The 57,671-nt window shown below is 71.5% G+C and carries 42 protein-coding genes (1 of these 42 cut by a window edge); 14 read left to right on the forward strand and 28 right to left on the reverse strand.

The features are described from left to right. Positions 1-21 precede the first annotated feature (21 nt). From ACQ143_RS13500 to ACQ143_RS13520, 5 genes are all read left to right on the forward strand, one after another. Positions 22-501 carry a CinA family protein gene (locus ACQ143_RS13500; RefSeq protein WP_449571222.1) on the forward strand — a complete coding sequence of 160 codons (480 nt, stop codon included), beginning with the start codon at positions 22-24 and terminating at the stop codon, positions 499-501. A 102-nt stretch (positions 502-603) separates the two neighbouring features. Next, complete coding sequence (locus tag ACQ143_RS13505; protein ID WP_449571223.1) at positions 604-1,749, forward strand: glycosyltransferase; 1,146 nt, start codon at positions 604-606, stop codon at positions 1,747-1,749. A gap of 4 nt (positions 1,750-1,753) precedes the next feature. Further along, positions 1,754-2,017 carry a glutaredoxin family protein gene (locus ACQ143_RS13510; protein WP_449571224.1) on the forward strand — a complete coding sequence of 88 codons (264 nt, stop codon included), beginning with the start codon at positions 1,754-1,756 and terminating at the stop codon, positions 2,015-2,017. A gap of 52 nt (positions 2,018-2,069) precedes the next feature. Continuing rightward, the gene (locus tag ACQ143_RS13515) at positions 2,070-3,521 is read left to right on the forward strand and encodes an MFS transporter (RefSeq protein ID WP_449571225.1); all 1,452 of its coding nucleotides are present in this window, start codon (positions 2,070-2,072) and stop codon (positions 3,519-3,521) included. A 40-nt stretch (positions 3,522-3,561) separates the two neighbouring features. Then, complete coding sequence (locus ACQ143_RS13520; protein ID WP_449571226.1) at positions 3,562-5,250, forward strand: aldehyde dehydrogenase family protein; 1,689 nt, start codon at positions 3,562-3,564, stop codon at positions 5,248-5,250. 30 nt (positions 5,251-5,280) lie between these two features. Here ACQ143_RS13520 and ACQ143_RS13525 read toward each other — a convergent pair whose 3' ends face one another. The 3 genes from ACQ143_RS13525 to ypfJ form a co-directional block, all read right to left on the reverse strand. Next, entirely contained in the window at positions 5,281-6,831 is a 1,551-nt protein-coding gene (locus ACQ143_RS13525; RefSeq protein WP_449571227.1) for a DEAD/DEAH box helicase, read from the reverse strand. A gap of 245 nt (positions 6,832-7,076) precedes the next feature. Beyond that, positions 7,077-8,051, reverse strand: coding sequence for a prolyl aminopeptidase (pip, locus tag ACQ143_RS13530; protein WP_449571228.1), 975 nt, complete (start codon positions 8,049-8,051; stop codon positions 7,077-7,079). Beyond that, a complete protein-coding gene (gene ypfJ / locus ACQ143_RS13535; protein ID WP_449571229.1) occupies positions 8,048-8,917 on the reverse strand; it encodes a KPN_02809 family neutral zinc metallopeptidase in 870 nt (289 codons plus the stop codon). The genes pip and ypfJ overlap by 4 nt, the downstream gene beginning before the upstream one ends. 140 nt (positions 8,918-9,057) lie before the next feature. Here ypfJ and ACQ143_RS13540 point away from each other — a divergent pair, with 140 nt between their 5' ends. Next, on the forward strand, positions 9,058-9,507 hold the full coding sequence (locus ACQ143_RS13540; RefSeq protein ID WP_449571230.1) for a recombinase family protein: 450 nt from the start codon (positions 9,058-9,060) through the stop codon (positions 9,505-9,507). Positions 9,508-9,519: 12 nt separating this feature from the next. On the opposite strand, the gene ACQ143_RS13545 is transcribed toward ACQ143_RS13540, so the two are convergent. The 18 genes from ACQ143_RS13545 to ACQ143_RS13630 form a co-directional block, all read right to left on the reverse strand. Continuing rightward, positions 9,520-10,269: a hypothetical protein gene (locus ACQ143_RS13545; RefSeq protein ID WP_449571231.1), complete on the reverse strand. Its 750-nt coding sequence runs from the start codon at positions 10,267-10,269 to the stop codon at positions 9,520-9,522. Next, on the reverse strand, positions 10,266-11,909 hold the full coding sequence (locus tag ACQ143_RS13550; protein WP_449571232.1) for a serine/threonine-protein kinase: 1,644 nt from the start codon (positions 11,907-11,909) through the stop codon (positions 10,266-10,268). Before ACQ143_RS13550 ends, ACQ143_RS13545 begins: the two co-directional genes overlap by 4 nt. Next, a complete protein-coding gene (locus ACQ143_RS13555; RefSeq protein ID WP_449571233.1) occupies positions 11,906-13,507 on the reverse strand; it encodes an FHA domain-containing protein in 1,602 nt (533 codons plus the stop codon). The genes ACQ143_RS13550 and ACQ143_RS13555 overlap by 4 nt, the downstream gene beginning before the upstream one ends. Beyond that, on the reverse strand, positions 13,507-14,334 hold the full coding sequence (locus ACQ143_RS13560; RefSeq protein WP_449571234.1) for a PP2C family protein-serine/threonine phosphatase: 828 nt from the start codon (positions 14,332-14,334) through the stop codon (positions 13,507-13,509). Before ACQ143_RS13560 ends, ACQ143_RS13555 begins: the two co-directional genes overlap by 1 nt. Continuing rightward, entirely contained in the window at positions 14,331-15,479 is a 1,149-nt protein-coding gene (locus ACQ143_RS13565; RefSeq protein ID WP_449571235.1) for an RDD family protein, read from the reverse strand. The genes ACQ143_RS13560 and ACQ143_RS13565 overlap by 4 nt, the downstream gene beginning before the upstream one ends. Then, on the reverse strand, positions 15,476-17,773 hold the full coding sequence (locus ACQ143_RS13570) for a transglutaminase family protein (protein WP_449571236.1): 2,298 nt from the start codon (positions 17,771-17,773) through the stop codon (positions 15,476-15,478). The genes ACQ143_RS13565 and ACQ143_RS13570 overlap by 4 nt, the downstream gene beginning before the upstream one ends. Beyond that, on the reverse strand, positions 17,770-19,140 hold the full coding sequence (locus ACQ143_RS13575) for a DUF58 domain-containing protein (RefSeq protein ID WP_449571237.1): 1,371 nt from the start codon (positions 19,138-19,140) through the stop codon (positions 17,770-17,772). Before ACQ143_RS13575 ends, ACQ143_RS13570 begins: the two co-directional genes overlap by 4 nt. Next, positions 19,140-20,111, reverse strand: coding sequence for an AAA family ATPase (locus ACQ143_RS13580; RefSeq protein WP_449571238.1), 972 nt, complete (start codon positions 20,109-20,111; stop codon positions 19,140-19,142). The genes ACQ143_RS13575 and ACQ143_RS13580 overlap by 1 nt, the downstream gene beginning before the upstream one ends. Before the next feature lie 40 nt (positions 20,112-20,151). Next, a complete protein-coding gene (locus ACQ143_RS13585; protein ID WP_449571239.1) occupies positions 20,152-26,226 on the reverse strand; it encodes an Ig-like domain-containing protein in 6,075 nt (2,024 codons plus the stop codon). Between the two features lie 180 nt (positions 26,227-26,406). Then, positions 26,407-28,773, reverse strand: coding sequence for an ATP-binding cassette domain-containing protein (locus ACQ143_RS13590; protein WP_449571240.1), 2,367 nt, complete (start codon positions 28,771-28,773; stop codon positions 26,407-26,409). Between the two features lie 60 nt (positions 28,774-28,833). Next, positions 28,834-29,409: a DNA-3-methyladenine glycosylase I gene (locus ACQ143_RS13595; protein WP_449571241.1), complete on the reverse strand. Its 576-nt coding sequence runs from the start codon at positions 29,407-29,409 to the stop codon at positions 28,834-28,836. 54 nt (positions 29,410-29,463) lie between these two features. Next, positions 29,464-31,572, reverse strand: a complete 2,109-nt coding sequence (locus ACQ143_RS13600) for an acyl-CoA dehydrogenase family protein (protein WP_449571242.1) — start codon at positions 31,570-31,572, stop codon at positions 29,464-29,466. A 169-nt stretch (positions 31,573-31,741) separates the two neighbouring features. Next, on the reverse strand, positions 31,742-33,415 hold the full coding sequence (locus tag ACQ143_RS13605; protein WP_449571243.1) for a formate--tetrahydrofolate ligase: 1,674 nt from the start codon (positions 33,413-33,415) through the stop codon (positions 31,742-31,744). Positions 33,416-33,561: 146 nt separating this feature from the next. Then, complete coding sequence (recQ, locus tag ACQ143_RS13610; RefSeq protein WP_449571244.1) at positions 33,562-35,649, reverse strand: DNA helicase RecQ; 2,088 nt, start codon at positions 35,647-35,649, stop codon at positions 33,562-33,564. Between the two features lie 86 nt (positions 35,650-35,735). Then, positions 35,736-36,131, reverse strand: a complete 396-nt coding sequence (locus ACQ143_RS13615; protein ID WP_449571245.1) for a type II toxin-antitoxin system VapC family toxin — start codon at positions 36,129-36,131, stop codon at positions 35,736-35,738. After that, positions 36,128-36,385 (reverse strand): type II toxin-antitoxin system VapB family antitoxin, encoded by a 258-nt coding sequence (locus tag ACQ143_RS13620; protein ID WP_449571246.1) that lies wholly within the window; start codon positions 36,383-36,385, stop codon positions 36,128-36,130. Before ACQ143_RS13620 ends, ACQ143_RS13615 begins: the two co-directional genes overlap by 4 nt. Positions 36,386-36,445: 60 nt before the next feature. Further along, positions 36,446-36,982 (reverse strand): DUF1697 domain-containing protein, encoded by a 537-nt coding sequence (locus ACQ143_RS13625; RefSeq protein WP_449571247.1) that lies wholly within the window; start codon positions 36,980-36,982, stop codon positions 36,446-36,448. A 55-nt stretch (positions 36,983-37,037) separates the two neighbouring features. After that, positions 37,038-39,530, reverse strand: a complete 2,493-nt coding sequence (locus ACQ143_RS13630) for a DEAD/DEAH box helicase (protein ID WP_449571248.1) — start codon at positions 39,528-39,530, stop codon at positions 37,038-37,040. A gap of 135 nt (positions 39,531-39,665) precedes the next feature. On the opposite strand from ACQ143_RS13630, the gene ACQ143_RS13635 reads away from it, so the two are divergent. The 6 genes from ACQ143_RS13635 (at position 39,666) to ACQ143_RS13660 (ending at position 44,997) form a co-directional block, all read left to right on the forward strand. Continuing rightward, a complete protein-coding gene (locus tag ACQ143_RS13635) occupies positions 39,666-40,013 on the forward strand; it encodes a GNAT family N-acetyltransferase (RefSeq protein ID WP_449571249.1) in 348 nt (115 codons plus the stop codon). Continuing rightward, positions 40,010-41,023, forward strand: a complete 1,014-nt coding sequence (locus ACQ143_RS13640) for a pirin family protein (protein WP_449571250.1) — start codon at positions 40,010-40,012, stop codon at positions 41,021-41,023. Before ACQ143_RS13635 ends, ACQ143_RS13640 begins: the two co-directional genes overlap by 4 nt. Positions 41,024-41,079: 56 nt before the next feature. Beyond that, complete coding sequence (locus ACQ143_RS13645) at positions 41,080-41,433, forward strand: hypothetical protein (protein ID WP_449571251.1); 354 nt, start codon at positions 41,080-41,082, stop codon at positions 41,431-41,433. Between the two features lie 68 nt (positions 41,434-41,501). After that, a complete protein-coding gene (locus ACQ143_RS13650) occupies positions 41,502-42,047 on the forward strand; it encodes an ECF transporter S component (protein WP_449571252.1) in 546 nt (181 codons plus the stop codon). Positions 42,048-42,109: 62 nt separating this feature from the next. Beyond that, entirely contained in the window at positions 42,110-44,191 is a 2,082-nt protein-coding gene (locus ACQ143_RS13655; RefSeq protein WP_449571253.1) for an energy-coupling factor transporter ATPase, read from the forward strand. Further along, entirely contained in the window at positions 44,188-44,997 is an 810-nt protein-coding gene (locus ACQ143_RS13660) for an energy-coupling factor transporter transmembrane component T (protein ID WP_449571254.1), read from the forward strand. Before ACQ143_RS13655 ends, ACQ143_RS13660 begins: the two co-directional genes overlap by 4 nt. Before the next feature lie 577 nt (positions 44,998-45,574). Here the strand turns inward: ACQ143_RS13660 and ACQ143_RS13665 are convergent. Then, positions 45,575-46,738, reverse strand: coding sequence for an acyl-CoA dehydrogenase family protein (locus ACQ143_RS13665; RefSeq protein WP_449571255.1), 1,164 nt, complete (start codon positions 46,736-46,738; stop codon positions 45,575-45,577). A gap of 136 nt (positions 46,739-46,874) precedes the next feature. Next, entirely contained in the window at positions 46,875-47,894 is a 1,020-nt protein-coding gene (locus ACQ143_RS13670; protein ID WP_449571256.1) for a M15 family metallopeptidase, read from the reverse strand. Between the two features lie 97 nt (positions 47,895-47,991). Here ACQ143_RS13670 and ACQ143_RS13675 point away from each other — a divergent pair, with 97 nt between their 5' ends. Beyond that, complete coding sequence (locus ACQ143_RS13675) at positions 47,992-49,038, forward strand: Rv2578c family radical SAM protein (protein ID WP_449571257.1); 1,047 nt, start codon at positions 47,992-47,994, stop codon at positions 49,036-49,038. Positions 49,039-49,092: 54 nt separating this feature from the next. Here the strand turns inward: ACQ143_RS13675 and ACQ143_RS13680 are convergent, their stop codons facing one another. From ACQ143_RS13680 to ACQ143_RS13690, 3 genes are all read right to left on the reverse strand, one after another. Then, positions 49,093-49,911: a serine hydrolase gene (locus ACQ143_RS13680; protein ID WP_449571258.1), complete on the reverse strand. Its 819-nt coding sequence runs from the start codon at positions 49,909-49,911 to the stop codon at positions 49,093-49,095. Positions 49,912-50,023: 112 nt separating this feature from the next. Continuing rightward, complete coding sequence (locus tag ACQ143_RS13685) at positions 50,024-52,114, reverse strand: DEAD/DEAH box helicase (protein WP_449571259.1); 2,091 nt, start codon at positions 52,112-52,114, stop codon at positions 50,024-50,026. A 247-nt stretch (positions 52,115-52,361) separates the two neighbouring features. Continuing rightward, positions 52,362-52,817 (reverse strand): alpha/beta hydrolase, encoded by a 456-nt coding sequence (locus tag ACQ143_RS13690; protein WP_449571260.1) that lies wholly within the window; start codon positions 52,815-52,817, stop codon positions 52,362-52,364. Between the two features lie 144 nt (positions 52,818-52,961). Between ACQ143_RS13690 and ACQ143_RS13695 the strand changes: the two genes are divergently transcribed. Continuing rightward, positions 52,962-53,615: a TetR/AcrR family transcriptional regulator gene (locus ACQ143_RS13695; RefSeq protein ID WP_449571261.1), complete on the forward strand. Its 654-nt coding sequence runs from the start codon at positions 52,962-52,964 to the stop codon at positions 53,613-53,615. A 173-nt stretch (positions 53,616-53,788) separates the two neighbouring features. Here the strand turns inward: ACQ143_RS13695 and ACQ143_RS13700 are convergent, their stop codons facing one another. Then, entirely contained in the window at positions 53,789-57,451 is a 3,663-nt protein-coding gene (locus tag ACQ143_RS13700; protein WP_449571262.1) for an efflux RND transporter permease subunit, read from the reverse strand. A gap of 136 nt (positions 57,452-57,587) precedes the next feature. Then, positions 57,588-57,671, reverse strand: the final stretch of a protein-coding gene (locus tag ACQ143_RS13705) for a fluoride efflux transporter FluC (RefSeq protein WP_449571263.1). It continues 294 nt past the right edge of the window; the window shows 84 of its 378 coding nt (coding positions 295-378); the start codon falls outside the window, past its right edge; the stop codon is at positions 57,588-57,590.

Raw genomic sequence — 57,671 nt, forward strand, 5'->3', positions numbered from 1 at the left:
ACCACCGCTAATGTCGGTGCGATGAGCACCGTGGACGCCGTCGTCGAAGAGATCGCCCGGACGTGCCGGCAGCACCGCATCACGGTGGGCGTGATCGAGTCGCTGACCAGCGGCGCCGTCGCCAGCGCACTGGGCCGGGGCCCGTCCGCGTCGGAGTGGTTCCGTGGCGCCGTCGTGGCCTACGAGACCACGACCAAGCAGCTGGTGCTGGGCCTGGTGCCCGGCACCGACCCCTGCTCGGACTCGTGCGCCACCCAGCTGGCGGCGAACGGCCGCGCCCTGCTGCACACCGAGGTGTGCGCGTCGGTGACGGGGGTCGGCGGCCCCGACCCGTCGGACGGCCACCCGGCCGGAGAGGTCCATGTCGGCGTATCGACGGCGTACGGCACCACCAGCACGCAGCACCAGTTCGACGGTTCGCCCTCCGAGGTGGTGGATGCCAGTGTGCTGGCCACGGTGACGCGTCTGCGCGACGCACTCACCGACCTCGCGCAGCGCTGAGTCGCCGGCGTGCGGCGCTGGGCGCCGGCATCCACCAGCGGACGCACGGACGACGCGGGTAGTCTGAGCTGACCTCTGCCGCCCCCGATCCCCGAGCGCTCTATGGATTTGTCGATCATCGTTCCCACCTTCAACGAAGGCGAGAACGTCGACGAGCTGCTGCGCCGCATCGGAGAGGCGATGGCCGGCACCGGGCGCCGGTTCGAGGTGATCTTCGCCGACGACTCCACCGATGACACCCCGGCGATCATCACGGCCGCGGCGGCCCGGTCGTCCTTCCCGGTGCGGCTCCTGCACCGGGAACGCGCCACGGCGGGTCTGGGCGGTGCGGTCGTCGCGGGCGTGCACCTGGCCGCCGCACGGTGGTGCCTGGTCATGGACGGTGACCTGCAGCATCCACCCGAGGACATCCCGCGGCTGCTCGAGCGAGCGGATGCCGACGACGTCGACGTCGTCGTCGCCTCCCGCTACATCTCCGGAGGCGACTCGAAGGGCCTGGCCGACTCGACCCGTACCGCGATCTCCCGCGTGTCCACGCTGCTGACCAAGGCGATGTTCCCCCGCAAGCTGCACGGTTGCTCCGACCCGATGACAGGCTTCTTCCTCGTCGACCGGGAGGCCGTCGACGTCGATGCGCTGCGCCCGCGGGGGTTCAAGATCCTGCTGGAGATCCTCGCGCGCCGGCAGCTGCGCATCGGCGAGGTGCCGTTCCGGTTCGCCGATCGCCACGCCGGGCAGTCGAAGGCGTCGGTGCGACAGGGTGTGCGGTTCCTCACCCAGCTGACCATGCTGCGGTTCGGCCGGATGTCGGCGTTCGCCCTCGTCGGCGGTGCCGGCGCGATCGCCAACCTCGTGATCATGTGGGGGCTGATCCGCCTCGGCGTCGACTATGTCACCGCGGCGGTCATCGGCAGCGAGCTGACGATCATCGGCAACTTCCTGCTGCTGGAATACCTCGTGTTCGCCGACATGCGGTCCGAATCCGGGCGCATGTGGCAGCGGTTCCTGAAGTCCTTCACGTTCAACAACCTCGAGGCGATCATCCGCATCCCGGTCATGTGGGTGCTCGTCGAGTCGGCGCACATCCCGAGCGTGCTCGCCGCCGGCCTCACCCTCGTCGCCGCCTTCGTGGTGCGCTTCGTCTTCCACGCGCTGGTCGTCTACGCGCCCAGACGCGCCCCAGCCCCGGCATCCCCGACCCGAACCACCGGCTCCCGGCCTCCACTCGGCGTGGGTCAGGAAGAATAGGGGCATGACCTCCCCCGCATCTGACACGATCACCGTCTTCGGCGCCGACTGGTGCCGCGACTGCCGCCGCACCAAGGCCCAGCTCGAAGGGCTCGGCGTCGCGTTCACCTACGTCGACCTGGAGGCCGACCCGGCGGCAGCCGACGTGGCCCGCGAGATCTCCGGCCGCACGAACATTCCGGTCGTCGTATATCCCGATGCGACCCACCACGTCGAGCCCGCGAACATCGACGTCGAGGCGAAGCTCCGCGAGCTCGCCCTCATCTGAGCGGATGCCGGGGTTCACGCTCCGGCATCCTTCGCCTGGCTAGGGTGATGCCATGGCACCCGATGCAGCGTCGCCCGACCTCACCCGCGGCACGGTCGCCCGCTATGCCGCCGGCTCCGTCGGCACCGGCGGGTTCGCCACCCTGCCGGGCCTGGTGCTGACCTACTACCTGACCGACAACCTCGGTGTCGCCGCGCTCATGGCCGGCGTCGTGGTGGCCGCGGCCAAGATCTGGGACGTCGTGATCGACCCCGTCGTCGGCGCGCTGACCGACCTGGATCTCGCCCGCCACGGCAACCGGCGCCGGCTCATGCTGCTGGGGTCGGTGACGATCCCCGTGCTGTTCGCGCTCACCTTCGCGGTGCCGCCGGGGCTCGGACCGGTGTGGGGCGGACTGTGGGTGCTCATCGCGTTCCTGCTGACCGCGACGGCGTTCAGCCTGTTCCAGGTGCCCTACATCGCGCTGCCGGCCGAGCTCACCGCGCACTACGACACACGCACGACGCTGCTGAGCTGGCGGGTCGTCGTGCTCACCTTCGCGATCCTGCTGTTCGGCGCCGGAGGGCCGGTGCTGCGCGGTGTCACGGGAGACCCCACCACCGGGTACCTCGTGATGGGCATCGTCGCCGGCGTCGTCATCGGCCTGGGGATGCTGGTCGCCACCGGCGTCGCCGTGCGGGCGCGGCGGGTCAGTTCGGCGATGACGGCCGCCGGCACGAGCCAGGCCGAGCAGGCCGAACTCGTGCACGACACCGTGACCGGCCCGTACCGCATCCGGGTGGGAAAGGATGCCACGACGCCCGGCGGCGGCATCCGCGACAACTTCCGCTCGGCGTGGGAGACGCTGCGGCGCAGTCAGCCGTTCCGGGCGCTGCTGGCCACGTTCATGCTGCAGGCGCTCGCGACCGGACTCATGCTCGCCGGGGCGCAATACCTCGCGACCTGGGTGCTGCGGTCCGAAGACGCCGTGACCCTGCTGTTCGTGGCGCTCATCGCCCCGGCGCTGCTCGCGGCGCCCGGGTGGGGCGTGATCTCCCGCCGCGTGGGCAAGGAGCGCGCGTTCGCAATGGCCAGCGTGCTGTTCGCGGTCGCGGCGCTGTCGACGATGGCGGCGCTGTGGGCGCCCGGGGTGTGGCTCTACGTCCCGGTCGGCGTCGCGGGCATCGCCTACGCCGGCATGCAGTCGCTGCCGATGGCGATGCTGCCCGACGTCATCAGCCACGATGCCGCGCTGCACGGGCCCGGACGCGCGGGCGCGTTCGGCGGGGTGTGGACGGCGGGCGAGACGACCGGGTTCGCCCTCGGCGCCGCGGTGCTGTCAGTGGTGCTGGCCGCCACCGGCTACCTCGCGTCGACGGCCGGGCAGAGCGTGACCCAGCCCGACTCGGCCGTCGCCGGCATCGTGATCAGCTTCAGCGTCGTGCCGGCGGCGCTGATCGCACTCAGCCTCGTGTCGCTCGCCCGGTACCGGCTGCGCCGCAGCGACATCGAACCCCAGGTGTGAGCGGACGTCTTAGGCTCGAAGCACCCCCGAAGGAGTGCCCGTGACCGCCGACCTGCCCGAAGACGTCCGTTCACGAGTGGATGCCGCGGTCTCCGACCTGCGGTACGGGAGCCGCACCTGGAGTCTGCTGACCCTCGGACAGCGCCGCACGGTGCTGGAACGCATCCGCGCCGCCGTCGCCGCCACCGCGGCGGAGTGGGCGGACGTCGCCGCCACGTCGAAGGGACTCGCGCCGGGACACCCGCTGCGCGGCGAGGAGTGGCTGGCCGGCCCCTACGCGGCCCTGGTCGCCCTCGACGCGTATGCGCAGACGCTGACGGCCCTGTCCCGCGGCGCGAGTCCGCTCGACGGGGTCAAGGTCTCCACCGGTCCGGGCGGGCGCACCGTCGTGCACACCTCACCGCTGAGCGCGATCGACCGCCTGCTGCTGTCGGGGTTCACGACCGAGGTGTGGCTGCGCCCGGGGGTGGACGCGGACCGGGCGCGCCGGGCCGCCGGTCTCGCACAGCGGCATCCCGCCGAGGCCGGGGGCGTGGGCCTCGTGCTCGGCGCCGGCAACGTGACCTCCATCCCGTTCCTCGACGTCCTGTACGAGCTGCTCGCCCACAACCGGGTCGCACTGTTGAAGGTGAACCCGACGCAGGATGCGCTCGTCCCGGTGTTCGAACGCGTCCTGGCGCCGCTCGTCGAGCCCGGATTCCTGCGGATCGTCACCGGTGGGGGCGAGGTCGGCGCCTACCTCACCCGGCATCCCTCGATCGACCATGTGCACATCACCGGCTCCGAGGGCACGTTCCGCGCCATCGTGCCGGGCCTGACCGTGCCGATCACCGCCGAGCTGGGCGGGGTGTCGCCGATCATCGTCGTGCCGGGACGGTGGAGCGCGGCCGACCTGCGGTTCCAGGCCGAGCACATCGCGACGATGCGGCTGCAGAACAGCGGGCACAACTGCATCGCGGGCCAGGTGGTGCTGGTGAGCTCGGACTGGCCGCAGCGGGAGGCGTTCCTGCGCGAACTGCGAGCCGCCTACGAGCGGGTGCCGCAGCGGCCGATCTGGTACCCGAACAGCGATCGGTCGATGGACCGGGCACGCGAGGCGTATCCGGATGCGGAGACGTTCACCGGCGGTCGGCTGCTGGTCGAAGTCGACGCAGGGGCGGATGCCACAGCGATCGAGTCGACGGAGTACTTCGCGCCGGTGCTGGGCGTCGCGACGCTGCCGGGCCGCGGCCGCGCGTTCCTGGACGCGGCGGTCGCCCACGCCAACGAGAAGCTGCACGGCACCCTCGGCGCGAACATTCTGATCGAGCCGCGGACGCACGCGGCTCTCGGCATGGGGTTCGAGGAAGCGCTGGCGGACCTGCGCTACGGCACGATCGCCGTGAACGCGTGGACGGCGTTCGGCTTCCTCACCCCGACCGCGACCTGGGGGGCCTTCCCCGGCGGCACACTCGAGGATGCGCCGAGCGGAATAGGCGTCGTGCACAATGCGCTGCTGCTCGACGACGTGGAACGGACGATCGTGCGCGGGCCGTTCCGGCCCTTCCCCCGGTCGCTGGCCTCGGTGGCCCAGACCCGGAACCTCGCGCACGGTTCGGTGCTGCCCACACCCCCGTGGTTCGCGACGGCACGCACCGGCGCGATCGTGTCGGAGGGGTTCACCCGCTTCCGCGCCGACGGCAATGTGCCGCGGCTGGCGGTGACGATGCTGCAGGCGTTCCGCGCGTGACCGCACCGGGCGGTCGGGGCCGGATGCCGGTCAGCGACCCCCGCGGCGGTTGCCGCCGTTCTGCCGCACGACCGAACCGACCGTGAGCTTTCCGCCGGTGTGCGAGGCCCGCCGGCCGGTGGTGCGCGCACCGCCCGACGCAGCCGGACGCTCCGCCCCGTGGGTGCGGGTGCCGTGGGTGCGCACCGGCCGGTCGGCGCGGGCGCCGTCGGCGCGGGCCGGACGCTCCGACGAAGCCTGCCCGGCCGCCGAACCGCCCCGCCCGGACGTGCCCCGGCGCGGGGCGCCCTGCCCGCCGCCCTGACGCTGTCCGCCGTCGCGCGCGGCGCGCTTGCGCTGCGCGTTCGCGCCCTGGCTCTTGCCGCCACCGCGCTGCGGCTCGGCCTTCGGGGCGGGCTTCACATACGGCGCGATCTCGCCGACCAGTTCGACGACTTCGGGTGAGGTGGCGGTCACCGCGACCGGTGTGACGCTGATGGCGGCCTTGCGCAGCAGATCCTTGACGTCCTTCTGCTGGTCGGGCAGCACGATCGTGACGACCGACCCTTCGGCGCCGGCCCGAGCGGTGCGGCCTGAGCGGTGCAGGTACGCCTTGTGCTCGGCGGGCGGGTCGACGTGGATGACGAGTTCGACCTCGTCGACGTGCACACCGCGCGCGGCGACGTCGGTCGCGACGAGCACCTTGGCGGCACCGGACGAGAAGGCCGCGAGGTTGCGGTCGCGCTGCGGCTGCGACAGGTTGCCGTGCAGGTCGACCGCGGGGATACCCTGCTCGGTCAGCTGCCGCGCGAGCTTCTTGGCCTGGTGCTTGGTGCGCATGAACAGGATGCGCCGGCCGGTGCCCGATGCGAGCGTCTTGACGAGGTCCTTCTTCGCGTCGGTGCCCCCGGCGAGGAAGACGTGGTGGGTCATCGCCGCGACCGGCGAGTGCGCCTCGTCGACCGAGTGCAGCACCGGGCTGGTCAGGAAGCGCTTGACGAGCTTGTCGACCCCGTTGTCGAGGGTCGCGCTGAACAGCAGGCGCTGGCCGCCGGTGGGCGTCTTGTCGAGGATGCGGGTGACCACGGGCAGGAAGCCGAGGTCGGCCATGTGGTCGGCCTCGTCGATGACGGTGATCTCCACGGCGTCGAGCTTGGCGTAGCCCTGCTTCATGAGGTCTTCGAGGCGGCCCGGGCAGGCCACGACGATGTCGACGCCGGCGTTGAGGGCCTGCACCTGACGGTTCTGATTCACACCGCCGAAGATCGTCGTGGTCTTGAGGCCGTACGCGGCGGCGAGCGGCTCGAGCGTCGCGTTGATCTGGGTCGCGAGCTCACGCGTCGGCGCGAGGACGAGGCCGAGGATGCGGCCGGAGCGGCGGGTGCCGCCGGCGAGGTCGCCGCCCAGGCGCGCGACCATCGGAATGGAGAAGGCCAGGGTCTTGCCCGAGCCGGTCTTGCCGCGGCCGAGCACGTCGCGGCCGGCGAGGGTGTCGGGCAGCGTGTCGACCTGGATCGGGAACGCGGTGGTCTTGCCGTCCGCGGCGAGCGCGTCGACGAGCGGGGCGGGCACGCCGAGCGTGCGGAAAGTCGTGTCAGTCATGAGGGGGATTTCTGAGCGCACGGCGGCGCCCTGTCGGTGGCCCGGGTGCGGGTGCGCACGCGGGGTCGCCGTACGAAGAATGTCAGCCGACTTCGCACGGATGTCACTCCGGGCGGCGGCGAGGGAAGCGTTCTACGACGCGAGAAGCGCTACGGGTAGCGCTGCAAGGACTTCAGCGTAGCAGTCCCGTGCTGCCCGGATGCCGCGGTGCCGGCGCCGGGGCGATGCCCCCGTGCGCGGTGCGATCAGCGGAAGCCGTCGGTCGCGGCGCGGAGCGCCCGGGCGATGCCCGGCTCGGAGGCCGAGTGCCCGGCATCCGGGACCACCACGAATTCCGCCTCCGGCCATGCGCGATGCAGGTCCCAGGCGGTCATCATCGGCGTGCACACATCGTGCCGTCCCTGCACGATGACGGCCGGGATGTCGCGGATCGCCCCGACGTCCTCGATGAGCTGCCCCTCGCGGAACCACCCGGCGTTCATGAAGTAGTGGTTCTCGATGCGGGCGAAGGCGAGCGCGGTTTCGGGCTGGGTCATCGAGGCGACCAGCGCCGGGTCGGGGTTCAGCGTGAGGGTCGACGCCTCCCAGGTGGTCCAGGCGATCGCGGCGGGCTGATGCACGGCCGGGTCGGGGTCGCACAGCCGGCGGTGGTATGCCTCGATCATGCGGGAGCGCTCGAGCACGGGGATCTGCTCGAGGTACTTCTCCCACACGTCGGGGTACAGGGCGGCGGCGCCACCCTCGTAGAACCACTCCAGCTCGTGACGGCGCAGCGTGAACACGCCCCGCAGCACCAGCTCGGTCACCGCGGAGGGATGACTCTGCGCGTACGCCAGCGCCAGCGCGCTGCCCCACGACCCGCCGAACACCTGCCAGCGCTCGATGCCGAGGTTGCGCCGCAGCAGTTCGAGGTCGGCGACCAGGTGCCAGGTCGTGTTGTACCGCAGGTCGGCGTCCGGCTCGCTGACATGCGGGGTGCTCTTGCCGCAGCCGCGCTGGTCGAGCAGCACGATGCGGTAGACCTCGGGGTCGAAGAACCGACGATGCCAGGGGCTCGTGCCGCCGCCGGGACCACCGTGCAGGAAGACGACGGGCTTACCGTCCGGGTTGCCGGACTGCTCCCAGTACACGCGCTGTCCGTCACCGGCCAGCAGGTGCCCGGTCTCGTACGGCTCGATAGGCGGGTACAGGATGTCGTCGAGATGGGCGGGCGCGTTCACAGGTCTCCTCCCGAGACGCCGAACGTGTCGCACGACTCGGGACCGTTCTGGTACCCGGTCAGGAACCAACGCTGGCGCTGCTCGCTGGATCCGTGCGTCCAGCTTTCGGGGTTGACGGCCCCCGCCTGCGCCTGGATGTTGTCGTCACCGACGGTGGCGGCCGCCTCCAGCGCGTCGCGCAGCTGTGCCTCGGTCGGCTCCTGCAGGTACGTCACCCCGTTGCGGTCCTCCACCGTCGCGGCGTCGGCCACCCACGCACCGGCGAAGCAGTCGGCCTGCAGTTCGATGCGCACGCCGTTACTCTCGGGTCCGGTGCCGTTGTTCGGGTACGCCTCCATGACGCCGGTGATCTGCTGGATGTGGTGGCCCCACTCGTGCGCCAGCACGTACATCTGCGCGAGGGGCCCGGCCTCCGTGTCGAACTGCGTGCGCAGGATGCCGAAGAAGGTCGGGTCCATGTAGATCGTCTCCTCCGGAGGGCAGTAGAAGGGTCCGGTCGCGTTGGAGGCGGTGCCGCACCGACTCGGGGTCTGACCGTCGACCACGATCAGCTGCGGCGGCCGGTACCCCTCCACGACCCCGTCCCAATAGCCGTCGAGCACGAGCTGGGTCGCCGCGATGCGGCATGCGTCGTCGGCGTTGGCGTCAGAGCCGGTGTCGCACTGCGCGACTTCGGTGCCGGTCTCTTCCGTCGTGCCGGGGCCGCCGCCGGTCAGCAGTGACCCGGCATCCCCTCCGAGCAGCTGGAACAGCAGCACCGCGATGATCCCGAGTCCGCCCACGCCGGCGCCACCGGCGATCATCGTGCGGCGGCCGCGCCGCTTGGCTGTGCTCCCGCTCACATCGGCGTTGCTGTTGAACGTCATGCGCTCACCGTACAACGGGTCGCGTTCACCTGCGAGAAAGCGGGATGCCGGTGTCCGGCCACCCGGGTGACGGTCCGAGAGCGCTGCGCCTGCACCGCGGGGCGGCGACCTGTGAGAATGGGGGCGAACGAGGAGTGAGCATGAGCAGCGACCAGGTGGATACCGCGCCCGATGCCGGCGGGGAGTATGCCGAGAGCCACACGATGCCGCTGCCGCACGACGCGGCCGCGCTTCCGGGGCGGCTGGCCGACCTCGACCAGACCCCGGAGTGGTGGGCGGCACGGCCGGAGGGCGCGCGCCTGGTGGGTCTCGTGGTCGCGCGCGACAACATGCCCTCCGTCGCGGTGCAGCGCGACGCCCTGGCCCGCTTCGGCGTGCCGATCGACGGGTTCCGGCATCCGGCCCCGGAGACCGGGGAGACCTGGATCGAGCGGCTGACCCGCCTGCTCGGCCGGCTCGGTCCCGGCGACGTGGTGGTGGTGGCCGACAAGCACGCGCTGGGCCGCACGATCGACGAAGAGGTGCGCACGATCGGCGAACTGCGCCGACGCGGTGTCATCGTGAAGGTGCTGGGCACCGACCGCGGCTGACCCGCGGTGCCGCTATGCGTCGGCGCCGGCTCGTTCGGGATCGTCCAACAGTTCGAGGTCCTCGCGCACGACGAGGCGCGACGCGATGGCGTGTTCGACCAGGCGCACCCGCCGGTTGGTGGCCGACGACGAGACGCCCCCGCGTAGTCCCGGCACCCCCTGCCGGTCGAGCTTGTCGCACACGTTGTCGAGCTTGCGGTTGAAGCGGGTCAGCGTCCAGCCCAGGCGCTCAGCGGCCTTGGCCGAGCTGGGCAGCTCGCTCATCCCGGTGCCCTCACGGCGCAGCAACGGCTCGGCGAGCGCGAGGATCAGCAGCTTCTGGCTGATCGTCAGCGGTACGGCGCCGATGGTCGACAGGCCGTCGTCGTCGACGTCGGTGACGTTCTCCCGGAACGCGGGCTGCTCGACATGCACCGACAGCTCGTAGGTCGTGGGGCCGGCGCTGAACACGACGGCCATCGCCGCGAACACGATGGGCAGGCGGGCTCCGGGCGCCAGCTGCGCCTGCACGCGGCCCTCGGTGTCGGTGACGGTCGCCGACAGTCGCGACCCGATGTTGATGAGCCACCACAGGCCCCCCGCCTCCTCGATGCAGAGGAAGTGGCGGTGCAGGAACCGGTTGTCGTCGAGGGCAAGGTCGCCCTCGCGGCCGATGGTGAAGCGCTGGCCGCGCGTGACGGTGAACAGTTCGCCGGCGAAGTCGACGGTGACCCCGTCGGGCTGGGCGGCGGTCGGCGGGACGGTGTCGTTCAGATCGGTCACGATGTCACACACTTCTGCGCCTCGGCGCTCTGGTTGCCCCCGTCGCGCACCAGCTGCACGCGGATGCACGTGGTGCCGGAGGGGTCGGCGGGCACCGTCACCTCGGTGTCCTCGGTGGGCTGCACGTCGGCCGCACCCTCGAGGGTGTAGGTGTGCCAGGCGAACCAGTCGCCGTCCTGCGGCTCGGGGTTGGTCCATGTGAAGCGCACCTGGTCGCCTTCGGCGACGCCGTCCAGGTCGGTCGGCACGGGGACGATCCCGGCGGCCGGGTCCTGCGGGCGGACGTCGACGGTTTCCGACGGTGCGGGCTCGGGGGTGCCGCCCAGCATGCTGGCCACGGCGACACCGGCGACGACGACCGCGGCCGCCGCGCCGATTCCCAGCCCGATCCACAGCCCGCGCTTCGATCGCGGCGGTGCGGGGGATGCCGGTGCCTGCGGCGCCGCGGGGGATGCCGGCACGGCGTCGGTGTCCGCACCGGCAGGCGGTACCGCGACGGAGGGTCGGCGCACCGTCGTGGAGACGTCCTCGGCCGGGATCGCGGCGACGGGTGCGCGCAGCACGGTGGCCTCGGCGGCGGGCGTCGTCGCGTACCCGGTCGTGGCGGACGCGGTGGTGCCCGACGATGTGGTCGTCTGCGGTGCGAACGGGTCGACCTCGCCGCGGCGGGTCTGTCCGGCCGAGGGCGCGGTGGTCGGCTCGATGCTGACGATGCCGCGCACGCGGGTGAGTTCGCCGTCCTCGTCGTCGTCGGCGTCGTCGATGGGCGAGTCATCGAGGATGTCGATCGGGGTGACCGAGTGCGCCAGTTCGATCTGCACCCGCTGCAGCGCCCGCGCGAAGGCGACGGCGCTGTCAAAGCGATCGCCGGGACGCTTGGCCATCGCCCGCTCGAGGACGATCTGCAGCGATTCGGGCGCGTCGGCCCGTTCGAGGCGCGGCACCGGCTGGGTCTCGATGCGCTGGATGAGGTCGGCGCCGCCGTTGCGGCCGCCGGGCACCTCGAACGGCGAGCGCCCGGCCAGCAGGGTGTAGACGGTCGCGCCCAGCGCGTAGACGTCCGAGCGCACCCCCGACTCGGGCACGTCGGCGAACGACTCCGGCGGCGACCACGGGATCGACATGCCCGCCGACGCATCGGCGCCTTCGGCCGTGGTGGCGATGCCGAAGTCGGTCAGGGCGGGCCGGTTGTATTCGGTGACCAGGATGTTGGCCGGCTTGATGTCGCGGTGCAGGATGCCGGCGCGGTGCGCGGTCTCCACGGCGGCGCCGACCTGGATGCCCACGCGCAGCGCCTCGGCGACCGAGAACGCCGCCGCCCGCGAGCGGATCTGCAGGTTCGGTCGCGGGCAGTACTCCATGACCAGGTACGGGCGCTGATCGTCGGAGACACCGGCCTGGTAGATGGTGACGATCGCCGGGTGGGTCGACAGCAGCGCCATGACGTTGGCCTCGGCGGTGAACTGCTCGGCCGAGCCGTCGGTCATGCGCTCGGCCAGCAGCACCTTCACGGCGACGCGGCGACGCGGCAGGTGCTGCTCGTACAGGTACACGTCGGCGAAGCCGCCCGAGCCTAGCACCTCGACATAGGTGAACCCGGGCAGCTGCGGCGGCGGCGCGGGTGCGCGCTTGGCACTCACGGCAGATCCTCGAAGGTGAGCGTCACACCGTCCCCCAGATCGAGCACGTCGGCGTCGACCACGAGCGTGGGCTCGCCGGGGTGCAGCCGCACCGGGTCATTGCCGGCACGCAGCAGCACGGTGCCGTTCGTCGTGTTCAGGTCGGTGACGAGCACGTGCTCGCCCTCGGCACGGATCTCGATGTGGCTGCGCGAGATGTCCTGGTTGGGGCTGTCGACCGCCACGAGGGTGGGCAGCTCGTCACCGCTGGCGCGCGCCGACTTGGGGCGGCGCCCGATGACGACGGGGCGCTCCAGCTCGACGGTGCGGCCGGTGGACAGCCGGATGCGTCCGCGGGACGGCTGTCGCGGCGGCACGTTCTCGGTGGACTCGTACTTCTCGCGCTCGGCTTCGCGCAGCTTGCGCAGCTCCGACACCGCGATGGTCGCCCCGTCGTGGTCGCCCAGCTCGGGCAGCGGCGGCACCGGGGGCACGGGCGGCATCGGCGGCACCGGGGTGGACGACGCGGCAGGGGTGGATGCCGGGGCGCCGGCGGCCGAGGGACGCGCCACGGTGGCCCCGAACACGATGTCCTCGTCGCTGGGGGGCACCGCGGTGGCGGCAGGCAGCCACGTCTCGGCAGCGGCATCCGGAACCGGGTGCCCGCCGGCATCCGCCTGATCCGACGCGGCGGCGGGCACGGATTCGGTCGGCGGGGAAGCGGGTTCCGCAGGACCGGCCGAGGCATCGTCGGACGCGGCGCCCGGCACGGACGCGATGACGTCGGCGCCGGTGCCCGGCGCGTCGGTCCCCGTGCTGTCCGCACCGTCCTCGTCCTCGTCGTCGGCCGACCAGCGGCTGCCCAGGAATGGCGACACCGGCGGTGCGGACGATGCGGCGGCGTCTGCTTCCGTGCCGGCGTCACCACCTTCGACGGTGGCCGCGATGGACGGCTCGGCCTCGGAATCGGGCGCGTCGGCGCGGGCCGGATCGGGGTCGTCGGCGTCGATGGCGCCCGAGGGCGCGGCGGCGGGGGCACCGGTGTCGGTGGCGACCCCGGGCTGGGCGCCGTCTCCGGCCGCGTCGCCACCGGCATCCACGGGCTCGGAGACGACGGCCGGGGCGGCCTCGACAGCAGCGGCGGGCGCGGACGACACGGGCGGGACCGGTCCGGTGACCAGCACGAGGCCGGCGACGGGCACGACGCCGTCGATCAGGGGCAGCGCCTCGGCGCCGTCTCCGGATCCGTCGACGGTGATCGTGACGCGGTAGGTGTCGGGGATCAGCCGTTCGACCCAGGTCGCCACACCGGCGCCCGACACGGCTTCGGTGCCGTCACCGCTCTCGACGATCAGTTCGAGTGATCCGCGCACGGCGACGCGCACGCCGCCCTCCTCGACGGTCGCGAACGCGAACGGCGGAATGGCGCTCAGCGACGTGCCGAACGCCCCGGTGAGGCCTTCGATGAGCGCGGCGATGCCGCCGTCGGCCAGCCGGCGCCACACGCTCTCGGCGGTGTGGGCGGTGGTGCTGGGCGGCAGCACCGCCACACTGTGACCGGAGACGACCGCTCGCCAGGCCTCCGCCTGCGCGGCGGGCTGGAATCGCACGTCCACCATCAGCCGTTCCCCCTCGCTTCGGCCCGCGGCCGGGTGTCTTCGTCGATGTCTCCGCCACGCCCGCCGGCCGGCGCCGTGTCGTAGATGTCGTCGTGCCCGGCCACCGACAGGGCATCGACGACGATCGCCGTCACGTTGTCGCGACCGCCGTGCACGAGCGCTTCGTGGATGAGGCGCGTCGCTGCGGCCTGCGGGTCGGTCTCCGCGGTGAGGATGTCGGCGATGCGGACGGCGTCCAGTTCGCCGGACAGTCCGTCCGAGCACACGAGGATGCGGTCGCCGGGCTCGGCCGGCACCATCCAGTAGTCCGCTTCGCCGTCGTTGCCGGCGCCGATGGCACGGGTGATCTCGTTGCGCCGCCGGTCGGTCGCCGCCGCCGCGCCGTCGATGGCGCCGGCGTCGATGAGCTCCTGCACCACCGAATGGTCGACGCTGATCTGCTCGAGCACGCCGTGCGCGAAGCGGTAGGTGCGAGAGTCGCCGACGTTGACGGTCAGCCAGTACCCGGCGCCGCCGACGGTGCTCACCGCCACGCCGCTGAGGGTGGTGCCGGCCGCACGCGTGCCGCTGGCGATCGCCTCGACCTGCGCCCGAGCGCGCGCCAGCGCGTCGCGCATGTCGTCGATGCCGACCGCTTCCCGCCCGGCGAGGGTCGCGAACTCGGCGACGACGGCGGCGCTGGCGCGGTCGCCGGCGTCGTGCCCGCCCATGCCGTCGGCGACGAGGAACATCGGAGCCTGCGCGAGCAGGGCGTCTTCGTTCACGCGGCGCCGCAGACCCGGATGGGTGGCGGTGCCGGTGGCGACCTGGATGGGGCTCTCGCTCATCGTCCCACCTCGACGGTGATCCGCCGGTCGCCGATCTCGAGCACGTCACCGGCGTAGATGGTGACCTGCCCACCCGGCGTCGCCGCCTGGCTCTGCGCGCCACGGCGCACGACGACACCGTTGGTGGAGTGGCGGTCGCTGATCCAGACCCGGCCGTCCTCGGCGCCGATCTCGAAGTGCGTCTTCGACAGCGAGAGCGTCTCGTCGCGGACGGGCACCACGTGCGCACCGGTCTCCGGGGTGGGGTTGCGTCCGAACAGCGTGCGACCGTAGAGCGCGTGGCGGGTGCCGTCGTCCCACACCAGGGTGGCGAACGAGCGCGCACCGGTGGCCATGCGCGTCTGGTCGACCGGCACCTCCTCGGGTCCGACCGGGGGCGCCGTCGGCGCCGCGGGCGGGCGTGATGCCGTCACGCCGGGAACGAACGCGATCGGCCCGTCGGGCTGCGGCTGCGGCTGGCGCGGCGGCACGACCACGGTCGCGGCCGGCATCTCCGGCGCGGCGGGGTCGAAGGGCGCCGCCGGCGGTGCGAGCGGGCCGGCGGGCGGGGTCACATCGGCGGGCGGGGCGACCGGGGGCACGGGGGCCGGCTGCGGCGGCCGCGGCGGCGCGGCGACGGGATGGGATGCCGCGGGCGTGTACGCGGCGGGCGGTTGCGGGGCACCGGCATCCATCGGCGGGGCGGGCGGAACCGCCGCCGGCGCGGGCGGGGCGGCGGGGACGCCTCGGACATCGGTCATGACGGCGCCGGAGACCTGGTCGTGCCAGCCGCGGTGCCACGGGGTCTGGTCGAAGAGGGGCGAGAACATGCCGACGATGATCGCCGACCCGCCGGCCCACACCAGGTTGCGGCCCAGCGCGCGGCCGAAGCCGAGCCGGTCGCCGTCGATGTGGGTGAGTTCGAGCCCGAGCACGCGCATGCCGATGGAGCCGGCACCGCCCTGCATCCCGGTGTAGACGAAGAACCAGGCGATCACGGCCAGGTACGCTCCGCCGATCGCCAGCAGCGGGGAGAACTGCCCGCCCGTGGCCAGCGCGAGCGCCATCAGCAGGCTGGCGACGACGCCGCCGATGATCCCGGCGACGACACCGTCGATGACGTACGCCAAGACACGGCGGCCGAGTTCTGCAGGACGACCGGTCATGACGCTCCTGGGTTCGACCGGCGCAGCGACCGCAGGCTCAGCCGGGCACGCAGACGCTGCCAGACCGAGGTGGACCCCTTCATCTCACCGACGATATCGTCCACCTCCCGCCAGAATGCGGCCACATCGTCCGGGGTCGGGTCGCCCGGGCCGTACACCCCGGCATCCGCCCGCTGCGCGAGCAGGGCCACCCGCGGCTGGGTGAACGCCTCCTGCACGACCTGTGCGCTCTCGGCGCGCGTCGCCCCGGCCACGACCGGCGCGCGCAGGTCGACCGCCGAGTCGACCAGCTCGTCCCACCCGCCGGAGATGCGGTCGGCCGTGCGGTCGGCGCGCAGTCGACGCAGACGCCGCGTGCCCTTGATCAGGCCCATCACGATGAACGGCGCCAGCAGCAGGATGATCACGCCCAGGCCCAGGGCGGTGTACATGAGGATGGGGCCCAGCCAGTCCACGCCGGCCTCGTCCTCTTCCTCCTGCTCGCGGTCGTTCGCGATGGCCGGCGGCAGCTCGGCCGGCTCCTGCGCGGGCGGCGGCGGCTGCAGCACCTGCGGCTTGGGGTTGGCGCGCGGCTTGGTCGACTGCTCGTTGGGGACGTTGTCCTCGTCGGGCGTGGGGTCGAACGGGATCCATCCGTAGCCGTCGAACGCGACCTCGACCCAGGCATGCACGTTGTCACCGGTCGCGGTGAAGACTTTCTCGGCCACGTCGTCGTCGTTCAGGTGCCACCCCATGACCACCCGCGCCGGGATGCCGAGCTGGTTCGCCATGAGCGCCATCGCGACGGCGTACTGCTCGTCGTCGCCGATCAGCTGGTCGGCGGCGAACATCGAGATGATCCGGCCGGCGCCGTGACCCGACGGCGACAGGGCCTCGCCCTCGAGGCCGTGGCTGAAGAACCCGTCCGTGCTCAGCCAGTCCTCCAGCGCCCGCACCCGCTCGATGGGCGTCTCGGCGTCGACGGTCGCCTCGGAGGCGAGCTCGGCGAGGTTCTCGGGGACGCCGGTCTGCCTCGGCATCTTCAGCGGCGCGAAGGGCACGTCGGCCAGGGCGGCGTCGCTCGGATGCTGGGGCAGCACCGTCTCGACCGTGTACCGGTCGCCGGCCTCCAGGCCCACCGTCGTGACCGCGGTGCCGGTCGCGTCGTTGTAGTGCGCGGCGCGGCGCAGCTGCTCGCCCCGCTCCCCCTCGAAGGTGAACGCGCGCACGGCGCCGGCGCCCGGCATCCACACCCCCTTCAAGGAGTCGATCGTGACCTGCAGCGTCGTCGGGGCGCCTTCGGCGTCCGGCGACATGTTCGATCGGACCGGGGTGAACGAACTGGACGAGCCCGCACCGTCGTCGGAGACGTTGTAGACGATGCCGTTGTACGTGTCCATGGTCGCCAGGCGGATGCGCCCGTCTTCGGGCAGGCCGGTCACCGTGAACAGCGTCGTGTCCTCGAAGTCGCGGACCAGGCCGCGGAAGGACTGCAGGGGGCTCGGGTACTGGCGGATGTCGAACGGCGGCACGACGAAGTCGCGCAGCACGTAGCGCGGTACCGGCGGGCTGGCCACGGCGGCGGTGGTCACGCCCACACCCGCAGCGACCGCGAGCACGACGGCGCCGGTGATCACCCGCCGCGACCGGGAGTGGCGCACGGCGGATGCGTCGGCGGCGCCCGACGCCTCGACCCGCACGGCGGCGCGGTCGTTGTCCCAGGCGTGGCGCACCGACAGCCAGAGCACCGCGACGAGGCCGAACAGCACGCCCTGCACGATGGGGGCCGCCGGCTCGGCGACACCCAGCAGGATCTGCGCGGCCAGCAGCAGGGCGGCCGGCAGCAGCGCCCAGGCGGCGGTGCGCACCCGGAGCGCGAGCGAACCGGCGATCACCGCGGCCACCAGGGTGAGCAGGAACGGCACGATGAGGTGGCCGTCGGAGACGGCGACGGGCGGCACGGTGGTCAGCAGCTGCTTCCACGAGGTGACCGATCCGACGCCGAGCTGCACCCACGTGTCCAGGGTCGGGATCACGCCGAGCAGCGAGGTGTGCGGCAGGGCGAATGCTCCGCCGCAGAGGAAGTACGCGGCGACGGTGATCCCGGCCACCGAGAGCACGCCCCACCGCAGGCGGCCGCCGAGCCAGGCGATGCCCAGTCCCAGCACGAGCGCGCCGAACCCGGCGACAAGGTACTGCGGGCCGTCGAAGGTGGGCCCGAAGCCGATCACGGCCACCGACAGCAGCAGCGCGACGGCGATGAGGTCGAGGAGGACGATGCGCGCAGGCCGCTGCGCGCCGGAGGGCGCGGTCACGACAGGACCTTCCGGACGGCGGCGGGCAGCTGGTCGAGCGCGCCCAGGGTGATCACGTCGGCCTCGCCGATGCGGCGCAGCGCCGGCGAGGTCACGCGGGAGTCGGCGACGACCGCGAGCACGCGCACGCCGTACGGCTGCCGCGAGCAGGCCAGGCGCAGGTCGGCGGCATCGGTCTTGGCGCCGGTCACCAGCACGACGACGGCCGCCTGCGGGGCGTGCACCGACACCGCGCCGGACAACGCGACGATGCCGCCCTCGCGGGGACGGGAGTGCTCCAGCGCGGACAGCTCGTCGAGGAAGCGGCGGCCGGACTGGGCACGCAGCGCGCCCTTCTGCACCCGGGCGTCGAGCGTGCGGGAGTCGCGGATGGCACGCAGGCCGATGGATCCGGCCACCGAGATGGCCAGCTCGAACTCGTCGTCGTCCCGGTATTCGTCGGGGTGGGTGGACAGCCCGACCACGAAGTGCGAGCGCCGCGTCTCCTCGTACTGTCGCACCATGACGTCGCCGACGCGTGCGGTGGACTTCCAGTGCACGTGGCGCAGGTCGTCGCCGGGCTGGTACTCGCGCAGCGCGTGGAAGGACACGTCGTCGCGGGCGAGGTGCTGGGCGGGCAGTCCCTCGAGGTCGCGCAGGTGACCGAGCGAGAGCCCCTCGAGGTTGGTGGTGCGCGGATGCACGTAGAGGTCGACGGCCTGGCGGCGGTCGTGCGTGCGCTCGAACAGGCCGAGCGGGTCGCCGCGCAGCACACTGACGGGTCCGACCTGGAGGACGCCGCGACGGCTGGTGGGGATAGCGAACAGCTCTTCGTGGGTCGCGCCCGGCGCCAGGCGCGGCACCTGGAACAGGCCGCGTCCGGAGCCCACCGGCAGCACGACCTGCGCGGGCAGGATGGCACGCGACGTGCCGTTGGTCAGCGTCAGCCCGCCGACCGCGCGCTCCCCGACGACCACGTGCGAGCGGGTGAGGTCGAGGCCGACGTCATACGTGGTGCGGCCGAAGAGGAACCCGATGCTCAGCACCACGACGGCGGTGACGACCGCTGCGGCGACCATCGCCTCCTCCCAGCCGAGGGTGAGGGCGGTGATCCAGAGGATGATCGCGGAGGCGATCACCACCCAGCCGAGCGGCCGGATGACGGCGGGGACGTCGCGCACGACGCGCCACACCACTCCGGCGATCTCGCCGGCCTGCTCCCGCAGTTTCTCGGCGCGCGAGGGCTCCGCGGGGCGCAGCAGGGACGCGGCCTCCGGTTCGGGTGCGACACCGACCGGCTCGAAGGCCGGCGAGTCCGCGGCCGAAGGCGCGTCGGCATCCCGGCGCGCCCTGCGCGTCGGTACCTGCGTCTCCGGAGCCGTGGTCATCAGGCCGTGGCCCGTGCCAGCGGGGCTTCGACGTCGGCGAGCGCGCGCTGGATGACGGTCTCGCCGGTGATGCCGGAGAACTCCGCCTCGGGGTCGAGCACGAGGCGGTGCGTCCACACCGGTGCGGCCAGGCTCTTCACGTCGTCGGGGATCACATAGTGCCGCCCCTGGGATGCGGCGAACACGCGGGCCATGCGCATCATCGAGATCGCACCACGCACCGACACACCGAGGCGGGTCGCGTCGGCGGTGCGGGTGGCCTCGACCAGCTGACCGGCGTACCGGGCGACGGCCGGGTCGACGTGCACGGTGGCGGCGAGGTCGGCCATGTCGGCGACCGCACCGGTGGTGATGACGGGCTTCAACTGCGCGGACGGGTTGCGGTCGACCGTGCCGGCGAGGATGCGCTCGGCGACCGCGAGCGACGGGTAGCCGATCGAGGTCTTGATCATGAAGCGGTCGAGCTGCGCCTCGGGCAGCTTGTACGTGCCGGCCTGTTCGATCGGGTTCTGCGTCGCGATCACCAGGAACGGCCGGCCCACGTCGTGTGCGACGCCGTCGACGGTCACGCGCGACTCCTCCATGACCTCCAGCAGCGCCGACTGCGTCTTCGGGGACGCGCGGTTGATCTCGTCGGCGAGCACGATCGAGGCGAACACAGGCCCGCGGTGGAACTCGAACTTGTGGTTCGCCTGGTCGTAGATGGTCACCCCGGTCACGTCGGACGGCAGCAGGTCGGGAGTGAACTGGATGCGGCTCGACGTGCCCTGCACGCTGGCCGCGAGGGCCTTCGCGAGGCTCGTCTTGCCGGTGCCGGGGGCGTCCTCGAGCAGCACGTGACCCTCGGCCAGCATCGCCGACAGCACCAGGCCCACGACCTCGCGCTTGCCCATCAGGGCGATGTCGACGTTGTCGACCAGGCGCGTGAAGGTGTCGCGGAACCAGGCCGCCTGTTCCGGAGTCATGCTCATGTGTCGTTTCCTTGCTGTCGTCGATGCGGTGGACCGGAGGTCACCACGTGGATTTCTCGTAGGCCTTGCCGTTCAGCACGACCCAGACCTGGGCACCGGGGTGCCCGAAGAAGCACTGCAGCTGCGTGCGGCCGCCCGAGGGGATGTGGACCGGGCCCTCCCAGGTGTTGAACTGGCCGCCCACAGAGGACATGCACTTGTAGGAGTAGCTGCCGGCGGAGAAGGCGTCGTTGGTGTTCACGACGAAGTAGTAGCAGCCTCCGCTGGTGCAGCCGGGCCGGCCGGCCGCGGACGAGCCCTTCGTCACCCACGCGCGCGGCTCCGGGGGCGGCGGCTTGGCCGCCGTGGTGGCCGACGCGGAGTCGGTGGTCGTGGTGCTGCCCGCCGCGCTGGTGCGCACCCGGACGGTGAGCGTCGTGCTGTAGCCGACGTTGCGTGAACCGCTGCCCGACGCGGCGACCTTCTTCCACGCGTCGCCGCCGATCTTGATCTCGGTGGTGACGGCACGCCCGTTCGGTGCCGGCGACGACCACGACCACGACACGGTCGTGCCGCTGGCCGACGCAGTGATCCTCGGATTGCCGATCTGGCCGTACGGCCTGACCTCGTTGGAGGGTGCCGAGGCCGGGCTGGTGTAGGTGGCGCCGTCGACGGTGGCGACCGCACGGATGCGGATCGTGTACGCGCCGTTGTTGTTCACCTGACCGTTGCCGATGGTCCCGCTGCCGTTGCCGCCGGACACCCAGTCGCCGCGCCAGCCGCCGTTGTTGACCGAGTACTGGTACGAGACCTCGCTCGCGCTGGCGCCACCGCGATCGCCCGCGGTCCACGACACCGAGACGCGGTTGTCGCCTTCGGTCGCACGGACCGACGTGGGGGCGGCCAGCTGCGTGAACCCGCGCCGCGGGGCCGATGCCGCGCTCCACTGGCCCCAGCCGGCCTTGTTCTGGGCGCGGACGCTGAAGGTGTAGTTCGTCTCGGATGCCGGGACGACCACGGCCTGGGTCGTCTGGCCGGCGGGAACCGCCACCGTGTTGACGACCGTGGAGCCCTGCATGACCCGAAGCTCATATCCCGAGATCGCATCGCCGTTGGCCGCCGGGGCGTTCCACGCCGCCTGCAGCTGGGCCTGGCTGCCCACCGGCTCCAGACGTGAGGTCGTCGGCGCGCCCGGAGCCGCCGGCGGTGCGGCCGGGATCTCGGCCGCCGACCAGGCGCTCCATCCCGAGGGCTCAGGCGCCCGGTTGTGGGCGCGCACGCGCACCTTGTAGGCCGCGCCGTTCTCGAGACCTTCCCAGACGACGCTGTTGCCGGTCAGCCCGGTCTTCTGCACGACGCCCGACGGCGGTGCCGGCGAGATCTCCAGCGTGAAGCTCTCGACCGGGGAACCCTCGGTCGCGGGGGTCGTCCAGTTGACCGTGAGGCTACGGTCGCCGAAGGTCAGCGTCGGCGGCACGGGCGTCTCGGGACGCACGTCCGGACGCGCGGTCTCGGACGGCACCGACGGGTCAGAGGTGCCGACCCGGTTGGTCGCCGTCACGACGAAGTTGTACTCGACGTTGTTGGTCAGTCCGTCGAGCGTGCACGTCGTCGACTCGCACTGCTTGGTGTAGTTCCCGGCGGTCGAGGTGACCGTGTAGCCGGTGATGGGAGTGCCGTTGTCGATCGGCGGCGTCCAGGAGAGCACCACCTGGCGGCTCTGCACGCTCGACACCGTCGGCTTGCCGGGTGCATCCGGACGACCCTGAACCGTGATGCGCACGCGGCCCTCGACCGCACGGTCGGCGTCTTCCGTGGCATCCAGCACGCGGTAGCGCACGACGACGGTGCCCACGAAGGTCGACGCGCTGGTCACCTCGACGTTGTCCCCGGCGATCCGGGCGTCGGCGTCACCGGTCTCGACGATCGCGTTGACCACCTGCAGCGGCGTGTCGGGGAACGGGTTCACGTCGTTCTCGAGCACCGGGACGCTGAGGGTGGCGCCCTGGTCGGCTTCGTCGATCACGTCGTCGTTGGCGCTCGCGAGTTCGCGCGTGGATGCCGTGACCGTCACGTCGATGTCGGCGAAGGCCGGCTCGGCCTCACCGTCACTGACGCTGACCCGCAGCGCGACACGCGTGCCCTTGGGGGTGTTGGTCGCCGCGGCGACGCTGAGCACGGTGCCGTCGACGTCGGCCGTCAGGCCGTCGGGCACGTCGCCGGCCAGGTCGAACGTGAGCGTGTCCTCCGGGTCGGGGTCAGTGGCCAGGGCCGCCAGGTCGAGCGTGGACGCGTCCTCACCCGGGGCGACGTTCATCTGCGCACCCACGATCGTGGGGGGAACGTTGTCGGGCGGGGTGACGGTGATGGGGATCGTCAGGGTCGCCTTGCGCCCCTGGGGGTCGTCGGGCCCGTTGCCGTCAGTCACCTCGAAGGTGATCGCATCCTGACCGTGGTAGCGGTCGGCGGACGTGTACACGAGGGTGTGCTGATCGCGCACGAGGCTGTCCCCGTTGGCGTGGGATGCCTTGACCTTGGCCGCTTCGGTGATCACCACGTCGCGGTCGCCGGCCGCCTGCACGTACTCGGAGAGCGGCAGCTCGATCGTCTCGCCGCTCTTGACCTCGACGGCGACGCCGGCCATCAGGCTCGGCGGCAGCGACGACAGCGAGGGCACATGGATGAAGGCGGTCGCCTGCTGCCCGTCCACGTCGGTGACGGTGTAGCTGATGAGCTGGCGCTCGTCGGTCAGCGTCACCCGCACGATGCCGTCCCGGCGCGTCGACGCGTTCTCGCCACCGGTGCCCAGGGAGACCTGCAACGCGCTCTTGGTGCCGTCGGGGTCGTCGTCGTTGTCGAGCACGTCGATGTCGGCCGTGCCCTCGTCGGTGACATCCTCCGCGCGCACGCGGTCGTCCCGGGCGATGGGCCGCAGCAGCGGCACGTCCTCGTCGACGGTGATCTGCACCGAGGTCGTGGCGCTCAGGCCCCGCTCGTCCTCGATCGTGTACTGCACGCTCGTGTTCATCTCGGTCTCCGGCGAGGTGATCACGAGATACTCGCCCGAGACAGTGGCATCCAGACCTTCGACGTCCGGCACGCTGACCGCGTCAGCGGCGAAGCCGAACAGGTCGCCGTCCGGGTCGGAGTCGTTGATCATCACCGGCAGCGCGACTTCGCGCCCAGGACGCATGACCACCGAGTCGCGCACCGCGTACGGCGCCTGGTTGGCGGACGCGGCCGGGGCGATGCCCACCTGGATCCGGGCGGTGCCCTCCTTGCCGAGGCGGTCACGCACCCGGTAGGTGAAGGTGTCCACCCCGACCGAGTCGCCGAAGGCCTCGTAGGTGAAGCTCGCCGCGCCGGTCTCGGTGATGCGGCCCTTCTCGGGGGCCGAGGCGAGACCGATGAGCTCGACCGAGTCGCCGTCCTCGTCGATGCCGTTGAGCTCGATGGGCACGGTGACCCGGGAACCGGCAAGGGTGCGCGCGGTCACATCCCGCGGCCGCGGTGCGGCATTGGCCTCGTCGTTGCGCGGCAGCACCTGGATCGTCACGTAGCCGGCGTCGCGCTGCCCGGTCGAGTCCTCGACCTCGTAGGTGGCGTAGACGGTGCCGGGCTCGTCGCTCGCGCGGAACCGGAGCGTGTCCTCGGAGACGTGGATCTCGCCGTCCTCGTCGTCGATGAGCGGCGGAACCAGGTCGGGGGCGACGGTGATGGCGTCGCCATTGGGGTGGTAGTCGTTGTCGAGCACCGGGATGGTGACCACGTCGCCGACGCGCACGACGGCTTCGTCGTCGTTGGCGACCGGGGGACGCAGCCGGTCGGGCGCGGCGACGGGGATGACGATGATCTCCCCCTGCGCCTGCGCGGTGCCGTTGGAGATGGTGTAGGTGACCCGGATCTGCTGATCCAGCGTTCCCTGGTCGCTGATGCGCACGGTCTCGTGCCCGAGGACCGCCGCGGCCACGCCGCTGCCGTCTTCGACGGTGACCGACTGCACGACCAGTAGGCCACCCGCCGGATCGGTGTCGTTGGACAGGACGTTGACGAGCACCTCGTCGCCGGCCGGCAGCAGCGCGACGTCACGGACCGCGATGGGCGGCAGGTCGCTCTCCCCCTCGGGCAGCACGTCGATGCGGACGAGGCCCGGCACCGAGTTGGCACCCGCCGACACCAGGTACTGCGCGTAGTACGTGCCCTCGACGTCGGAGCGGAAGGTGAACGTGCCGTCGGAGAAGTCGGGGGTGATGGTCGCGCCCTCGACCTCGTCGACGCGGGTGAGGCGCAGTGGCTCGCGGCCGGAGCTGGTGTCGTTCGACAGCGGCGACACCGTCGCGGTCTGGCCCACGCGGGTGACGACGTGGTCGGAGTTGGTGATCGGCACGGTGCTGCCCAGGGGGCGGATGTCGTAGCGCGCGATGCCCGCGCCGTCGTCGGTGCCGTCGGACACCACGATCGGCACGTCCTTGCGGCCCTGCATGCCGCCGATCGCCCGGTAGGTGATCTGGCCGTCCGAGGTGAAGTCGGCTTCGTCGCCGCCGTCGGGGACGACCGACTGCAGGAAGATGTCGTCGCCGTCGGGGTCGATCCAGTCGGGCAGCACGTTGTACGACGCGGTGCCGCCGGTCTCGACGGTGATCGGCGTGCGGCGCTGCTGCACCGGTGCCGAGTTGGTCTCCCAGCCGTGCACGGTGACGGTCACGCGGGCTGAGGCCTCGCCGCCGCGGCCGTCCTCGACGGTGTAGGTGAACGAGGTGGTCCCGGTGTCGTCCTCGTCCACGGCGATCTGCAGGGCCGCGCCGTTGTGGATCGGCTGCACGGTGCCGAAGCCGGGCTCGCTCTTGACGGTCGCGACCAGCACGTCGCCGTCGGCGTCGGTGTCGTTGGCCAGGATCGGCAGGACGGTGGTGCGGCCCGGGCGCACGCCGAACCGGTCGTCCTCCGCCAGGGGCGGCGTGTTCTGCTCGGTGCGCTCGGGGAGGGTGGTCTGCACCGTCTCCTCGGTGGTCTCCTCCTCCTCGTCGCCCTCCCCCTCGGGCGGCGTGAGGTCGAGCCAGTTGTCGACCCGCTGCATGCTGTCGCTGGCCATCCACGCGGCACCGCCGAGGACGTCGTTGAGCACGACGACGTCGCGGTTGACCCGGAACCGGAGCACGCTGGTGGACTCGACACCCTCGACGGTCTCCACGCGGTCGGAGGCGGCGCCGGGGCAGTCGCGGACGAACTGACCCGAGCCCGACCAGGCGCCGTACGCGCAGCCGGCGACGTACACGGGCTGTGCGGGGGTGCCCTCGCCGTCGGCGGGGAGGGTCTGGAGCTCGCCGTCACCGGTCACGCGCACGAGCGCGTCGTCCGTGCTGAGCGTGACGGCGTCGGCGGCTACGGAGGGCTGCTGGAGGACGGCGCCGGCGGGCACTTCGACCCGCGACCCGTCGCTGCCCTGCAGGGTGCGCTTCGCGGCATCCAGCACGTACGCCGTCTTCCCGACGGCGGTGATCGTGACCTCATCGCCCTTGGCCACGTCGTCGAGGTCGTGCTCGGCGCGCTGCTGGATCGTGTCGTCGTCGGCACGACCGTAGGTGAAGAGCTTTGCCTGCTCGGGTGAGACCGCGTAGACGGTTCCGTCGACGCCGACGGTCGCCTGCGCCCCCTTCCCCAGTTCACCGATCGGGTCGACGACGTCGGGCGAGAACGCGCCCACCGACGAGAACGGCACCGCCCACAGCTGCCCCGAGCCGTCGAGGATCGCGACGTTGCCGCCCCCCATCGCGACCTGTGCTCCCGGGGGCAGGTCCGCACTCTCCGAGAGGATGACGCGGGCGGGGTCGACGGAGGTGGCGGTCGCGTCCTGCCCATCGACGACGAGCACCTGCGACCCGTCCTGGAGGATGTCGTACTCGCTCGAGGTGGCCCGCAGCCCGCCGTCGAGGACGCCGGACTGGTGGTTGAGGTGTCCCACGAGCAGGCTCGACTGCTTCGTGACCCAGACGCCGCCGTCATGGAGATCCAGCTCGGTGGTCGGCTTGCCGTCGTAGACGAGCGCGAGGGTACCGAGGGTGACTGCGGCTGCGGCCACCGCACCGACCGATGCCATGGTGCGCGGGCGCGCGCGAAGCCACGCGAAGGACGTCATGGGGGGTCAGCTCGCTTCCTGGTCACTCTGGCGTCTTGCGTGTGCTCGGGAACTGATCGCTGAATCAGTCGCTCACAAAGGGGACGTTAGGACACAATACGTGGCCTCGGTGAAAATCTCCGCTCGCGCAGGTGGGGAGAACTGCCCATGACCGGGCATTCAAGGCCCAGCACCGGGTGTTCAGCCGCCGACGTACGCGCGCAGGTGCCTCCCGGTGAGGGTCTCGCCGTGAGACACGAGGTCGGCCGGCGTGCCTTCGAACACGATCCGCCCGCCGTCGTGTCCGGCCCCGGGGCCGAGGTCGATGATCCAGTCGGCGTGGGCCATCACCGCCTGGTGATGTTCGATCACGATGACGGAGTTCCCGGCATCCACCAACCGGTCCAGCAGCGCCAGCATGTTGTCGACATCGGCGAGGTGGAGCCCCGTCGTCGGTTCGTCGAGCACGTAGACGGCACCCTTCTTGGCCATCGAGATCGCCAGTTTCAGCCGCTGCCGCTCCCCGCCCGAGAGCGTGTTGAGAGATTGACCGAGCGTGAGATACCCCAGCCCCACGTCGACCATGCGGCTCAGCGTGGTGTGGGCGGGCCCCTTCGTGAAGAACTCGGCGGCCTCGGCGGCGGGCATCGCAAGCACCTCGGCGATGTTCTTGCCGTCGAGGCGGAACTCGAGCACCTCGTCGCTGAAGCCGGTGCCCTCGCACAGGTCGCACAGCGTCTCGACCGTCTGGGTGAAGCCGAGGTTGGTGATGATGACCCCCAGGCCGCGGCAGGCCGGGCAGGCGCCGTCGGAGTTGGCGCTGAACAGGCCGGGCTTGACGCCGTTCGCCTTGGCGAACGCGGTGCGGATGGCGTCGAGGATGCCGGTGTAGGTGGCCGGGCTCGACCGGCGATTGCCCTTGATGGGCGCCTGGTCGACGACGATGACCTCGTCGGATGCCGGAAGGTGGCCGTGGATGAGCGAGGACTTGCCCGATCCGGCGACACCGGTGACGACGGTGAGCACCCCCAACGGGATGTCGACGTCCACGTCCTGGAGGTTGTGCCGGCTCGCGCCGCGGATGGCGAGGACCCCGGTGCGCTCCCGCACGGCGGGCTTCAGCTGCGCGCGGTGATCGAGGTGCCGCCCGGTGATCGTGTCCGAGGCCCGCAGCCCGGCGACGTCGCCGACGAAGGTGATCTCGCCGCCGGCACGACCGGCACCCGGTCCCAGGTCGATGATGTGGTCGGCGATCTCGATGACCTCGGGTTTGTGCTCCACGACCAGCACCGTGTTGCCCTTGTCGCGCAGCCGGACCAGCAGGTCGTTCATGCGGCCGATGTCGTGCGGGTGCAGGCCGGCCGTGGGTTCGTCGAACACGTAGGTGATGTCGGTGAGGGACGACCCGAGGTGCCGGATCATCTTGATGCGCTGCGCCTCGCCACCCGACAGCGTGCCACTGGACCGTTCGAGCGACAGGTAACCGAGACCGATCTCGAGGAACGAGGCGACCGTCTGACGCAGCCCGGTCATCAGCGGTGCGACCTCGGGGTCGTCGATGCTGTCGAGCCAGGCCGCGAGGTCGCTGATCTGCATCGCCGCGGCATCCGCGATCGAGATGCCCTTGATCTTCGCCGAGCGCGCGCCGTCATTCAGCCTGGTGCCGCCGCAGTCAGGGCAGGGCAGGAACTTCACGGCCCGGTCGACGAACGCGCGGATGCCGGGCTGCATGGAATCCCGGTCCTTCTGCAGCATCGACTTCGTGATCTTGGGCACGAGGCCCTCGTAGGTCACGTTGATGCCGCCCATCTTGATCTTGGTGGGCTCCTTGTAGAGGAAGTCCTGCAGCTCCTGCTCGGTGTAGTCGGCGATCGGCTTGTCGGGGTCCACCAGTCCCGATTCGCTGAAGCCCTTCACCATCCAGCCGCCGACGTTGTAGCCCGGGATGGTGATCGCGCCCTCGTTGAGCGACTTGGTGCGGTCGAACAGTTCGTCGAGGTCGACGTCGCTCACCTCGCCCAGGCCCTCGCAGCGTGGGCACATGCCGCCGGTGACCTCGAACGAGCGGCGCTCCTTGACCTTCTTGCCGCCCTTCTCGAACGTGACCGCGCCGGCGCCGGAGACCGACGGCACATTGAACGAGAAGGCCTGCGGCGATCCGACGTGCGGCTGCCCGATGCGGCTGAACAGCAGCCGGAGCATGGCGTGCCCGTCGGTGGCGGTGCCGACGGTCGACCGGGGGTTGGCCCCCATGCGCTCCTGGTCGACGAGGATGGCGGGGCTGATGTTGTGCAGGGCGTCCACGTCCGGGCGGGTGAGCTGCCCCATGAACTGCTGCACGAAGGTCGGATAGGTCTCGTTGATGAGGCGCTGCGACTCGTTGGCGATGGTGGCGAACACGAGCGAGGACTTGCCCGAGCCGCTCACCCCGGTGAACACCGTCAGGCGGCGCTTGGGGACTTCGACATCGATGTTCTTGAGGTTGTTCTCGCGCGCGCCGGTGACGATGATCCGGTCGTGCGTGTCGGCGATGTGGGCGGCGTGCGTGTCGGAGTGCGGAGCGGCCATACGGCACAGTCTGCCGTCATCGGCGACACGGGGGAATGCGCAATCGTCGCGGACCGGGCCTCACCCGGCGGCGCGGTGGCAGCCGACGACGTGGTCGTCGACCATGCCCGCGGACTGCATGAGCGCGTACATCGTGGTGGCGCCGACGAAGCGGAACCCGGCAGCGCGCAGCGCGGTGCTCATTGCGGTGGATGCTGCTGTCACGGCCGGCACGTCGGCGACGGATGCCGGGCGTGCGCGCGGCCCGGCGGGTGCGAACGACCACATGAGGGCGTCGAGCTCCCCCGGCGCCATGGCCGCGACCAGCCGGGCGTTGGAGATCGTGGCGAGGATCTTGGCGCGGTTGCGGATGATGCCGGCATCCCCCATCAGCCGGTCGACGTCGGCGTCGGTGAAGGCGGCGACGGCGGCCGGGTCGAACCCGGCGAACACCTCGCGGAAGCGCGGGCGCTTGCGCAGGATCGTCATCCAGCTGAGCCCGGCCTGGAACCCCTCGAGGCTCATCTTCTCGAACAGGGCGCGGTCGCCGTGCAGCGGACGCCCCCACTCCTCGTCGTGATAGCGCGCGTACTCGGGGTCGTCGCCCACCCATGCGCACCGGGCGAGCCCGTCGGGTGCGATGCGCAGGTCGGTCACCCCCTCAGCCTACGGAAGCCTACGGGCCGGGGGTGCGCCGCTCGGGATGCGGCGCTACTTCTTCTTCTTGAGCGACTTCTCCGACACCGGCGCCCGGCCGGACGCGGCCAGCTCGGCGTAGTACGCCCGGGCCTCGTCCTGACGCTCGCGCTCACCACCCAGGGCGATGGGGGCGCGCACGTGCTCGGGGTCGAATCCGAAGGCGTCGACGAGGTCCTGCGCGTGCGGACGCAGGCGGGCGGCGAGCCGGTCGATGTAGCGCGAGACCGAGGCGGCGCGCTGCGTCGACAGCCGGCCGTTGATCAGGTACCAGGCGAGGTGCTTCTCGATCAGGTGCATGCCGAACAGGTCACGCAGCCAGGTCAGCACCTGACGCGTGCCGTCATCGGTGATCGCCCGGACGCCGTCGCTGAACGCCTCCCACTGCAGCAGCTCGCCGTGCGCGCGGGCGGCCTCGATGAGCTCGGACTGGTGCTCGTTGAACACGGCAGCCGCTTCGAGGGCCGGCAGCTTGGCCGCCGGCCGAAGCGCCCCGGCGACGTCGGCGATCATCTGCTCCACCCGGCCGGCGAGCAGTTCGTGCTGCTGTTCGGCACGCAGCCCCAGCTCGACCGAGCGCGCGGTGGAGCCGAAGTCGGCGACGGTCTGCCCGAGCTGGCGCAGGCCCGCGCCGTGGAAGATCTTGCCCGCGGTGCTCTTGGCGGCGTAGGAGGCCAGCTTCGCGGCATCCGCCCCCCGGAACTGCTTCGCGAAGTCGGCGAGCAGGCGCTTGCCCACCAGCTGCAGCAGCACGTTGTTGTCGCCTTCGAAGGTCACGTAGACGTCGAGGTCGCTGCGCAGGCCGGTGAGTCGGTTCTCGGCCATGAAGCCGGCGCCTCCACACGCCTCGCGCGCCTCCTGCAGCGTGTCGAGCGCATGCCAGGTCGACAGGGGCTTGAGCGCGGCGGCGAGCGTCTCGAGGTCCTCGCGCTCGTCGGGGGTGTCGTGCGTGCCGCCGAAGACGCCGTCGAACTTGCGCAGCAGCTCGTCGTGCGAGAAGAACTGCGCGTAGGTCTGGGCCAGGCGCGGCAGCAGTCGGCGCTGGTGCTTGCCGTAGTCGAGCAGGACGACCTCGTCGGTGCCGGCGCCCGAGTCGAACTGACGGCGCTGGTTGCCGTAGGTGATGGCGATGTAGGCGGCCAGGGCGGATGCCGTGGTCGCGGCCCCGTCGAGCGAGACCCGGCCCTGCACGAGCGCGCCGAGCATGGTGAAGAACCGGCGGCCGGGGCTGGCGATGTCGCTGGAGTAGGTGCCGTCGGCGGCGACGTCGCCGTAGCGGTTGAGCAGGTTGAACCGCGGGATGCGCACCTGGTCGAACGCGAGGCGGCCGTTGTCGATGCCGTTCAGCCCGCCCTTGGGGCCGTCGTCCTCGCTGGTGATGCCGGGGAGGTTCTGGCCGTTCTCGTCGCGGATCGGGACGAAGAAGCAGTGCACGCCGTAGTTGACCCCGCCGGTGATGAGCTGCGCGAACACGGTGGCCGCACGCCCGTGCAGGGCGGCGTTGCCCAGGTAGTCCTTCGTCGCCGCGCGGAACGGCGTGTGGATGACGAACTCCTCGGTCTCGGGGTCGTAGGTGGCCGTGGTGCCCAGTGCCGCCACGTCGGAGCCGTGGCCCCGCTCGGTCATGGCGAACGCACCGGGCAGGTCGAGGGTCATGACGTCGCGCAGCCACGCGTCGTGGTGCTTCTTCGTGCCCAGCTGCTGGATGGCCGAACCGAACAGCCCCCACTGCACGCCGCCTTTGATCTGCATGCTGGGGTCGGCGAGCACGAGCTCCTCGAAGCCGGCGAGGTTGGCGCCGTCGTTGGCCTGGCCGCCGTACTCCTTCGGGTAGGCGCGGCCCGAGGCCCCGCGCTCGGCGAGCAGTCGCAGCTGGCCCAGGGTGCGCTCCCGGTGCGCATCCATGGGCTCGCCCTCGACGCGCCAGAACGCCGGGTCCTTGATCATCTCGCGTGCTTCGCGGCGGGTGGCCGCCCAGGTGCCCAGCAGCAGGTCGGTCACCGCGGCGATGTCGATGCGGGCCTCGTCGGCCTCTGCGGCGTTGTGCGGCGCGGTGGGTGCGCCCCCGGCGGGGGTGCGCTTGTTCGTGGCGGGCCGCTTGGGGCGGATGACGGAGTCGGTCATGGTGCTTCCCTCGTGGCGGGGTGGACAGAAAAGTTCATCCTCGACCGTAGGAGTCCTACAAGTTCTCGCCAAGCGGCCTGGCGCAGTCCCACAGTCAGGGCGGAGTGCAGGGCCCCACCGGGTTGTATACGCCACACAGTCGGCTCCCGCCGGGCGTCGGGAGAAACGGTCAGAACAGGCCGGTGATGCGCCCGTCGTCGGTCACATCGATCGACTCGGCGGCCGGCCGGGTCGGCAGCCCGGGCATGGTCATGATGGCGCCGCACACCAGCACGACGAACTCGGCGCCGGCGGCCAGCCGCACCTCGCGGATGTCGACGTGGTGACCGGTCGGCGCGCCGCGCAGCGCGACGTCGGTCGAGAACGAGTACTGCGTCTTCGCGATGCACACCGGCAGGTGGCCGTAGCCCTCCTCCTGCAGGCGCTTGAGCTGCGTGCGCACGGCGGTGGACGCCGTGATTCCGGCCGCGCCGTACACCCGGGTCGCGATGGCTGCGGCCTTGTCCCAGAGGGTCGCGTCGTCGGGGTAGGTGAAGGTCAGCTCGGCGTCGCCGGCGTCCATCTCGGCCAGCACCGCGCGGGCGAGGTCTTCGGCCCCGGCCCCGCCTTCGGTGAAGTGACGGGCGGGCACGGCCGTGACGCCGAGGCGGGCGGCCCCGGCGATGAGGGCCTCGACCTCGGCCGGCGCGTCCTCGACGCGCTGGTTGATCGCGACGACGCAGGGCAGCCCGAACACCTCGCGCACGATGTGGATGTGCCGCTCGAGGTTGACCAGACCGCGCTCGAGCGCGGCCACGTCTTCGGTCGGCAGGTCGGCGACGGCGACCCCGCCGTGGTACTTCATCGCCCGCACGGTCGCGACGATGACGGCCATGCTCGGGCGCAGCCCGGAGGTGCGGCACAGGATGTCGACGAACTTCTCGGCCCCGAGGTCGGCGCCGAACCCGGCTTCGGTGATGACGTAGTCGGCCAGCCGCAGCGCCGAGGAGGTCGCCATGAGGGAGTTGCAGCCGTGCGCGATGTTCGCGAAGGGGCCGCCGTGCACGAACGCCGGGGTGTGCTCGAGGGTCTGCACGAGGTTGGGGGCGAGGGCGTCGCGCAGCACCGCCGCCATCGCGCCGTGCGCGTTCAGGTCGGCCGCGCGCACCGGCATCCGGTCTCTCGTGTAGGCGACGACGATGCGCCCCAGGCGCGCCTTCAGGTCGGCGAGGCTGGTGGCCAGGCAGAAGATCGCCATCACCTCGCTGGCCACGACGATGTCGAAGCCCGACTCGCGCGGGTAGCCGTTGCCGGTGCCGCCCAGGCCCTGCACGACGTCGCGCAGGGCACGGTCGTTGACGTCGAGCACGCGCCGCCAGGTGATGCGGCGCACGTCGATGCCCAGGGCGTTGCCGTGGTGGATGTGGTTGTCGATCATCGCGGCCAGCAGGTTGGTGGCCAGCGCGATCGCGGCGAAATCGCCCGTGAAGTGCAGGTTGATGTCCTCCATGGGCACGACCTGCGCGTAGCCGCCACCGGCCGCGCCGCCCTTCATACCGAACACCGGCCCGAGCGCCGGCTCGCGCAGGCAGATCATCGCGTTCTCGCCCAGCCGTGTCATCGCGTCGCCGAGCCCGACGGTCGTGGTGGTCTTGCCCTCCCCGGCGGGGGTCGGCGACACGGCGGTCATCAGGGTGAGCTTGCCCTGCGGCCGGTCGGCGAGGCCGGCCAAGTACGGCAGCGCGACCTTGCCCTTGAATCGCCCGTAGGGGACCACGACGTCGTCGGGGATGCCGAGCCGGTCGGCGATCCGGGTGATCGGCCACAGGTCGGCCTGCTGTGCGATCTCGATGCTGCTGGTCACGGCTGCTCCCGCCCGCGGGCCTCGTCGCCCGTCGGCACCAGCCTAGGAGTCATGTCGCCGCGGGCACGATGCCACGCGAAGAACGGATGCCGGTCGCCGCGGCTGGGCGCCGGAGCGGCGGAGACCGCCGGAGCGACGGGGCGGTGTCACCCCTCGGCGATCACCGCCAGCACGGCCTCCCCGTAGGCCTCGCGCTTCTTGGCGCCGATGCCGGTGATGCCGTGGAGGTCGGCCGGGGATGTCGGGCGGTGTTCGGCCAGCGCGCGCAGGGTCGCATCGCCGAACACGATGTAGGCCGGCACGCCCTGTTCTTTCGCCACGCCCGCGCGCCAGGCGCGCAGCTTCTCGAACAGGTCACGGTCGCCCTCGGCGAGCGCATCGGAGGCCGCGGCCTTGCGGGCGCGGGCGCTGCCGCCGCCGGTGCGGCCGAGCACGTCGCGCCGCAGCGGCACCCCGGTCTCTCCGCGCAGCACCGCGGCGCCCTCCTCGCCGACGGCCAGCACGCCGTACTCGCCCCGGGCGACGAGGATGCCGCGGGCCAGCAGCTGCCGCACGACCGACCGCCAGTCCTGGTCGGACAGGTCGGCGCCCAGGCCGTACGTGGCGAGGGTGTCATGGCCCTGCTGGCGCACGCGTTCGGTCGACGCGCCGCGCAGGATGTCGATGAGGTGCCCGGCGCCGAACGCCTGGTTGCGCTCCCGTTGCAGTCGCACGATCGTCGACAGCAGCTTCTGCGCGGCGACAGTGCCGTCGAACGTGTCGGGGGTGGTCAGGCACGTGTCGCAGTTGCCGCACGGCCCGGATTCCTGCCCGAAGTAGCCCAGCAGGTTCTGCCGCCGGCATCCCACCGTCTCGCACAGCGCGAGCATCGCGTCGAGGTGCTGGCCCATGCGCATCTTGTAGGTGCGGTCGCCGGGAGACTGGTCGATCAGGCGCCGCTGCTGCACGACGTCGCCCAGGCCGTAGGCCATCCATGCGACGGCCGGCTCGCCGTCGCGTCCGGCGCGGCCGGTCTCCTGGTAGTAGCCCTCCACCGACTTCGGCAGATCGATGTGGGCGACGAACCGCACATCGGGCTTGTCGATGCCCATGCCGAACGCGATCGTGGCGACCATGACCACGCCGTCCTCGCGCAGGAAGCGCGACTGGTGCGCCGAGCGCACCTCGGCGGGCAGGCCCGCGTGGTAGGGCAGCGCGTCGATGCCCTGCTTCTGCAGGTGCTCGGCAGTCTGCTCGACCGACTTGCGGCTGAGCGCGTAGACGATGCCGGCGTCGCCCTCGGGCTGGCTGCGGATGAACTGCACGAGCTGCCGCCGCGGGTCGACCTTCGGCTCGATGCGGTACTGGATGTTCGGGCGGTCGAAACTGGCGACGAAGTGCTTCGCCTCGGGCAGGTGCAGCCGCTCGGTCAGCTCACGGTGCGTGGCGCGGGTCGCGGTGGCGGTCAGCGCCATGCGCGGCACGCCGGGGAAGCGCTGATCGAGGTCGCCGAGCGCGAGGTAGTCCGGCCGGAAGTCGTGGCCCCACTGCGACACGCAGTGCGCCTCGTCGATCGCGATGACGCTCAGCTGCGCCTGCTGCAGCAGGCGGGTCGTCGCGGCGACCGAGAGGCGCTCGGGTGCGACGTAGAGCAGGTCGAGCTCGCCGGCCAGCAGCGCCTGCTCGACGCCGGCCCGCTCACCGGCCGACTGCGTCGAGTTCAGATACGCCGCCCGCACGCCGTTCGCGACGAGCGCGTCGACCTGGTCGTGCATGAGGGCGATCAGCGGTGAGATGACCAGGCCGGTGCCCGGCCGCACGAGCGCGGGCACCTGATAGGTGATCGACTTGCCGCCGCCGGTGGGCATGAGCACGACCGCGTCGCCGCCGGCGATCACGTGGGAGACGATGTCGGCCTGGTCGCCGCGGAACGCGTCGTAGCCGAAGACCTCGGTGAGCACGGCGACCGGGTCGGCGCCGGTGTGGTCGCGCCGGTCGAGGGTGAGCACGGATGCCGGGACCGCGGCCGGGCGGGTCCACTCCTCTCCGCGGGCGGAGGCGGCGTCGGGGGCGCGCCCGGCTGCGGCCTGGTGATCGGCCGCCGCACTGCGGGTGGCGCGCGCGACGGCGCCGGCGTAGCCGTCGAAGGCGGGGTCGGGGGGCGGTGGCGCGTCGAGGTCGTCCGGCGGGGTCAGCTCATCGGGATCCCACGGAACGTCCGCGTAGGGGTCGTCGCTGTAGCCGGCGTCACTCACCCGGTCCACGATAGCTCCGGCATCCGACAGCCGGCTCGGTTCTCCCCGTCGGCTGCCCGACTCACGCCCCCGTGCCGCGCGGGTGGTCAGCCCAGCACGCTCGCCAGATCCGTGTGTGCGAAGTCGTCACCGACGAACAGCAGCGGCTCGCCGCGCTCCTTGGCCAGCGCATACGAGAAGCAGTCGCCGAAGTTGAGGCGCGCCGGGTGTCCCGACCCTCGGCCGTAGTCCCGGTACGCCTGCCGCGCGAGTGCCACCTGCGCCGCACTCACCGGTACGACCTCCAGGTCGAGCGCGGCGATGAGGCCGTCGAAGCGCGCGGATCGGACGGGGTCGGACGGACCGTCGGCGACGACAGCCGCTTCGAACAGCGTCGCCGCGGAGATCCCCCGCCACGCCGCCTCGTCGGTGGCGGCATCGATGGCGGGAGCGCTGGGTTCGTTCTGGAGCAGGGCGATGAGCGCCGACGTGTCGATGATCACCTCGGAAGTCCCGTCGCGTCGTCGTACAGGCGGTGGGAGACCGCCCAGAGATCGATGCCGCGATACGCCTCCTGCGCTGCGGCGATCGCCGCCGCCCGGCGGCGCGTACGCTCCGCCCGGTCCGTTTCCGCGCTGAGCGCGGCGAGCTTCTCACGGACGGCCTGCTCCACCGCTGAGGTCTGACTCACCCCGAGCCGGGCGGCCAGTTCGCGCACCGCGTCGTGCACGCTCTCGTTCTTGATGTTCAGTCCCATGGGACCGATTCTACCGTCGGCTTCTAGCTTTCTACCCCTGCGGTCCCGCCACCGACCGTGTCAGCACCACTTCGCGGCGAGGGTCTGGATCACGTTCAGGTTCCGGTTGGTGGCGGTGCCGAGCAAGGGAGCGGCGCCCAGCGGGTCGACGGTGCCGTTCTGGTAGCCGGGGGCGAGCAGGGCGTGGGCGGCGCGGCCGCGGACGAGCATCTGACCGTGGTCGGTGCGGGTGGCCTCGACGGCCGCCCGCTGCTCGGCGTCGAGCGGCTCCTTCAGCAGATACACGTAGTGGCGCGCGAGTCCCGGGCGTTCGGCGCTGATCTGCGCCGTCTCGGCGGCGAGGTCGGCGAACTCCGCCGCGGTGAAGGTGATCGTCGGCACGTCGAAGCCGCGGTCGGCGGCGAATGCCTGCTCGAGCAGCGTCTCGATGCGGTCGCGGGAGCGCATGCGCGTCTCGAACCGCACGTTGCCGGTGTTGATGTGGGTCGCGACGTCTTCGAATCCGACCGAGGCCACGACCCGCTGGATGTCGGTCTTCGGGAAGACCCGCTTCGCCCCCAGATTGACGGCACGGAGGAACGCGAGTCGAACGGCCATCGCCCCATTGTGCCCTCCGATCGCCACCCGCGACAGCCCGACCTCGGGCGGCGCCTCAGAGCCGCAGCACCTCGGTGACGTGCACGACCGCGGTGCCCTGGTCGACCGAAGCCGCAAGGTCGACCTCGGCGCGGATGCGCCAGTCGTGGTCGCCGGCCGGGTCGTCGAGGGTCTGCTCGACCCGCCACACCTCCGGTTCCTCGGTGATGCGGCACAGTCGCGGTGACCGTGCCGGGCCGCCGGTGAGGATCTCGTCGTGCTCGGCGTAGTAGGCGTCCAGGGCGTCGGGCCATCCGGCATCCGGATCGAGCTCGACCAGTTCGTCGTCACGTTGCAGTGCCGCCAGCTGCACGCGGCGGAACAGCTCGTTGCGCACGAGCACCGTGAACGCCCGCCGGTTGGTGAGGATCGACGGCGGCGCCGGCGGCACGACGGGCGCCGCGGGGTCTTCGACGGGGTTGACCAGCGCTTCCCACTCATCGACGAGACTCGAATCCACCTGCCGCACGAGTTCGCCGAGCCATTCGATGACATCCATCAGCTCGTCGGTGCGCGCCTCGGCCGGGACGGTCTGCCGGATCGCGCGGAACGCGTCGCTGAGGTAGCGCAACACGAGCCCCTCGCTGCGGCCCAGCTCGTAGGACGAGACGTACTCCGCGAAGGACATGGCCCGCTCGAACATGTCGCGCACCACCGACTTCGGGCTCAGCTCGAAGTCGCGCACCCACGGCTGGCTCGACGCGAACACCTCGAACGCCTGGGCGAGCAGCTCGTCGAGGGGCTTCGGATAGGTGACCTCCTCGAGCAGGGCCATGCGCTCGTCGTACTCGATGCCCTCCTGCTTCATCGCGCCGATGGCCTCACCGCGGGCCTTGTGCTCCTGCTGATTCAGGATCGCGCGGGGGTCGTCGAGCGTCGCCTCGATGACGCTGACCACGTCGAGGGCGTAGTGGCCGGTGCCGGCCGCTCCCGGCCCGTCGTCGGGGTCGAGCAGGTCGATGGCGGCGAGCGCGAAGGGCGACAGCGGCTGGTTCAGGGCGAAGTTCGGCTGCAGGTCGACGGTGAGGTGGATGCCGGCATCCGACGTCTCGACGATCCCGGCGTCCACGAGGGTGCGGAAGATCGCGATCGCCCGGCGGGCCAGCGCATACTTGCGCGCACGCGGCTCGTGGTTGTCGAACACGAGTGCGCGCACGTTCGCGAACACGTCGCCGCCGCGGCCGATGATGTTGATGAGCATGGCGGCGGTCAGCTGCAGCTGTGGGACGAGCGGTTCGGGCTGCGCCTCGACGAGCCGCTCGAACGATCCCTGCCCCCAGTTGACCGCACCGGCCGGCACCTTCTTGCGCACGATCTTCTTGCGCTTGGCGGCGTCGTCGCCGGCCTTGGCGAGGGCGACGGCGTTCTCGATCTCCCAGTCCGGCGCCATCACGACGACGTTGCCGTAGGGGTCGAAGCCGGCGCGGCCGGCCCGACCGGCCACCTGATGGAACTCGCGGGCAGTCAGCTGCCGCATCCTCGTGCCGTCGTACTTGGCCAGCGCGGTCACGACGACGGTGCGGATCGGCACGTTGATGCCCACCCCGAGCGTGTCGGTGCCGCAGATCACCCGCAGCAGCCCGCGCTGGGCGAGGGTCTCCACCAGGCGCCGATAGCGCGGCAGCATCCCCGCGTGATGGATGCCGATGCCCGCACGCACCAGTCGCGACAGCGTCTTGCCGAACCCGGTCGTGAAGCGGAACCCGCCGATCGCAGCGGCGATCGCATCGCGCTGCTCGCGCGTCGACACCTTCGCCGACGACAACGCCTGTGCGCGCTCGACGGCGGCGGCCTGTGAGAAGTGGACGATGTAGACGGGCGTCTCGTGCTCTTCGAGGAGCGCCCCGACGATCTCGTGGATCGGCCGCCGCTCGTACGAGAAGTGCAGCGGCACGGGGCGTTCGACGCCGGTGATCTGCGCGACGGGGCGCGCGGTGCGCCGCTCGAGATCGGCGACGATGTCGCTCACGTCACCGAGGGTCGCCGACATCAGCAGGAACTGTGCGCGCGGCAGGGTCAGCAGCGGCACCTGCCATGCCCACCCGCGCTCCGGGTCGCCGTAGTAGTGGAACTCGTCCATGACGACCTGGTCGACCGCGGCATCCGCCCCCTGTCGCAGCGCGACGTTGGCGAGGATCTCGGCGGTGCAGCACACGATCGGCGCGTCGGGGTTGACGGAGGAGTCCCCCGTGACCATGCCGACGTTCTCGGCGCCGAAGATCTCGACGAGCGCGAAGAACTTCTCGCTGACGAGCGCCTTGATCGGGGCCGTGTAGTAGGAGCGCCCGCCCGCGGCCAGGCAGGCGGCGTGCGCGGCGACGGCGACGAGGGACTTGCCGGTTCCGGTCGGTGTCGACAACACCACGTGGGCACCGGAGGCGAGTTCCATGACCGCCTCGTCCTGTGCCGGGTAGAGCGTGATGCCCTGGCCGGTGGCCCAGTCGGTGAAGCCGTCGTAGACGGTGTCCGCCGACGCGCCGGCCGGGATCGCGTCGGTGAGGGAGGTCATCCCTCGAGTCTGCCGCACCGGTGGGGCCTCGATCCTCTCGCGGCGCCGGCGACCGGCATCCACCTGACTCTGGCGCGTCAGCACCCGGCCCGCTTACGGTGGAGGCAGCCGCCACCACCGAGCAGAGGAGCCGCCGTGACCGACGCAGACGAGATCACCGTGAGCCGCAACGACGAGGCGAGCCGCTATGAGATCCAGCTCGGCGACACCGTGGCCGGGTACACCGAGTTCACCGTCGATCACGAGGGGCGGCTGGTGTTCCCGCACACGTCGATCGACCCGGCGTTCGCCGGTCAGGGGCTGGGCTCGATCCTCGTCTCCCGCGCACTGGCAGATGTCGCCGCGCGCGGCGAGACGGTGGTGCCGGTGTGCCCGTTCGTGGTGAAGTACCTGCACTCGCACACCGTCGAGGGTCTCGATGTGCACTGGCGCCCCACCGCCGACGAGGCCGGCAGTGCGCACGTCGACGCCGCAGACCGATGACGAGGCTGGGCGAGGGCACCCTGGCGCAGGGGACGACGCCCGAGCTCGAGTCGCCGGTGACGTGCGACGGCCCGCGGGCGCTGCTGCTCGAGGCCCGCGAGGTGCCGCTGGGCGGGGTGCGCGCCATGCAGGTGCACCGCAGTCTGCCGCAGCGGGCGCTGCCGATGGTGGGCGCCTGGTGCTTCCTGGACCGGTTCGGGCCGCAGGTGGCGAAGATGCGCGTCGAGCCGCATCCGCACATCGGGCTGCAGACGGTCACGTGGCCGTTCGTGGGTGTCACGCGGCACCGTGACGTGCTGGGCAACGACGTCGAGATCCGCCGCGGTGAGCTGAACATCATGACCAGCGGTGCGGGCATCGCCCACTCCGAGTACTCCGTCGGCGAGGACGAGGCCGAGATCGACGCGCTGCAGTTCTGGGTCGCACTGCCCGAGTCGCGTCGCCACGGCCCGCCGGACTTCGAGCAGATCCGTGACCTGCCGGTCGTCGACCTCGGCGACGGCGCATGCGCCGCGGTGGTCGTCGGGTCGTTCGCGGGCGTGGATTCACCGGCCCGCATGTACACACCGATCGTGGGCGCCGAGGTGTTCGTACCCGCCGGCGTCCGGGTGACGCTGCCCTTGAACCCCGCGTGGGAGCATGCGCTCGTGGGGGTCGAGGGAGCGCCGTCGGTGCCGACGGGTCCCGTGACCGAGGGCGGGGTGGATGCCGGCGGCACGATGACCGTGGCGCCGCAGCAGCTGCTGTATCTCGGCCTCGATCGCACCCGGATCGAGGTGGCGGCCGACACCGACACGACCGTGTTCCTCATCGGCGGCGAGCCGTTCGAGGCCGACATCGTCATGTGGTGGAACTTCGTGGGGCGCGCCCATGAGGAGATCGTCGACGCACGGGAGGCCTGGGAGTCCGACACCGCCCGCTTCGGCCACGTGGTCGGACACGGCGACGAGCGCATTCCCGCACCCCCGATGCCCGGCGTGCGTCTCACCCAGCGCCGCCGGCGCGCGTGAGAGTCACCGATGACGACTGACCGTCCGGGACCATCACGGCCTCGCGCGAGGCGGTGGTGCACATCGGCCCGGACCTCCGCGATTTCCACTACCAGGTGGCGGTGGTCGAAGCGCAGGTGCCCATCTTCGGCGGCCGCATCTCACGCGAACCCGAGTACTACCACCGGCTCGAGGTCTTCGCGCAGACCGGCTCCGAGGGCTACGACCTGATGGGGTTGACCCGGCAGCAGGTAATCGACGACGTCCTGGACCGCTATGAGGCCCACCTGGCGTTCCTGGTGCACTCCACCGAGGCCGACGTGGCATCGGTCCTCACCCCGCGGATGCCGGGTGCGACCGGCATCCTGCCGACGGTGCCGACCTCCGCCGACGACGTCCAGGACCTGGACGACGGCCCGTCGCCGACCTGACGAGCTCAGGCGAATAGTCACGGGTCCCCGATCGCCGCGGCGGGCGTGGCCACGGATACGCTGATCTGGTGGCCCGACCTTCTGTCCTCTCGACGCGCGTCCTGCTGGTGTGCGCGGCGATCGGCGTCGCCACCGGCATCGCGACGGCCCTCTCGACGCCGCTGCACGGCCTGGCGGCCGCCGTGGTCCCGCTGTACGGCCTGGTGCTCGGGTTCAACGCGCTGCCGGGGGTCGTCGCGCAGCAGGTGCTGCGGCTGCCGTGGGTCGCGCTCATGACGCATATGCTCGCCGCCGCGATCGCTTCGGCGTTCGTCCCCGTCATGGCCGGCCGGTACTTCCTGGCCGCCGCGGTCTTCGGCGGGGCGCAGGAGGCCATGTCGGCGCTCACGCGGTACCGGCACTGGGAGCTGTGGCGGTTCCTCCTGACCGGCGCGATCACCGGGGCCGTGCTCGCGGTGCCCCTGTGGTTCGCCTTCGACGTCGCCACGTTCGCCCCCTGGGCGGGTATCACCTTCGTGATCGCATTCATCGCCGGACCGGTGGTGTGGACGATCGTCGGCGTGGGCATCGGGACCGGTCTGCGCCGTGCCGGCGTCGCCCGTCAGAACGCTTGAGGGGTCAAGTTAGGCAAGGCTAAGCTGGAGGGGCCCGTAGCCCTTCCTCGTTTGGACCGTCCGTGACCTCTGCCGCATCCGGCGCCACCGCGGCCGGCGCCCCGGATGCCGCCGCGACCGGCTCGGCAGACCGAGCGCTGCTGCGCGTCGTGGAGGTCGCGGTGCGACACGAGGGCGCCGAGGTGGCGACTCCGGCATCCGCGACGCTGGAGGTGCGGCCGGGCGAGCTCGTGCTGCTGCTGGGGCCGAGCGGGTCGGGCAAGTCGACCCTCGCGCTGACGGCGAACGGACTGATCCCGCAGGCGGTGTCCGCGGTCCTGACCGGCACCGTGCACGTCGCGGGACGCGATGCCACCACCACCCCGGTGCCCCGGCTGAGCGCGCATGTGGGCATGGTGTTCCAGGACCCCGACGCACAGCTGGTGACCGGAACGCTGCTCGACGAGGTCGCCTTCGGACCCGAGAACCTGAAGCTGCCCGTCGACGAGGTACTCGCCCGCACCGAGCAGGCGCTGCGCCAGGTCGGGCTGTGGGAGCGGCGGCGCGAGAACCCCGACCGGCTGTCGGGCGGCGGAAAGCAGCGCCTCGCGATCGCCTGTGCGCTCGCGCTGGGATCCGACCTGCTCGTGCTCGACGAGCCCACCGCGAACCTCGACCCGGCGGGCATCGAAGACGTGTATCTGGCCTTGCGCGAGGTGGTCACCGCCGGTCGCGCGGTGCTGCTGGTCGAGCACAACCTCGACGCCGTGATCGCGCTCACCGACCGCGTCGTGGTGCTCGACGCCGACGGCCGCACCTTCGCGTCGGGCACCGTCGACCAGGTGCTGCGCGCCCGCGCCGACGAACTGCACGAGATGGGGGTGTGGCTGCCGGTCTCCACGATCGCGGCCCTGCGGCTGCAGCGCGCGGGCTGGGAGTTCGCCCGCCTGCCCCTGACCCCCGCCGAACTGCGCGAGGCGCTCGACGCCACGGCTGATCCGGGTGCCGCGGCGCCCGCGCCACCAGCATCCACCTCGCACGACGTACCGGTAGCCACCTCGCACGAAGTTCGGGCATCCACCCCGCACGAAGTTCGGAATAACGCGCGAACGTCGGATCCTTCCGCCGATTCGGTCCGAACTTCGCGCGATTCTCCGACGGCGCACCCTGCGGCCGGCCCCGGGCCGCGCACCCCGGCGATCGAAGTGCAGGGCCTCACCCTCACGCGTGGACGCACGGAAGTCCTGCACGACGTGTCGCTGCGCGTGGATGCCGGTGAGTTCATCGCCGTGGTCGGAGCGAACGGCGTCGGCAAGACCAGCCTGATCCAGGCCATCGCGGGGGTCATCGACCCGCCGCGCGGCGCCGTCCGGGTGCAGGGCTTGGACCCCGCGCGCACCGACCTGCGGCGGCTGATGCGCCACATCGGGTTCGTGTTCCAGAACCCCGAGCACCAGTTCATCGCACCGACCGTGTTCGACGAGATCGCGCACGGCCTGCGGCTGCAGAAGCTGCCCGACGACGAGGTCACCGCCCGCACGCACGAGCTGCTGCGCCGGTTCGGCCTCGAGGGCAAGGCCGGCGTGCATCCGTTCCTGCTGTCGGGCGGCCAGAAGCGCCGGCTCTCGGTGGGCACCGCCCTGGTCGCCGGGGCGCCGATCCTCGCCCTCGACGAGCCGACGTTCGGGCAGGACCGCGCCCGCGCCGACGAGCTGCTGCGCCTGCTGCAGGATCTCAACGCCGACGGTACGACCATCCTCGTGGTGAGCCACGACATGCAGCTGGTGACCGAGTACGCCACGCGCACGATCGTGCTCGACGACGGGCGCATCGCCGCCGACGCGCCGACCTCCGACGTGTTCGCCGATGAGGCGCTGCTGCGCCGGGCGGGGCTGCGCCTGCCGCCGCTGGTCACGGCCCTGCACGGGGTGACCCGGCATCCACACCTGGCGGCGGCGACGCGGCTGGCGGACCTGCCCGCCGGCACGGCCGGTGAGCCGACCCCTGGTGACGCGGCGCCGGGCGACCCGGCGCTTGTTGAGACGACGCCCGGTGAGACGACGCGCGGTGAGACGACGCGCGGTGAGACGAAGCCCGATGAGACGGAGCCCGGTGAGACGACGCCCGCGGACCGGGCGGCCGGGCAGACGGAGGCGGCCGGATGACCGCCGTCGTCGACCCGTACGCCACCGACCGCGCGCCGGGGCGCTTCCTGGCCGCGGTGAACCCGCTCGCCAAACTCGCCGCGCCGCTGCCGGCGATCATCACGCTGATCTTCGTCCGCGACTTCGCCACCCCGCTCGTGTTCATCGCGCTGAGCTACCTGTTGCTGGTGGTGGGGGCGCCGCTGCGCCGCGGGGTGTGGCTGCTGCTGACCGTCGCGCTGCCCGGCGCCGCCCTGATCATCGGCTTGGGCATGTCGCTGTGGGCCGACCCGGCCGCCGTCGACCGGTCGGTCGTGCTCGTGTCGATCGGCGAGTGGACCCTGTACGCCGGCGCCGTGCAGGTGGGCCTGGCCACCGGCATCCGTCTTGCGGCGATCTTCGCGCTCGCCCTGATCGCCGGGCTCACCACGACCGGCCCCGACCTCGTCCGCGCGAGCGTGCAACAGCTGCGGGTGCCGTACCGCGTGGGCTACACCGCGTTGGCCGCGTTCCGCTTCGTACCGCGGTTCGGATACGAGCTCGAGGTGATCCGCCGTGCCCATCGTGTGCGCGGGTCGCACGGCGGCCGCGGCCCGTTCGCGGCGATCGCCCGGTGGTGGGGCTATATCGTCCCGCTGCTGGCGGGCGCCATCCGCCACGCCGAACGCGTCGCGCTCGCCATGGATGCCCGCGCCTTCGGCGCCCACTCCGAGCGCACCGAGCGGCACCTCGTGCCGTGGCGCACCCGCGACACCGTGTTCGTCCTGGCGTTCTGGCTCGTCGCCGCCGCCGTCTTCATCGCTCTGTTCCCCTGGACGCTCACCTGACCGAACCGGTGGGGACACCGGCGTCCACCCCTGGATGCGACGCAGGCCCTCGCCACACAGCGCCGACGCGCCGCCCTCGATTCGCCTGTCACAGAACGCGGGCTCGCCCGGCACTTTGTGACAGGCGAGGCGAGCGAGGCACCGCGAGGCGAGCGAGGCACCGCGAGGCGAGCGAGGGGCGAACGGCGCCGCCATCGGTTCGCCTGTCACAGAACGCGAGTTCGCCCGGCACTTTGCGACAGGCGAGTGACTCGCGACGCGGGCGAGCGAGAGGCGCGCGAGGGGCGAACGGCGCCGCCATCGGTTCGCCTGTCACAAAACGCAGGTTCGCCCGGCACTTTGCGACAGGCGAACGGCGAGAGAGGGGCGAGCGGACGGGCGCGGCGCGGGAAGGGGCGAATGGCGCGAGAGGGGCGCGCGAGGCGCCGGGGGCGCCGCCATCGGCTCGCCTGTCACAGAACGCGGGCTCGCCCGGCACTTTGTGACAGGCGAGCGGGGCGAGCAAGGCGCGCGAAGCGCGCCGAGAACGACGGATGCCGGAGCCCGAAGGCCCCGGCATCCTGCACCCTCGCGGGTGCTACTTCTTACCGACGAGGGCGCGGCTGACGATGTCGCGCATGATCTCGTTGGTGCCGCCGTAGATGCGGTGCACGCGCGCGTCGAGGAAGGCGCGGGCGATCGGGTACTCGGTGATATAGCCGTAGCCGCCGTGCAGCTGCACGCAGGTGTCGAGGATCTCCCACTCGCGCTCGGTCGCCCAGAACTTGACGGCGGCGGCAGCCTCGGCGGTGAGCTTGCGATCCTTGTAGGCGAGCAGCGCCTTGTCGAGGTAGGCCCACATGACGTCGACGGTCGTGGCGATGTCGGCGAGCTTGAACCGGGTGTTCTGGAAGTCGGCGATGCGCTCACCGAAGGCCTCGCGGCTCTTGGTGTACTCGAGCGTCCAGGCGAAGGCGGCCTGCGACGCGGCCGCGGCGGCGATGCCAATCGAGAGGCGCTCCAGGGGCAGGTTCATCATGAGCTGGATGAAGCCCTGGCCCTCCTTGCCGCTGATGAGGTTCTCCTCGGGCACGAACACATCGGTGAACGACAGCTCAGCGGTGTCGTGGCCGTGCGAGCCCATCTTGTGGAGCTTCTTGCCGTGGTCGAAGCCCTCCATGCCGTTCTCGAGGATCAGCAGGCTGAAGGCGTCGGGACGGTTGCCCTCGCCGGTCTTGACGAAGGTCACGACGATGTCGGCGGTCTTGCCGCTGGAGATGAACGTCTTGGCGCCGTTGACGAGGTAGCCGCCGTCGACCTTCTTGGCCGTGGTCTTGATGCCGCGCAGGTCGCTGCCGGCGCCGGGCTCGGTCATCGCGAGCGCGCCGAGCACTTCACCGGTGGCCATGCGGGGCAGCCACTTCTCCTTCTGCGCCTGCGTGCCCATGTGCACGATGTAGGGCACGGCGAGGTCGTCCTGGATGCCGAAGGCACCGGCCAGCGAGCCCGCCCCGGCGCCGATGATCTCCTCGTTGACGATCGTGCGGAAGCGGTAGTCCTGCAGCATGCCGGCGCCGCCGAACTCCTCGGGGACCGAGAGGCCGATCAGCCCCGACTCGCCCGCGGCGAGCATGGTCTCGCGGTCGATCTCACCGGCGGCGTCCCAGCGTTCGATGGCCTCGTTGGTGACATAGCGCTTGACGAATTCCTTGACGACGTCGCGGAATGCCTCGTGATCCTGGTCGTAGATGGTGCGTTCCATTACGTCGATCTCCTTGTGTCGGGGGCAGCGTCGGTCCCAGTGGTCTGCGCGGCGGCATCACCGCCGTATTGAGACCAGTGTACGCCGACATACCGCGCGGTATGGAATTGGATGCCGTGAATAACGGTACTGAGTTTCACCCGTAGTCGGGCGCCGGGTCAAGGCCGAAGAACGCCTCGAGCGAGTGATGCCCGCCATCGTGGTAGGCGGCCGCGAGGTCCACGCCGAGGTAGCGCAGGTGCCACGGCTCGGCTTCGTACCCGGTGATGCGGGTCTGCCCCTGCTCGTACCGGACCACGAACCCGAAGCGCCACGCGTTCGCCGCCACCCACTCGGCCTGTGCCGTGCGCCCGAACGACTCGATGCCACCGCACCCGTCGCCGCACGCGACGACGTCGACGGCCAATCCGGTCTGGTGCTCACTGTGCCCGGGGCGGGCGCTGAGCAGATCGGCCGCCGCCCGCCCGCGCGAGGAGACGTATCCGCTGTAGGTCGACACCTGGAAGTCGTAGGACCGGAACCCGCTGTTCGCACCGATCGGCCCCGGCCCCTCGGCGGCGGCGGCCGCGAGCTGCGCGAGGGCGGCGGCGACGTCGGCGCGCATGTGCCCACCGCTGGTGCGCTGCACGCCCTCGGCCCGGGCCTGCGGCACCGGCCAGTAGTCGACCGGGTCGAGGGGATGCCGCTTGTTCACGACCACCCAGAGGCGATCGGCCTCACCGAGGTCGAGGCAGGGCGCGACACCTGCGGCAACAGCCGTCCGGAAGGACTCGCCACCCCCGACGGCGGCGATCACCTCGGCGTCAGTACCGCCCTCGAGAGCCGTACGCACGGCCGGATCGTCACACAGCCGATCCGGTTCGTCGGGCTCGGTCGTGAGCGACGGCACCGGCAGGAATGTGACCGTCGGCGGGTCCGGGATGCTGGTCGGTGGCGTCACCGGCGCCTCGGGCGCGGCCACTCCATCGCGACCGGCGGTCGGCTCTCCGGCAGTGATCGATGCGGTAACGGCGACCGTCGCGGCGAGGACGATCACGCCCGCCACCGCGACCGGCATCCACAGACGCCGGCGGCGCTGCCGGCGGGCGTGCCGTGCGAGCGCGCGCGGCCCGGGCACCGCAGGTCGCCGGGCACGCGGCGGGTCGGGTTCCGTCACCCTGCCATTGTCGCGCGCCGGGGTGCGGGCTCCCGAGTATGATATGTATCTTCGATACTGTCTTGCCTGGCATCCATACATGTGTTCTACTGTTCGCATGCGGTGGCAGGGTCAGGCGGTCGACGAGAGGGACGGCGATGCGCTCCCCGGGCTGGAGTCGATGGGCGGCCTGGTGCGCAGCGTGACGACCCCGGAGTTCCAGGGCATGACCTTCCACGAGGTCCTGGCGAAGTCTGCGCTGAACCATGTCCCCGGCAGCTCCACGATGCCCTTCGACTGGACCGTCAACCCGTATCGGGGCTGCAGTCATGCGTGCGTCTACTGCTTCGCGCGCAAGACGCACGAGTACCTCGACCTCGACTCGGGCGCCGACTTCGACACCCAGATCGTCGTGAAGGTCAATGTCGCCGAGGTGCTGCGGCGCGAACTCGCGAAGCCCACGTGGAAGGGCGAGCCGGTCGCTCTGGGGACCAACACCGATCCCTATCAGCGCGCCGAAGGGCGCTACCGTCTCATGCCCGAGATCATCGATGCGCTCGCCTCCCACGGCACGCCGTTCTCCATCCTCACCAAAGGCACGCTGCTGCGCCGTGACCTCCCCCTGCTGGTGGATGCCAGGGCGAAGGTACCGGTCCGCTTGGCCATGTCGATCGCCGTACCCGATGAGGCGTTGCGACATGTGCTCGAACCGGGAGCGCCGTCATTCACCGCGCGGCTCGAGACCGTGCGGGCTGCCACCGCCGCCGGGTTCTCGGTGAGCGTCTTCCTCATGCCGATCGTGCCGCACCTGACCGACGCCGTCGAGATGCTCGACGATGCCCTCGCCCGCATCGCCGCGGCCGGCGCCCGGCGGGTCGTGTTCGGCGCCATGCACCTGCGCCCGGGCGCGAAGCAGTGGTTCTGGCAGTGGCTCGAGCGCGAGCGTCCGGATCTCGTGCCGGTGTATCGCGGCCTCTATCCGGGCGCTTCGGTGAGCGCCCCGCAGGGATACCGGAAGCTGCGCGCGGCCCGCGTGCGTCCGCTGCTGCGCCGGCACGGACTCGGCGGCGGCGTGGAGGAGGAGGTGGAGAACCGGCCGGCCCGCCCCGGCCCGGTCCTGCGCACGAAGCCGCGGCCGCAGCCGGTCGCGCCGACGCTGTTCTGAGCCGCGGCGGAACATGCCAGCCGGTCAGGGCCAGCCGGTCAGGACACCGACCGATCAGCCCGCGCCGGACTCCAACTCCGCGCGCAATCGCTCGCCGATGTCGCGCATGCGCGCCAGCACCTGATCGCGCGTCGCGTCCCGCTCGTCGGCCGGCCAGTGCGCGAGGCACGCATAGGCGACGGTGCGGTCGCCGGCCGTGATGACACCGGCATCCACGCGCACCCCGGCATCCGTGCCGGTCTTGTTGATCACCGCGAAGCCGCGGTCCGGTGCCTGGTGTGCGAGCGGATCGAGCCCGAAGGCCGCGGCGACCATGCTGTGGTCGACGCCCGCCGAGAGCCAGGCCAGCACGCGTGTGGCGACGGGTGCCGGCACACCGTCGGCGCGGACGAGACGGGCCATGAGCGTGGCATACCCGCGGGCGCTGCCGGTGCTCAGCGTCGGCGGCTCGTCAACCGTGCGCTCGTCCCGCACGATGTCGTGCAGTGCCGGCCCGGTGATCCCCAGTTCTTCGGCGACCGCGGCGACGCGGGCGAGGCCGCCCAAATGCGCGATCAGCACGTTGGTGGCGAGATTGTCCGAGCACATCCCCACGAGCGTGGCGACGTCGTGCAGGGTGAGGATCGCGGCATCCAAGTGCTGCCAGATGCCGGAGTCGGCGACCGGGGCGACGCTGTCGCGGTCGAGGAGGTCGCCCGGGCGGAGTTCCCCGCGCTCGATGCCGAGCGCCGCGGCGAGGAGCACTAGGATCTTCGCGGTGCTCGCCGACGGCAGGACGAGGTCGGGGTTCTCGCTCACGACGGGCGGCTCGGGCCGATCGACGCGGAACGCGTGCACGCTCCAGCGCACGGCGGCGGGTTCGATGGACGGCATCCTCTCACCCTACGGATGCCGGGGCCGTGTTGACCCGGTCGGTGCGCCCCGGCGAACACCGCGACAGCGCCGGAGGCCCGAAGGCTCCCGGCGCTGTCGAAGACCGTGGCGGTCAGGCGTCGACGTCGGCGAGCTGGCGCCCGGCGAGCTCTTCGAGCAGGTCGTCGCCGAGGCGGGCCTCGTCGAACGGCGCGTCGATCTCGGCGCGGTCGAGCATCTCGGTCATGCGTCGGCGACGCTGACGGGTGATCAGCGTGACGACAGTGCCCGAGCGGCCCGCGCGGCCGGTGCGGCCCGAACGGTGCAGGTAGGTCTTGTACTCGTCGGGCGCGTCGGCCTGGATGACCAGGTCGATGTCGTCGACGTGGATGCCGCGGGCGGCGACGTCGGTAGCGACCAGCACGTCCACGCGACCCGAGGTCAGGCGCTCGAGGTTGCGCGTGCGCTTGGCCTGGTTCAGGTCGCCGTGCAGCGCGACGGCGCGGATACCGGCATCGTCGAACTGCTCGGCCAGCATCTCGGCGTAGGCGCGGGTGCGGGCGAACACGAGGGTCTTGCCGGCGCGGTCGACGAGCGACGTGAGGATCTCGGCCTTGTCGCGGTGGTCGATCACGAGCACGCGGTGGTCGATCGTGCCCGAGTCCTGGTCTTCACCGGCGACCTCGTAGACGGCCGGGTCGACGAGGAACTCGTCGACGAGCGCAGCGACCTCACGGTCGAGCGTCGCCGAGAACAGCAACTTCTGGGCGCCGTCCTCGACCAGGCGCAGGATGCGCTGCATCGGCTCGAGGAAGCCGAGCTCGCTCATGTGGTCGGCCTCGTCGAGCACCGCGATGCGCACCTCGGAGAGGTCGAGCTTGCCCTGCTCGTGGAGGTCTTCGATGCGACCGGGGGTGCCGATGATGATGTCGACGCCCTTCTTGAGCGCACCGACCTGACGCGCCTGCGGCACGCCGCCGTAGATCTGCGTCGTGAACAGGCCGACGCTGCGCGCGATCGGCTGGATCGTCCGGTCGATCTGCAGCGCGAGTTCGCGCGTGGGGGCCAGCACCAGCGCCTTCGGCCTGCGGCCGAACTCGCGGCGCTGTCCGGCCTGGCTGCGCAGGATCGACTCGACCAGCGGGGCGCCGAACGCGATGGTCTTGCCCGAGCCGGTGCGGCCGCGGGCCAGGACGTCCCGGCCTTCGAGGATCGGTGCGATCGTCGCGGCCTGGATCGGGAACGGGGATGTCGCACCCATGTCGGCCAGGGCCCGCACGATGTTGTCGCCGAGCCCGAGGCTCGCGAAGGTCACATCGGCGACCTCTTCGGCCTGGACCGCCTCGGCCTGCAGCTTCTCGTGCACGACATCGACGTGCTCCTCGTACGCCTTGGCCTTCGCGTCGGCGTTCCAGTCGGAGCGGTTCGGGCGGTCGTCCCGGCGGGGACGTTCATCGCGGCGGGGACGGTCGTCGAAGGTGCGGTGCGGACGGTCGTCCCGACGCGGACGGTCATCGAAGGAACGGGCCGGACGGTCGTCGCGACGAGGACGGTCATCGAAGGAACGGGCCGGGCGGTCGTCGCGACGGGGACGGTCGTCGAAGGACCGACGCGGGCGGTCATCGAAGCTGCGCTTCGGGCGGTCGTCGAACGAACGGGCCGGACGGTCGTCGAAACTGCGGCGCGGACGGTCATCGAACGAACGGGCCGGACGGTCGTCGCGACGGGGACGGTCCTCGAAGGACCGACGCGGACGGTCGTCGAAGCTCCGCTTCGGGCGGTCATCGAACGAGCGGGCCGGACGGTCATCCCGACGGGGACGGTCCTCGAACGAACGGGCCGGACGGTCGTCGCGACGGGGACGGTCATCGAAGGACCGACGCGGACGGTCGTCGATGCCACGCTTCGGACGGTCGTCGAACGAGCGCGGCGCGCGGTCGTCGAACGAGCGGGGCGCACGGTCGTCACGGCCGCCGCGGGCGTGGGTGCGGATGCCGCGAGCCTCGTCCCGGCCGGCACGCTCCTGCGCCGTCCAGCGCTGCTTCTTCGCCGGTGCCGACGCCTCCTCGGCGCGGTAGCCGCGGTGGCTGGGGCTCTTGCTCCCGGGCTTTCCGGCGGACGACTGGCCCGGGCGACGCTTGGCGTCCTGGTAGGCGGTCTTCTTGCCGTAGCGGGGCTCGAAGTTCTGAGCGCGGCCGCCGGCGGGCTTCTTGTTCTTGGGCATGGGTGTGTCCTTCTGGGTTGTCTCGTGCGAGAACAGCACTCCTCAAGTCGCGCCGAAGCGCGGCCGCACACGCGGCATGGAGTTACCCGGACATGTCGTCGGCCGGGGGCCATTCACAGTGATGGTCGTCGGAGCGGATTCGCTCCCACCATCGGCCCCTTGGACTCACAAACCCATCCGCGCAGCACGCGGTGTCCAGAGCCGACCGCCCCACTCTACAGCCCGACCCTGGGAGATCGCCTGTCGGTCACGGCACCGGCATCCGCCTGGGCAAGCTGGCACCGAACCCGATGACGGCGTCGAGCAGGATGTCGTCGCGCAGTATCCGGTTGTGGCCCAGCCCGCGGGTGCGCAGCATGCGCGCGGCCGGGTGCGCGGCGACGATGCGTTCAGCCTCGCCGAAAGGCATCATCCGATCGTCCTCGTCGTGGATGACCAGCACGGCCGTCCCCGGCGGCAGCGCGGCGTGCTCCACGGACAGCCGGGCGGTCCAGTCGTGGATGTAAGTGTGCCGACCCGATGAGGCGCCGTGGGCGGGGGCGTCGAAGGCGACGACGCGATAGCCTTCCGCGACCAGTTCGCGCGCGAGCGTGGCGAATTGGCTGGCACGGCCGTTCCAGCCGTGTATGAGCACCACGGTGCGATCGCCGTCGCCCCACTCGTAGGTGACGACTTCGGCACCGGCGCCGTCGACGCCGCGCACACGCAGGTGAGAGCGTCGCGCCCGCCACATGGTGGCTTCGTCGTCGCGCGAGACCGGAACAGGTCGGGCCACCGCCATGAACGAGGGCAAGGCGAGCCGCGCACCCCAGGACGAACACGAACGATCGTACGGTAACATCGGAGGGTGCCACAAGAGGAGATCGACGGCCGCCGCGCGCGGGGCGACGAATCGCGGCGCGCGATCCTCTCCCGCGCGGTTCACACGGCGTCGGTCGAGGGTCTCGACGGGCTGACGATCGGCCGGCTGGCAGAGGCCACCGGTCACAGCAAGAGCGGGATCGCGACCCTGTTCGGGTCGAAGGAGCAACTGCAGCTGGCGACGGTAGCGGCCGCGCGTCAGATCTTCATCGACACGGTCATCGCGCCGGCGCGCTCGGAAACACCCCAGGGTCTGCGTCGGCTGTGTGCACTGCTCACTGCGTGGTTCTCATACTCGCGAGAGCGCGTGTTCCTCGGGGGCTGCTTCTTCGCCGCCGCATCCGTCGAAGTCGACGCCAAACCGGGTCCGGTGCGCGATGCCATCGCCGAAGCGACCACCGCGTGGGAGGGTTACCTCGCCATCTGTGCCGAGCACGCGGCCGCCGCGGGTGAACTCCCGTCGCTCGACGATGCCCGTCAGCTCGCGTTCGAGCTCACCGCGATCCTCGAAGCAGCCAATACCCGGTCACTGCTGCACGTCCACGAGGAGCCGTATCGGCGCGCGGCCACCGCGGTGCGCACCCGGCTGCAGGCCGCCGGCGCCGACGCCGCGCTCACAGCCACCATCGACGCCGGCTGACTCCCGGGCCTCGGCCCACCGGCATCCACCCGATGTCCCGAGCCGCGGTGGTGTTCGCCGCATCCGCTCGCCAGCCGCCTACCTGTGAACGAACCGCCCAGCTACGTACCGTCCGAAGGTGGGCGGCTCGTGCAGAACTGGGCGGCTCGCGGACATCGGCCGGCGGGACGCGGTCACTCGGAGCGGCGCGGGTCCTCGTCGGTGGTGAGCGTCTCGGAGTCGGGCCCCGGGGCGTCGTCATGGGTGCCGTCGAGAGGCAGCTCGATGTCCGGTGATTCTTCGATCACCGGATGAAGCTCGTCCGGTCGAGGTTCAGCGCCGGCATCGAGCATCAGCTCCGGCTCCCCTTCCGGCTCGGCCGGCGGCTCGGGCTCGGCTTCGGACGCCTGCTCGGCATCCGGCTCGGGCTCGCCTTCCGGATCGGCAACGGCCTCCGCCCCGAGCGCCCCCTCCGACTCCGACTCCGACTCCGACTCCGCAAGGGTCTCCGCCTCCGGCTGCACTGCGGGTTCGCCGGCATGCTCGGCCTCCGGCACCACCGCACCCGCAGCATCCACCTCAGCCCCCGGCACCGCGGCATCCGCCACCGAATCCGGCGCGACGACCACGACGGGGGCTGCCACGACGGGGATGCCCCCGGTGGCGGCGGCCTCGAGGAGCTTGCGCTCGCGACGCGTGGCGGGCTGGGGCGCACCGTCGGCTCCCACGGTGATGCCGGCCGGGATCGCCATCGGCACCGGCGCCGGCACGGTCTCGCCGCGGCGGGCGGCCCGGCGCTCCTTCGCACCTTCGACGAGGTTGTACAGCGTGGGCAGCACGAGCAGCGTGAGCACCGTCGACGAGATGAGGCCGCCGATCACGACGATCGCCAGCGGCTGCGAGATGAAGCCACCGTGTCCGGTGATGCCCAGCGCCATCGGCGTGAGCGCGAAGATCGTCGCCAGCGCCGTCATGAGGATCGGGCGCAGACGGCGCGCGCCGCCGGCGATCGTGGCGTCGTGCGCCGACAGGCCCTTCTCGCGGTACTGGTTGACGAGGTCGACGAGCACGATCGCGTTGGTGACGACGATGCCGATGAGCATGAGCACACCGATGAGCGAGGCGACGCCCAGCGGCACCCCGGTCGCGATCTGCAGCAGGACGGCGCCGGTCGCCGCGAACGGCACCGACACCAGCAGCAGCAGCGGCTGGCGCAGCGACTTGAAGGTCGCGACCATGACGATGTAGACGATCAGGATCGCCGCGAGCATGGCGATGCCCAGTTGGGTGAAGGCATCCTGCTGCTGGGTGAGCACGCCGCCGATCTCGGCGTCGGCTCCGGTGGGCAGGTCAGCGCCCTCGAGCGCGGCGGTGACGGTCGCGCTGGCCGTGGTGAGGTCGTCGCCGGCGGGCGTGACCATGACGGTCGCCGTGCGCTGGCCGCGCTGGGTCGTGATGGATGCCGGGCTCTGGCTCTCGGCGACGGTGGCGACCTCATCGAGGCGGATCAGACCGGTCGCACCGGCGATCTGGAGTTCCTTCAGCTCGGCGATGGTCGCGGGGATCTCCGCCGCCTGCAGGAAGACGGTCACGCCGGTGCCGTCGATCTCGACGGTGCCGATCTGCCGCGGCTGCATCGTGTTCGACACGAGCGCACCGACCGCCACCTCGGACAGCCCCAGCGCCGCCGCCTTCTCGCGGTCGACGGTCACGGCCACGAACGGCAGCGACGCCGACAGGTTCGAGGTGACCTGGCTGATGCCGTCCTCACCCTCGAGCGCGGCGACGACCGCGTCGGTCGCCCCGGTGAGGGTGGCGGCGTCGGGCGCCGTGACGTCGACCTCGATGTCGGTCGACCCGAATCCGCCCTGACCGGCCGAGACGGTCACCGTACCCACGTCGTCGAGGTCAGCGACGGCCTGCTGCACCTCGGTGCGCAGAGCCTCCTGATCGGCGTCGGGGTCGGTCGTGATGGAGTAGGTGATCCCGGCGCTGCCGCCCGAGAAGGCGTCCACGATGGCCGAACCCGTCGACCCGATCGAGGTCTGCACGGTCTCAATGCCGTCCACGCCCAGCAGCGCCTCTTCGACACGCGCCGCCGCCGCGTCCTGCGCGTCGAGGCTGGCCGCTTCGCCGAGCGACTGGGTCACGGTGAAGGTGTTCTGACCCGAGTCGCCCAGGAAGTTCGTCTTCATGTAGGGCGCCGCCGCCACGGTGCCGGCCAGCACGAGCACGGCGAGCACCAGCGTGATCCATGAGTGCTTCAGCGTCCACCGCAGGATCGGCAGGTAGCTGCGCTGCAGGCGCGTCGGCGGTGCGTCGGGATGCTCGGGATCGATCACCCGGCCGTTCTCGTCGCGCAGGGCCTTGCCCGGTCGCAGGAACCAGTACGCCAGCACCGGCACGATCGTCAGGGACACCAGCAGCGACGCCGACATCGCGATGGTCACCGTCATCGCGAACGGCCGGAACAGCTCGCCGGTCATGTCGCCGACGAACGCGATCGGCAGGAACACGGCGACGGTGGTGATGGTGGATGCCGTGATCGCGGCCGCCACTTCGCGCACGGCCAGCAGGATGGCGGCCCGCTTGTCGGCGTCACCGACGTAGTGGCGCTTGATGTTCTCGATCACCACGATCGAGTCGTCCACGACGCGGCCGATGGCGATGGTGAGTGCGCCGAGGGTGAGGATGTTCAGCGAGTAGCCGAACGCCTGGATCCCCACGAACGTGATCAGCACGCTGGTGGGGATCGAGATCGCCGTCACCAGCGTCGAGCGCACCGACAGCAGGAAGACGAGGATGACGAGCACCGCGAACACGAGGCCGAGCAGGCCCTCCTGGGCCAGCGCCTCGATGGACTGCTCGATGTAGGGCGCCTGGTCGAACACGATCGTGAACTCGGCGTCGTCGCCGATGGCATCCTGCAGGTCGTCGATCGCGGCGGTCACCGCCTGCGACACCTCGACGGTGTTGGCGGCCGGCAGCTTCGTGATCGAGATGGTGAGGGCGGGTTCGCCGTTGACCCGCGAGATCGAGGTCACCGGGTCCTGATCGAGCGTGACCTCCGCCACATCGCCGACGGTGACCTCGCCGGCGGCGAATTGGTCGGCGTTGGTCGGCACGAGCGGCAGCGCCGCGATCTCCTCGACCGAGGCCAGCTTGGTGCCCGTCTGCACCGTGAGCGTCTGCTCCCCCTCGGTGACCGACCCGCCGGGGAACAGCACGCCGTTCTGATCGAGGGCGTCGGTGATCGCGGTCTGCGTGTACCCGGCCGCGGCCAGCGCCGCCTGGTCGGGCACGATCGTGACGCGCTCGCCCTGCCCGCCGACGATCTGTGCCGCCGCGACCCCGTCGATGTCTTCGAGATCGGGGATGGTGGCCGTTTCGAGCCGCCCCTGGATGGTGCGCTCGTCGTCGTAGCCGGTGACCGCCAGGGCGATGACGGGCAGGTCGTCGATCGACAGGCCCACCACGTTGGGCTCGACGCTTTCGGGCAGGCTCGACTGGATGCGGTTGATCGCCTGCAGGATTTTCTGCTCGGCGGTGGCCAGGTCGGTGCCGTACGCGAAGGATGCCTGGATGATGGACGCGTTGGTCGTGCTCGTCGCACTGGTCGACTCGAGCCCGGGGATGCCCTGGATCGCCTGTTCGATCGGCGTTGACACATCGTTGTTGACGACGTCGGGCGAGGCGCCCGGGTAGGTCGTGATGACCGACAGCGCGGGGAACTCGATCGACGGGATCAGTTCCTGCTTCAGGTTGGTGAGCGCGAGCCCGCCGAACACGGCGGCCACAATCGTGATCAGGGCGATGAGCGCACGGTTCTTGAGGCTCAGGACGGCGAGGTTCGACAAGGGAGACCTTTACGAGCGTTGCGGGGCGATGACCGAGATGGGCCGATACACGGATGTATCGGCTCAGTATCCCATGAACACCCGGTCCGACCTGGGAACCGTCCCGAGACCTGTCACCTGGGCCGCAACCCGCCGATCACCCGGGCAGCAGTCCGCCGATCATGAGTCCGAGCCCGGCCGCTATCGCCGCCAGCGCGAAGGTGCCGAGCAGGTTCACCCA

This window comes from Microbacterium pollutisoli, assembly GCF_053586795.1.

What these genes read in the sequence shown, in the direction of transcription:
- ACQ143_RS13500 (WP_449571222.1), top strand. Translation starts at nt 22, where the DNA reads ATGAGCACCGTGGACGCCGTCGTCGAAGAGATCGCCCGGACGTGCCGG.
- ACQ143_RS13505 (WP_449571223.1), top strand. Translation starts at nt 604, where the DNA reads ATGGATTTGTCGATCATCGTTCCCACCTTCAACGAAGGCGAGAACGTC.
- ACQ143_RS13510 (WP_449571224.1), top strand. Translation starts at nt 1,754, where the DNA reads ATGACCTCCCCCGCATCTGACACGATCACCGTCTTCGGCGCCGACTGG.
- ACQ143_RS13515 (WP_449571225.1), top strand. Translation starts at nt 2,070, where the DNA reads ATGGCACCCGATGCAGCGTCGCCCGACCTCACCCGCGGCACGGTCGCC.
- ACQ143_RS13525 (WP_449571227.1), bottom strand. Translation starts at nt 6,831, where the DNA reads ATGACTGACACGACTTTCCGCACGCTCGGCGTGCCCGCCCCGCTCGTC.
- ypfJ (WP_449571229.1), bottom strand. Translation starts at nt 8,917, where the DNA reads ATGACGTTCAACAGCAACGCCGATGTGAGCGGGAGCACAGCCAAGCGG.
- ACQ143_RS13540 (WP_449571230.1), top strand. Translation starts at nt 9,058, where the DNA reads ATGAGCAGCGACCAGGTGGATACCGCGCCCGATGCCGGCGGGGAGTAT.
- ACQ143_RS13555 (WP_449571233.1), bottom strand. Translation starts at nt 13,507, where the DNA reads ATGGTGGACGTGCGATTCCAGCCCGCCGCGCAGGCGGAGGCCTGGCGA.
- ACQ143_RS13560 (WP_449571234.1), bottom strand. Translation starts at nt 14,334, where the DNA reads ATGAGCGAGAGCCCCATCCAGGTCGCCACCGGCACCGCCACCCATCCG.
- ACQ143_RS13565 (WP_449571235.1), bottom strand. Translation starts at nt 15,479, where the DNA reads ATGACCGGTCGTCCTGCAGAACTCGGCCGCCGTGTCTTGGCGTACGTC.
- ACQ143_RS13575 (WP_449571237.1), bottom strand. Translation starts at nt 19,140, where the DNA reads ATGACCACGGCTCCGGAGACGCAGGTACCGACGCGCAGGGCGCGCCGG.
- ACQ143_RS13580 (WP_449571238.1), bottom strand. Translation starts at nt 20,111, where the DNA reads ATGAGCATGACTCCGGAACAGGCGGCCTGGTTCCGCGACACCTTCACG.
- ACQ143_RS13585 (WP_449571239.1), bottom strand. Translation starts at nt 26,226, where the DNA reads ATGACGTCCTTCGCGTGGCTTCGCGCGCGCCCGCGCACCATGGCATCG.
- ACQ143_RS13590 (WP_449571240.1), bottom strand. Translation starts at nt 28,773, where the DNA reads ATGGCCGCTCCGCACTCCGACACGCACGCCGCCCACATCGCCGACACG.
- ACQ143_RS13600 (WP_449571242.1), bottom strand. Translation starts at nt 31,572, where the DNA reads ATGACCGACTCCGTCATCCGCCCCAAGCGGCCCGCCACGAACAAGCGC.
- ACQ143_RS13620 (WP_449571246.1), bottom strand. Translation starts at nt 36,385, where the DNA reads ATGGGACTGAACATCAAGAACGAGAGCGTGCACGACGCGGTGCGCGAA.
- ACQ143_RS13625 (WP_449571247.1), bottom strand. Translation starts at nt 36,982, where the DNA reads ATGGCCGTTCGACTCGCGTTCCTCCGTGCCGTCAATCTGGGGGCGAAG.
- ACQ143_RS13630 (WP_449571248.1), bottom strand. Translation starts at nt 39,530, where the DNA reads ATGACCTCCCTCACCGACGCGATCCCGGCCGGCGCGTCGGCGGACACC.
- ACQ143_RS13640 (WP_449571250.1), top strand. Translation starts at nt 40,010, where the DNA reads ATGACGAGGCTGGGCGAGGGCACCCTGGCGCAGGGGACGACGCCCGAG.
- ACQ143_RS13660 (WP_449571254.1), top strand. Translation starts at nt 44,188, where the DNA reads ATGACCGCCGTCGTCGACCCGTACGCCACCGACCGCGCGCCGGGGCGC.
- ACQ143_RS13665 (WP_449571255.1), bottom strand. Translation starts at nt 46,738, where the DNA reads ATGGAACGCACCATCTACGACCAGGATCACGAGGCATTCCGCGACGTC.
- ACQ143_RS13675 (WP_449571257.1), top strand. Translation starts at nt 47,992, where the DNA reads ATGCGGTGGCAGGGTCAGGCGGTCGACGAGAGGGACGGCGATGCGCTC.
- ACQ143_RS13680 (WP_449571258.1), bottom strand. Translation starts at nt 49,911, where the DNA reads ATGCCGTCCATCGAACCCGCCGCCGTGCGCTGGAGCGTGCACGCGTTC.
- ACQ143_RS13685 (WP_449571259.1), bottom strand. Translation starts at nt 52,114, where the DNA reads ATGCCCAAGAACAAGAAGCCCGCCGGCGGCCGCGCTCAGAACTTCGAG.